The organism is Mycobacterium yunnanensis, from assembly GCF_025823185.1.
Taxonomy (GTDB): domain Bacteria; phylum Actinomycetota; class Actinomycetes; order Mycobacteriales; family Mycobacteriaceae; genus Mycobacterium; species Mycobacterium yunnanensis.
The window spans coordinates 1-57,671 of sequence record NZ_JACKVK010000002.1; the positions used below are offsets into that span (position 1 = coordinate 1).

The 57,671-nt window shown below is 68.5% G+C and carries 47 protein-coding genes (1 of these 47 running past the window's edge); 26 read left to right on the top strand and 21 right to left on the bottom strand.

Annotated elements, in window-relative coordinates; genetic code table 11:
* Positions 1-120: 120 nt before the first annotated feature.
* A complete protein-coding gene (locus H7K45_RS02850; RefSeq protein WP_263994257.1) occupies positions 121-2,091 on the bottom strand; it encodes a universal stress protein in 1,971 nt (656 codons plus the stop codon).
* Between the two features lie 255 nt (positions 2,092-2,346).
* Here H7K45_RS02850 and H7K45_RS02855 point away from each other — a divergent pair, with 255 nt between their 5' ends.
* Positions 2,347-3,177, top strand: a complete 831-nt coding sequence (locus H7K45_RS02855; protein WP_263994258.1) for an LLM class F420-dependent oxidoreductase — start codon at positions 2,347-2,349, stop codon at positions 3,175-3,177.
* A 61-nt stretch (positions 3,178-3,238) separates the two neighbouring features.
* The gene (locus H7K45_RS02860; protein WP_263994259.1) at positions 3,239-3,955 is read left to right on the top strand and encodes an NUDIX hydrolase; all 717 of its coding nucleotides are present in this window, start codon (positions 3,239-3,241) and stop codon (positions 3,953-3,955) included.
* A gap of 4 nt (positions 3,956-3,959) precedes the next feature.
* On the opposite strand, the gene H7K45_RS02865 is transcribed toward H7K45_RS02860, so the two are convergent.
* Together H7K45_RS02865 and H7K45_RS02870 are read right to left on the bottom strand one after the other, a co-directional pair.
* Positions 3,960-5,156 carry an RNA polymerase sigma factor gene (locus H7K45_RS02865; protein WP_263994260.1) on the bottom strand — a complete coding sequence of 399 codons (1,197 nt, stop codon included), beginning with the start codon at positions 5,154-5,156 and terminating at the stop codon, positions 3,960-3,962.
* A complete protein-coding gene (locus H7K45_RS02870; RefSeq protein WP_263994261.1) occupies positions 5,153-5,566 on the bottom strand; it encodes a YciI family protein in 414 nt (137 codons plus the stop codon). The genes H7K45_RS02865 and H7K45_RS02870 overlap by 4 nt, the downstream gene beginning before the upstream one ends.
* Before the next feature lie 194 nt (positions 5,567-5,760).
* Between H7K45_RS02870 and H7K45_RS02875 the strand changes: the two genes are divergently transcribed.
* Together H7K45_RS02875 and H7K45_RS02880 are read left to right on the top strand one after the other, a co-directional pair.
* Positions 5,761-7,164 carry a S1C family serine protease gene (locus H7K45_RS02875; RefSeq protein WP_263994262.1) on the top strand — a complete coding sequence of 468 codons (1,404 nt, stop codon included), beginning with the start codon at positions 5,761-5,763 and terminating at the stop codon, positions 7,162-7,164.
* Positions 7,165-7,232: 68 nt separating this feature from the next.
* A complete protein-coding gene (locus tag H7K45_RS02880) occupies positions 7,233-7,877 on the top strand; it encodes a TetR/AcrR family transcriptional regulator (RefSeq protein ID WP_263994263.1) in 645 nt (214 codons plus the stop codon).
* A gap of 87 nt (positions 7,878-7,964) precedes the next feature.
* Here the strand turns inward: H7K45_RS02880 and H7K45_RS02885 are convergent, their stop codons facing one another.
* Both H7K45_RS02885 and H7K45_RS02890 read right to left on the bottom strand, forming a co-directional pair.
* Positions 7,965-8,216, bottom strand: a complete 252-nt coding sequence (locus H7K45_RS02885) for a hypothetical protein (RefSeq protein ID WP_263994264.1) — start codon at positions 8,214-8,216, stop codon at positions 7,965-7,967.
* A gap of 33 nt (positions 8,217-8,249) precedes the next feature.
* The gene (locus H7K45_RS02890) at positions 8,250-8,495 is read right to left on the bottom strand and encodes a hypothetical protein (protein WP_263994265.1); all 246 of its coding nucleotides are present in this window, start codon (positions 8,493-8,495) and stop codon (positions 8,250-8,252) included.
* 338 nt (positions 8,496-8,833) lie between these two features.
* On the opposite strand from H7K45_RS02890, the gene H7K45_RS02895 reads away from it, so the two are divergent.
* Entirely contained in the window at positions 8,834-9,700 is an 867-nt protein-coding gene (locus tag H7K45_RS02895) for a cutinase family protein (RefSeq protein ID WP_263994266.1), read from the top strand.
* On the opposite strand, the gene H7K45_RS02900 is transcribed toward H7K45_RS02895, so the two are convergent.
* Positions 9,693-11,375, bottom strand: coding sequence for an alpha-amylase family protein (locus H7K45_RS02900; RefSeq protein WP_263994267.1), 1,683 nt, complete (start codon positions 11,373-11,375; stop codon positions 9,693-9,695). The two genes, H7K45_RS02895 and H7K45_RS02900, sit on opposite strands and share 8 nt — an antisense overlap.
* A gap of 350 nt (positions 11,376-11,725) precedes the next feature.
* On the opposite strand from H7K45_RS02900, the gene H7K45_RS02905 reads away from it, so the two are divergent.
* From H7K45_RS02905 to H7K45_RS02920, 4 genes are read left to right on the top strand one after another with little or no spacing between them, the layout of a single operon-like run.
* A complete protein-coding gene (locus H7K45_RS02905) occupies positions 11,726-13,030 on the top strand; it encodes a PP2C family protein-serine/threonine phosphatase (protein WP_263994268.1) in 1,305 nt (434 codons plus the stop codon).
* On the top strand, positions 13,018-14,076 hold the full coding sequence (locus H7K45_RS02910) for a cobalamin B12-binding domain-containing protein (RefSeq protein WP_263994269.1): 1,059 nt from the start codon (positions 13,018-13,020) through the stop codon (positions 14,074-14,076). The genes H7K45_RS02905 and H7K45_RS02910 overlap by 13 nt, the downstream gene beginning before the upstream one ends.
* 21 nt (positions 14,077-14,097) lie before the next feature.
* Positions 14,098-18,222 carry a SpoIIE family protein phosphatase gene (locus tag H7K45_RS02915; protein WP_263994270.1) on the top strand — a complete coding sequence of 1,375 codons (4,125 nt, stop codon included), beginning with the start codon at positions 14,098-14,100 and terminating at the stop codon, positions 18,220-18,222.
* The gene (locus tag H7K45_RS02920) at positions 18,222-18,551 is read left to right on the top strand and encodes an STAS domain-containing protein (RefSeq protein WP_263994271.1); all 330 of its coding nucleotides are present in this window, start codon (positions 18,222-18,224) and stop codon (positions 18,549-18,551) included. The genes H7K45_RS02915 and H7K45_RS02920 overlap by 1 nt, the downstream gene beginning before the upstream one ends.
* Here H7K45_RS02920 and H7K45_RS02925 read toward each other — a convergent pair.
* The 4 genes from H7K45_RS02925 to H7K45_RS02940 form a co-directional block, all read right to left on the bottom strand.
* Positions 18,548-21,466, bottom strand: coding sequence for an MMPL/RND family transporter (locus tag H7K45_RS02925; RefSeq protein ID WP_263994272.1), 2,919 nt, complete (start codon positions 21,464-21,466; stop codon positions 18,548-18,550). The two genes, H7K45_RS02920 and H7K45_RS02925, sit on opposite strands and share 4 nt — an antisense overlap.
* Positions 21,463-21,903 (bottom strand): MmpS family transport accessory protein, encoded by a 441-nt coding sequence (locus H7K45_RS02930; RefSeq protein ID WP_263994273.1) that lies wholly within the window; start codon positions 21,901-21,903, stop codon positions 21,463-21,465. The genes H7K45_RS02925 and H7K45_RS02930 overlap by 4 nt, the downstream gene beginning before the upstream one ends.
* Positions 21,903-22,388 (bottom strand): MarR family transcriptional regulator, encoded by a 486-nt coding sequence (locus H7K45_RS02935; protein WP_263994274.1) that lies wholly within the window; start codon positions 22,386-22,388, stop codon positions 21,903-21,905. The genes H7K45_RS02930 and H7K45_RS02935 overlap by 1 nt, the downstream gene beginning before the upstream one ends.
* A gap of 213 nt (positions 22,389-22,601) precedes the next feature.
* Positions 22,602-23,834, bottom strand: a complete 1,233-nt coding sequence (locus H7K45_RS02940; RefSeq protein WP_263994275.1) for a cysteine desulfurase-like protein — start codon at positions 23,832-23,834, stop codon at positions 22,602-22,604.
* 54 nt (positions 23,835-23,888) lie between these two features.
* Here H7K45_RS02940 and H7K45_RS02945 point away from each other — a divergent pair, with 54 nt between their 5' ends.
* Positions 23,889-25,184, top strand: coding sequence for an aspartate aminotransferase family protein (locus H7K45_RS02945; RefSeq protein WP_263994276.1), 1,296 nt, complete (start codon positions 23,889-23,891; stop codon positions 25,182-25,184).
* Positions 25,185-25,201: 17 nt separating this feature from the next.
* On the opposite strand, the gene H7K45_RS02950 is transcribed toward H7K45_RS02945, so the two are convergent.
* Positions 25,202-26,941 carry a sigma-54-dependent Fis family transcriptional regulator gene (locus H7K45_RS02950; protein WP_263994277.1) on the bottom strand — a complete coding sequence of 580 codons (1,740 nt, stop codon included), beginning with the start codon at positions 26,939-26,941 and terminating at the stop codon, positions 25,202-25,204.
* Between the two features lie 222 nt (positions 26,942-27,163).
* Between H7K45_RS02950 and H7K45_RS02955 the strand changes: the two genes are divergently transcribed.
* From H7K45_RS02955 to groL, 6 genes are all read left to right on the top strand, one after another.
* Positions 27,164-28,789 carry a ferritin family protein gene (locus tag H7K45_RS02955; protein WP_263994278.1) on the top strand — a complete coding sequence of 542 codons (1,626 nt, stop codon included), beginning with the start codon at positions 27,164-27,166 and terminating at the stop codon, positions 28,787-28,789.
* A 69-nt stretch (positions 28,790-28,858) separates the two neighbouring features.
* A complete protein-coding gene (locus tag H7K45_RS02960; RefSeq protein WP_263994279.1) occupies positions 28,859-29,899 on the top strand; it encodes a 2Fe-2S iron-sulfur cluster-binding protein in 1,041 nt (346 codons plus the stop codon).
* 14 nt (positions 29,900-29,913) lie between these two features.
* Positions 29,914-31,020 (top strand): aromatic/alkene monooxygenase hydroxylase subunit beta, encoded by a 1,107-nt coding sequence (locus H7K45_RS02965; protein ID WP_263994280.1) that lies wholly within the window; start codon positions 29,914-29,916, stop codon positions 31,018-31,020.
* Entirely contained in the window at positions 31,017-31,358 is a 342-nt protein-coding gene (gene mimD, locus H7K45_RS02970; protein ID WP_263994281.1) for a propane 2-monooxygenase effector subunit MimD, read from the top strand. Before H7K45_RS02965 ends, mimD begins: the two co-directional genes overlap by 4 nt.
* Positions 31,358-32,404, top strand: coding sequence for a zinc-binding dehydrogenase (locus H7K45_RS02975; RefSeq protein WP_263994282.1), 1,047 nt, complete (start codon positions 31,358-31,360; stop codon positions 32,402-32,404). The genes mimD and H7K45_RS02975 overlap by 1 nt, the downstream gene beginning before the upstream one ends.
* A 52-nt stretch (positions 32,405-32,456) precedes the next feature.
* Positions 32,457-34,106: a chaperonin GroEL gene (gene groL, locus H7K45_RS02980; protein WP_263994283.1), complete on the top strand. Its 1,650-nt coding sequence runs from the start codon at positions 32,457-32,459 to the stop codon at positions 34,104-34,106.
* A 38-nt stretch (positions 34,107-34,144) separates the two neighbouring features.
* On the opposite strand, the gene H7K45_RS02985 is transcribed toward groL, so the two are convergent.
* The 4 genes from H7K45_RS02985 to sthA form a co-directional block, all read right to left on the bottom strand.
* A complete protein-coding gene (locus tag H7K45_RS02985; RefSeq protein WP_263994284.1) occupies positions 34,145-35,074 on the bottom strand; it encodes an NAD(P)/FAD-dependent oxidoreductase in 930 nt (309 codons plus the stop codon).
* Positions 35,075-35,083: 9 nt separating this feature from the next.
* Complete coding sequence (locus H7K45_RS02990; protein WP_263994285.1) at positions 35,084-35,992, bottom strand: 2-hydroxyacid dehydrogenase; 909 nt, start codon at positions 35,990-35,992, stop codon at positions 35,084-35,086.
* A gap of 21 nt (positions 35,993-36,013) precedes the next feature.
* Complete coding sequence (locus H7K45_RS02995; protein ID WP_263994286.1) at positions 36,014-36,766, bottom strand: alpha/beta hydrolase family protein; 753 nt, start codon at positions 36,764-36,766, stop codon at positions 36,014-36,016.
* A 71-nt stretch (positions 36,767-36,837) separates the two neighbouring features.
* On the bottom strand, positions 36,838-38,304 hold the full coding sequence (sthA, locus tag H7K45_RS03000) for a Si-specific NAD(P)(+) transhydrogenase (protein WP_263994287.1): 1,467 nt from the start codon (positions 38,302-38,304) through the stop codon (positions 36,838-36,840).
* Between the two features lie 95 nt (positions 38,305-38,399).
* Here sthA and H7K45_RS03005 point away from each other — a divergent pair, with 95 nt between their 5' ends.
* The gene (locus H7K45_RS03005; protein WP_263994288.1) at positions 38,400-39,248 is read left to right on the top strand and encodes an HpcH/HpaI aldolase/citrate lyase family protein; all 849 of its coding nucleotides are present in this window, start codon (positions 38,400-38,402) and stop codon (positions 39,246-39,248) included.
* A 70-nt stretch (positions 39,249-39,318) separates the two neighbouring features.
* On the opposite strand, the gene H7K45_RS03010 is transcribed toward H7K45_RS03005, so the two are convergent.
* Together H7K45_RS03010 and H7K45_RS03015 are read right to left on the bottom strand one after the other, a co-directional pair.
* Positions 39,319-40,701 (bottom strand): aspartate aminotransferase family protein, encoded by a 1,383-nt coding sequence (locus tag H7K45_RS03010; protein WP_263994289.1) that lies wholly within the window; start codon positions 40,699-40,701, stop codon positions 39,319-39,321.
* An 18-nt stretch (positions 40,702-40,719) separates the two neighbouring features.
* Complete coding sequence (locus H7K45_RS03015; protein ID WP_263994290.1) at positions 40,720-42,228, bottom strand: CoA-acylating methylmalonate-semialdehyde dehydrogenase; 1,509 nt, start codon at positions 42,226-42,228, stop codon at positions 40,720-40,722.
* 81 nt (positions 42,229-42,309) lie between these two features.
* Here H7K45_RS03015 and H7K45_RS03020 point away from each other — a divergent pair, with 81 nt between their 5' ends.
* Positions 42,310-43,920, top strand: coding sequence for a PucR family transcriptional regulator (locus H7K45_RS03020; RefSeq protein ID WP_263994291.1), 1,611 nt, complete (start codon positions 42,310-42,312; stop codon positions 43,918-43,920).
* On the opposite strand, the gene H7K45_RS03025 is transcribed toward H7K45_RS03020, so the two are convergent.
* Positions 43,917-44,834 (bottom strand): DUF808 domain-containing protein, encoded by a 918-nt coding sequence (locus tag H7K45_RS03025; RefSeq protein WP_263994292.1) that lies wholly within the window; start codon positions 44,832-44,834, stop codon positions 43,917-43,919. The genes H7K45_RS03020 and H7K45_RS03025 overlap by 4 nt on opposite strands.
* 52 nt (positions 44,835-44,886) lie before the next feature.
* Between H7K45_RS03025 and H7K45_RS03030 the strand changes: the two genes are divergently transcribed.
* Positions 44,887-46,026, top strand: coding sequence for an NAD(P)/FAD-dependent oxidoreductase (locus H7K45_RS03030; protein WP_263994293.1), 1,140 nt, complete (start codon positions 44,887-44,889; stop codon positions 46,024-46,026).
* Here the strand turns inward: H7K45_RS03030 and H7K45_RS03035 are convergent.
* On the bottom strand, positions 45,992-46,468 hold the full coding sequence (locus tag H7K45_RS03035; protein ID WP_263994294.1) for a MarR family winged helix-turn-helix transcriptional regulator: 477 nt from the start codon (positions 46,466-46,468) through the stop codon (positions 45,992-45,994). The genes H7K45_RS03030 and H7K45_RS03035 overlap by 35 nt on opposite strands.
* 70 nt (positions 46,469-46,538) lie before the next feature.
* Between H7K45_RS03035 and H7K45_RS03040 the strand changes: the two genes are divergently transcribed.
* Both H7K45_RS03040 and H7K45_RS03045 read left to right on the top strand, forming a co-directional pair.
* Positions 46,539-47,765, top strand: a complete 1,227-nt coding sequence (locus tag H7K45_RS03040; protein WP_263994295.1) for an FAD-dependent monooxygenase — start codon at positions 46,539-46,541, stop codon at positions 47,763-47,765.
* 69 nt (positions 47,766-47,834) lie between these two features.
* A complete protein-coding gene (locus H7K45_RS03045; RefSeq protein WP_263994416.1) occupies positions 47,835-49,187 on the top strand; it encodes an MFS transporter in 1,353 nt (450 codons plus the stop codon).
* 67 nt (positions 49,188-49,254) lie between these two features.
* On the opposite strand, the gene H7K45_RS03050 is transcribed toward H7K45_RS03045, so the two are convergent.
* Together H7K45_RS03050 and H7K45_RS03055 are read right to left on the bottom strand one after the other, a co-directional pair.
* Complete coding sequence (locus tag H7K45_RS03050; protein WP_263994296.1) at positions 49,255-50,118, bottom strand: MurR/RpiR family transcriptional regulator; 864 nt, start codon at positions 50,116-50,118, stop codon at positions 49,255-49,257.
* Positions 50,115-50,921, bottom strand: coding sequence for a class II glutamine amidotransferase (locus tag H7K45_RS03055; RefSeq protein WP_263994297.1), 807 nt, complete (start codon positions 50,919-50,921; stop codon positions 50,115-50,117). The genes H7K45_RS03050 and H7K45_RS03055 overlap by 4 nt, the downstream gene beginning before the upstream one ends.
* A 122-nt stretch (positions 50,922-51,043) precedes the next feature.
* Between H7K45_RS03055 and H7K45_RS03060 the strand changes: the two genes are divergently transcribed.
* The 5 genes in view from H7K45_RS03060 to H7K45_RS03080 are tightly spaced (at most 17 nt apart) and all read left to right on the top strand, a layout consistent with a single transcriptional unit that may run on beyond the window.
* Positions 51,044-52,375, top strand: coding sequence for a type I glutamate--ammonia ligase (locus H7K45_RS03060; protein WP_372512494.1), 1,332 nt, complete (start codon positions 51,044-51,046; stop codon positions 52,373-52,375).
* Between the two features lie 17 nt (positions 52,376-52,392).
* Positions 52,393-53,880 (top strand): APC family permease, encoded by a 1,488-nt coding sequence (locus tag H7K45_RS03065; protein WP_263994298.1) that lies wholly within the window; start codon positions 52,393-52,395, stop codon positions 53,878-53,880.
* The gene (locus H7K45_RS03070; protein WP_263994299.1) at positions 53,877-55,184 is read left to right on the top strand and encodes an aspartate aminotransferase family protein; all 1,308 of its coding nucleotides are present in this window, start codon (positions 53,877-53,879) and stop codon (positions 55,182-55,184) included. Before H7K45_RS03065 ends, H7K45_RS03070 begins: the two co-directional genes overlap by 4 nt.
* Positions 55,171-56,346: an amidohydrolase family protein gene (locus H7K45_RS03075; protein ID WP_263994300.1), complete on the top strand. Its 1,176-nt coding sequence runs from the start codon at positions 55,171-55,173 to the stop codon at positions 56,344-56,346. The genes H7K45_RS03070 and H7K45_RS03075 overlap by 14 nt, the downstream gene beginning before the upstream one ends.
* Positions 56,343-57,671 carry the 5' portion of an aminotransferase class I/II-fold pyridoxal phosphate-dependent enzyme gene (locus H7K45_RS03080; protein ID WP_263994301.1) on the top strand. 129 nt of this gene lie beyond the right edge of the window, so only the first 1,329 of its 1,458 coding nucleotides appear in the window; its start codon is at positions 56,343-56,345; its stop codon lies beyond the right edge, outside the window. Before H7K45_RS03075 ends, H7K45_RS03080 begins: the two co-directional genes overlap by 4 nt.

Here is a 57,671-nt window from a genome sequence, read left to right on the forward strand (position 1 = left end):
GACACGAAGGCCTCCTGGTTGATGAAGCGGTTCCTAGACAGCTCCACTTCACAACCGGAGGCCTTCTCTGTCACACAGGCTCACCGATACGAATCGGGACAACCTCCCTGGACATCACACCTAGCTGACGTCCTGATACTGCGGGACGATCAACACCGGGCGCTCGGTGTGGGCAACCACGGCAGACGCCACGCTGCCCTGCAGATGTCCGAGCAGGCCGCTGCGGCGATGCGGTCCGAGCACGATCACGCTGGCGTCGTGGTCGTCGGCTGCGGCGACGATGCCCTTCCACGTCGGCACGGCCTCGACCGCGACGCTGCGCGCCACGAAGCCCGCCTCACGCGCCACGTCCGCGCCGTGCGCTGCCGTCCGCTCGGCGGCGCCGCGCACCTCGGTGGCCCGGTCGGCGTCGAAGTGCTGCTCATCGGTGGGGCTGAATCCGACGTCGACCGGCTGCCAGACGCACACCACCAAGGCCTCGCAGCCGGTGCCGAGTCGGGCTGCTGCCTGGGTGATCGCGAAGTCGGCGAGATCGGTTCCGTCGTAGGCGATGAGCACCATGCCGGTCGGCTCGACGTCGACGTCCGGCGCACCCACGGCGGGGGCCGTGACGGCAGAGGGGACGTCGGGTGCCGCCGACACCCCGGGCCGAATGCGGGCGAGCAGCGGTGGCGAATGCCACGCCGGGTCGTCGCCGTCGAGGAATTCGTCGAGGTTGGGCTTCTGCGGCCGGGCACCGCTCAACGCGTAGACCGCCACTCCGAAGACGGCGCCGCCGACGGCGAGGCCGAAGCCGATCCACAGGGCGTAGCTCGTTCCGATCGCCAGGTCGATCGACACGGTCGTCGCGAAGTGGGCAAGGATGGGCGCAACCATGAAAGCCGCCACCGCACGGAACAATTCGATGATCGCGAACACGCGCTGCAGGCTGTTGGACTGCAGCGAGAACCCGGCGACGAACAGGGCCGGCGCGACGGTGGCGCCCAGCGCCAGGCCGGTCAGCCCTGCGGCCAGCAGCACGAGGGGCTGATTGGCGGGCAGGGCGACCTGGAAGACCAGGATGCCGGCCGCCAGCAGCACCATGCCGACCAGCGGCAGGTAGTGCATGGCGCGGCGGGTAATGACGATGCCGAAGACCACCGCCATGACCACCGCACCACCGAGTTCGGGCAGGTACAGCAGACCCACGTGAACGGGACTGTAGGTCTGCAGCAGGACGTTGGCCGTCAGGGCCGTCGCGGCGACCGAGGCTGCGGCCGCGAACAACGCGACGCCAACGCCGGCCACGGGGATCGAGCTCGTCAGCATCGTCCGGACGGTGAGAAGTGGCCGGCGCGAACGGAATTGATAGACGACCAGCACCACGATGAGGGCCAGGCCGCCGAACATGGGCAAGGTGACCGCGGCGTCACCGAAACCGTGGGTGGTCAGCTGCGAGGCTCCGACGAAGGCCGCCGCGCACCCCACCGCGGCCAGACCGATGGCCGGTAGGTCGCGGGGTGCGTCGAGGTCGGCGGGTGGTGCGTCCTCGAAGGTCAGGGCCGCCATGATCAGCGCGAGCACGGCGATTCCGGCGATGATCCAGAACAGTGGCCGCCACGCCTGGGATTCGGCTTGCGCACCGCCGATGAACGGGCCGAGCGCGACCGCGCCAAACACGCACATGTTCATGATCACGGCGGTGTTGCGCAGCTTCTCCTTTGGGAAGCCGATCGTCAGGGGCGGTGCGGCCGCAATCAGCAGCATGCTGGTCGCCAGACCCTGGAGCACGTGGCCGCCGATGAACATGGCGGGGTTCACCGCCGACGCGGCCACCACCGAGCCGACGGCCAGCACCACCGCATAGGCCAGCAACATCCGACGCTGGGGGAGGTGCTGGGCGAACTGCACCGCGAGCACGGTGCCCACGGCGTAGGCGGCGTTCCCTAGCCCCGAACTCAAGCTCATCGTTTGCACGCTCATGTGGAGTTGCGCGGTGATGATCGGCACCAGTGGGTCGATTGCCGCGGACAGCGCCAGGTAGGGGATCAACGCGAGGATGACCATGGCGGCGACGGCGGGGTACCGGCCGGCGAGGGGTCCTTGGCGCATCAGCGAACTCCGCCGAGGACGGACGGAATGAGGGTGGGCACGTACCTCTCCAGCTTCTTTCCGGCGGGTTTTCTTCCCGACGGAACGGTGTGTTCTCGCGATTGGCTGTCGCACCCGAAGCGCCATCGATCCCGGCTCAACCTGATAGTGACCCTATCTAACGTTCGCCTAAATGGGCGATTCGACGAGGGAGCAGCGGGAATAGCACGTCTCGAGGGCGGGTTCCCACCCCCGACACCGACAGAGGAGGTCGACATGAAATTCGGCATTGCCACGTTCGTCACAGACGACGGCATCGACCCGGTATCGCTGGCTACGGCGATCGAGGACCGCGGCTTCGACGCCCTGGTCGTGGCCGAGCACACCCACATCCCGGCCAGCCGCGAGTCCGCGTACCCGGGCGGCGGCGACCTGCCCGACATGTACTACAAGACGTTGGACCCCTTCGTCACCCTGGCCGCCGCGGCGGCGGTGACGTCGCGGATCGATCTTTTCACCGGGATCGCCCTGCTGATTCAGCGCGACCCCATCGTCACCGCCAAGGAAGCCGCCAGCATCGACTTGATATCCAACGGGCGCTTCGTGTTCGGCGTCGGCGCGGGCTGGAACATCGAGGAACTCCGCGACCACGGCACCGACCCGAAGACGCGAGGCGCGTTGCTCGACGAGCGGATCGAGGCCATCAAGGCACTGTGGACCGACGAACCCGCCGAGTATCACGGCAAGTTCGTCGACTTCGACGCGTCCTACAGCCGGCCCAAGCCGGTCCAGAAACCGCACCCCCCGATCTTCATCGGCGGAAACTCCGATGCCACCGTCAAGCGGGTGATCCGCCACGGCGCGGGCTGGATCTCCAACCCGTTCCCCGTCGACGTGCTGGCCTCGCGCGCACAGCAGATGCGCGACGGCTCTGGTCACGACGTCCCGCTGGCGATGTTCGGTACCCCGCTCGACCCGGACTACTGGCGAGCGGTCGACGACATCGGCTTCGGCCAGGTGGCGCTGATGCTGCCGTCGGTGCCGAAGGACGAGACGCTTCGCCTGCTCGACGAGTACGCCGCGAAGGTGGCCGACTACCGGGGCTAGCGGGATACCTCTGAGCGGTGCCCGCGGCCTGAGGCCGACGACCGACACCTATGGTCGAGCGGTGACGATCACCTACGACGAGGCGCTGCGCCAGCGGGTGCTGGGCAATCTGGCCGGGCACACCCGCCGCGAGGTCGTCGACGCGTCGAAGCGGCACGCGGCCGTGGCAGTGGTGCTCGTCGACTCCGATCTGGGTGAGGACAGGGTCGACCCGGCACCGGTCGACGACTGGATCGACGGCCGACCGATGGGTGCCGGTCTCGACGGGCGCATGGTCGACGTGTCCGGTGGTGCCGCGTTCCTCCTGTGCCGCAGGGCATCTCGGCTTCGCGCGCACGCCGCCCAGTGGGCCCTGCCCGGCGGTCGCGTCGACGAGGGGGAGACCGTGGTCGACGCGGCCCTGCGCGAGCTCGACGAGGAGGTCGGCGTCGCGTTGCCGGCGTCGTCGGTGCTGGGTCTGCTCGACGACTACCCAACCCGCTCGGGTTACGTCATCACCCCGGTGGTCATCTGGGGTGGCGGGCGGGGTGACCTGCGTCCGTCCCCGGACGAGGTGGTCGCGGTCTACCGGGTGGGGCTGCATCAGCTGCAGCGCCCCGATTCGCCGCGCTTCGTCGACATCCCGGAGAGTCCGCGGCCGGTGGTTCAGATACCGCTGGGCAACGATCTGATCCACGCTCCCACCGGCGCTGTCCTGCTGCAGTTCCGGTGGCTGTGCCTCGAGGGCCGTGACGACCCGGTCGACCAGTTGGAGCAACCGGTGTTCGCCTGGAAGTGATGCCTCAACGCTCGTGCAACCGCTGGTTGAGCCTCGCCGCCTCCCGAGTCAGGTGGTCGCGCTCCGCCAGATTCGGCGCGCGTGCGGCTGCCCGTACGTAGAGCTGCGCCGCCGTCGTCAGATCGCCGGCCCGTTCGTGCAGATAGGCACTCGCCGCGGTGTGGCGCGGCACCGTCTCGTCGACCTCGGCGAGTGCGGCCAATCCGGCGCGGGGTCCGTCGGCGTGACCGACGGCGACGGCGCGGTTGAGTCGAACCACGGGGCTGTCGGTCAGGTTTAGCAGTTCGTCGTACCACTCGACGATCTGTACCCAGTCGGTCTCGTCGACGGTGTGAGCGTCGGCGTGCAGCGCAGCGATGGCGGCCTGCGCCTGATAAGGGCCGAGTGCGTCGTGGGCCAGCGCAGCCTGCAGCAGTTCGACGCCCTCGGTGATCAGATCCGTGCGCCATCGGGTGCGGTCCTGGTCGGCTAGCGGGATCAGGCCGCCGTCGGCGCCGGTGCGGGCCGCGCGGCGGGCGTGGTGCAGCAGCATCAGCGCGAGCAGACCGTCGACCTCGGGGTCGTCGGTCAGAACGTGCAGCTGCCGGGTGAGTCGGATGGCCTCGGCCGCGAGGTCGACGTCGCCGGAGTGGCCTTCGTTGAAGACGAGATAGAGCACCAGGAGGACCTGGGCGATGGGGGCGAGCGGAGCGACGGGGGAAGAACCGGGGGCGAGCGGAGCGACGGGGGAAGAACCGGGGGCGATGGTGCGCTTGGCCCGGCTGATGCGTTGGGCCATCGTGGTTTCCGGCACCATGTAGGCCGCCGCGATCTGACGTGTGGTTAGTCCGCCCACCGCCCGAAGGGTCAGTGCCACTGCGGAACTCGCGGACAGCGAGGGGTGCGCGCACAGAAAGTACAGACGCAGGGTGTCGTCGGCCTGTTGGGTGGGACCCGCTGCCGGCTCGGCGAGCAGCCGCTCCTCTCGGGCCCGGCGTGCGACGTCGCCACGCACGGCGTCCAGGAACTTGCGCCACGCCGCGGTGATCAGCCACGCGTTGGGGTCGTGCGGCGGATCGGACGGCCACGTGTTCAGTGCTACGAGGAGCGCCTCCTGAACGGCGTCCTCGGCCGCCGCGAAGTCTGCTCCGCGACGAATGAGGACGCCAAGGACTGCGGGTACGAGTTCCCGCAGCGTCGACTCGTCGAGGCCCGGCGTCACTCGGTGATCGTGGGTGGCGAGGACAGGAACGGCCGAAGCTCGAGCCATTCGTGAACGGGCTCGCCGTGGCGGCCGGGCGCCGCGGACAGTCGTCCGGCGAGTTCCAGGGCCCGCTCGTAGTCGTCGACGTCGATCACCATCCAGCCGGCAATCAAATCCTTGGTCTCGGGGAACGGCCCGTCGGTCACGGGTGGGCGGCCCGGGCCGTCGAAGCGGACGAAGGTGCCGTCGGGCGACAGCGCCTGCGCGTCGACGAACTCGCCGGTCTCGCGGAGTTCGTCCTGCAAGTCGTACATGTACTTGACATGGGCGTCGACTTCCTCGGGCGTCCATTCGCTCATCGGCGCGAACGGTCGGTCACCGGGGACGCTCGAACTGCGGTAGTGCTTGAGCAACAGATACTTGGCCATCTCGACTCCTCGGGTGTGGTGCGGCCCATTCTGGCCGCCTCACCCCTAGGACGGAGCCGCACCAGGATTCTCGACACGGGGTGTTCGAGCGCGTCAAAAGTCTTCGATTGTCCCGATGTGACTCTCAGTCGCGTCTCAGCCGTCGGCGGCACCGTGGTGTCAACGATCCTCGACCTCGACGAGAAAGCTCATACATGACCAGTCATCCCCAGTATCCGATGCAACCATCCGGACGGCGCCCCGGCCCCAATCACCCAGGCCCCAATCACCCCGGCCCCAATTACACCGGCCCCAATCATCCTGGCGTTGCGCCCTATTCGAATCATCCCCCGCAGGGCGGGTATCAGCAGCCCTACGACTGGCGGTACGCCAGCCATCCGTCGGCGGCCGCCGACACTGCGCCGATGGCCCCAATCAGGTCGCACCGCAAGCGCTCTCGCGTCGGCGCGGTGGTCACCGGAGTGGCCGCGGTCGCCGTGGTCTCCGCCGGCGTCGGTGCGGTGGCGGTGACGAGCCGGCACGACGATTCCGCCGAGAGTGGCCTCGCGACCGCGCTGGCCACCGCGCCCAAGCAGGCACCGGCGGCCCAACCGTCGGCCGACGTGCCCACCGGCTCGGTCGAGGCGGTGGCCGCAAAGGTGCTGCCCAGCGTCGTTCAACTCCAGATCGACATGGGTGGCCAGAGTGAGGAGGGCTCCGGCGTCGTCCTCGATCCCAACGGGCTCATCCTGACGAACAACCACGTGGTGGCGGCGCTGGCAGGCGCGTCGAGCGGCCCGGGCGCCCAGGTCACCCCCAGCGCCCAGGAGGGCCCCGGCCCAGACGCCATGAAGGCCACCGTCACGCTGTCCGACGGACGCACGGCACCGTTCAGCGTCGTCGGTGCCGACCCCTCCAGTGACATCGCCGTCGTTCGCGCCCAGGGTCTTTCGGGTCTGACCCCGATCACCCTCGGATCGTCGGCAGATCTGAAGGTCGGCCAGAACGTCGTCGCCGTCGGGTCGCCGCTTGGGCTGTCGGGCACCGTCACCACCGGCATCATCAGCGCACTGGACCGTCCCGTGTCGACCGCCGGCGAGGGCCAGGACAAAGCGCCGACCGTCCTCGACGCCATTCAGACCGACGCGGCCATCAACCCCGGGAACTCGGGTGGCGCCCTGGTGAACATGAAGGGCGATCTGATCGGCGTGAACTCGGCCATCGCCTCCCTGGGCGGCGGTCAAAGCTCCGCAGGCGGGCAGAGCGGCTCGATCGGCCTCGGCTTCGCGATCCCGGTCGACCAGGCCAAGCGCATCGCCTCCGAACTCGCGTCCACCGGTACCGCCACCCATGCGTCACTCGGCGTGCAGTTGAGCAACGATTCGAACGCCCCAGGGGCCGCCATCTCCCAGGTGGTCGACGGTGGGCCAGCGGCGACCGCGGGCGTGCCCAACGGCGCGGTGGTCACCAAGGTGGACGGTCGGGTCATCGACGGGGCCGAGGCCCTGGTAGCCGCCGTGCGGTCGAAGGCGCCCGGCGACCAGGTGACGCTGACCTATCAGGATCCGTCCGGTTCCAGCGAATCCAAACAGGTCACTCTGGGTACCGCGCAGCAGTAGTCGAGACCGAGCCGCGTTAGTTGGCCCAGTTGGACTCCACAGTCCAAATGAGGGGCTACAGTTGGACGATGCCGCCATCATCGAACGACGTGTCGCGGCCACGGCTCACCTCCCGCGGTGCCGCCACCCGCAACCGCATCGTGGCTGCGGCCGCGGAACTGATGCACGTGCGGGGGGTGGCGGCGACCACGATCGACGAGGTGTTGGCTTCCAGTGCGACGAGCAAGTCGCAGTTCTACCAACACTTCGACGACAAGACCGATTTGGTGTACGACGTCATCAGCGTCCGAGCAGACGAGATCCTGTCCTGGCAACGGCTCCGATTGGAGAAGGTCGACTCGTTCCGAGGGTTGACTCACTGGCGGGACGCCATGGTGCAGCGCTGTGCGCTGCGGCGGGGGTTGTGGGGATGCGAACTCGGCTCATTGGCGGCCGAACTGTCCGACAGCGACGACAAGGCGCGTGAATCGCTCGCGGCGCACTTCGCCGAGTGGCAGGGACTTCTGGCGGCGGCGTTGGAGCGAATGCGCGACAACGGCGCCCTGCGATCGGACGTCGACGCGCCCATGCTCGCCACGGGTCTGCTCGCGGCGGTCGAGGGCGGCTACCTGTTGTCGCAGACCGCCCACGATCCGCGGCTCATGCAGACCGCTCTGGATTCGGCGATCTCCTACGTCAGGACCTTCCAGCCCGAGGGTGCGGAGCAGGACTGAGCGATCGGACCATCGGGTCCACACGAAGGAGGCGGGCCAGTCGACGACTGGCCCGCCTCGTTCGTCCTGATGAAGGGACTCGGTGAACTATCCGGTGTGGTTGGTGCCGGGGACACCGGTCGGAGCCGGGGGCGCCTTGACCGGCGGGCTGAAGGAGTTGCCACCGGTGGGGTTGATGCTCTTCTCGGTCGGCGTGGCCGACGGCGCGGTGGTCGAGGTCTCGGTGGTGCTCGAGGGGCTGGGCTTCTCGCTGCCACCGCAGGCGGTCAGCGCGCCCATGGAGAGCAGAGCGGCGATGCCGAGACCGGCCGCGACGCGGCGAGTTCTGAGGCTAGACATGTGTTGTCCTATCCAGTTCGCAGGGTCGACGGGTCAGTTGTGGGTGCCGGGGATGGCGGTCGGGGCCGGCGGCGCCTTGACGGGCGGGGTGAAGAGGTTGCCACCGGTGGGGTTGATGCTCTTCTCGGTCGGCGTGGCCGACGGCGCGGTGGTGGTGGTCTCGGTGGTGCTCGAGGGGCTGGGCTTCTCGCTGCCACCGCAGGCGGTCAGCGCTCCCATGGAGACGAAGGCAGCAATGCCGAGGCCCGCGGCCACGCGACGGGTGAGACGACTGTTCATGCTCGAAATCCTATCTTTGCTACCTAGAAAGCGCTGGTGATACGTGAACTGAACTCTATCGTCCAGTACGGTGTCTCGTCAAGGTGATTCACAGGCGGTTGTCCCAGCCGCGCTGTCGGCGAAACGCTCAGTTCACGGGGTCCGACGGACCGCAGCGGCCTGCCGCGACGACGGACGGGCAACAGGACGACTCGGTCCAGACCGAAGCACTGTCCCGCACCGCGGTCGCGGGACGAGGAGCGGTCTCGTGTAACGCCTTCCCACAGCGGGAGCGATCAACCTCCTGATACGGCAGCCGGTCGACACCCGCTGCCGCCAGGGTCGAAGGGGTCGTCGTCATGTTTCGTCGTTACGCATTGGCCGTTCTGGTCGCAGGGACCGCGCTGGCCGGGGTCGCCACGGGAACGGCCAGCGCCGCACCCGGATGCGGCGACTTCCACTGGCTCGGTGCCGCCGGATCGGGGCAGCGCGACGGTGCGGGGCTGACCGCGAACGCAGGCATGGGTCCGGTGGTCTACCAGTCGTTCCAGCAGCTGCAGTCCGAACTGGCCGCCAGCGGGCAGACGATCACCGCCGAGGCCGTCCAATACCCGGCGGCACCCGTCCCGCTCAACGGCGGCATCGGCGGCTGGATGGGGTTCATGGACAGCGTCAAGGCGGGCACCGACGCGGCCGCCAAGCAGTTCGAGGCGTTCACCGAACGCTGCCCCACGACGAAGGTCGTGCTCGCCGGTTACTCGCAGGGCGCGATGGTGATCCACCGCAACCTGCACGACCTTGCGGAGGACCCGCACGTCGCGGCCGCCCTCCTCATCGCCGACGGTGACCGTCTGCCCGCCGACACCACCGTGAATCTGGGCTCGACCGCCTACGCCACCACCCCTAGCGTTGGCAAGGGCGTCGCTCAGGAGCACTCGTTCCTCGCGTCGGCCCCGACCTCGGAGCTTCCGCCGGAGCTGGGTGCCCGCACGATCAGCGTCTGCGACGTCGGCGACCCGGTGTGCGACGCCGATCCCGATGCCGACACCGACGAGCTCTCACCGGCGGCGCTGGCGATCCACACCTCCTATGCACCCACCACCAGTGGGCCACACGCCTGGGGCACTCCGCTGTACCAATTGGTGGCTGCCGCCAGCCCCACTGCGACCGTCGGCTCCGACGGCGTGTCTGCGCTGGTCGACGGACTCGCCACGCCCGTCAGATGATCGGGTCGTCACCGGACCGCAGCAGGCGCAGCCACCGGTAGCCGTAGGGCTCCAGGCTGAGTTCCGTCCGACCGGACCCGTCGAGGGGATGCTCGGTGAGCCCGTCGAGCAGGCTCACCAGCATCGAACCGGCGGGCGCGTCCGGCAGTTCGACGGGCACCATGACAGCGTCGGCGCCGAAGTTGTGCAGCGCCAACATCTGCCAGCCCGACTCCTCCTCGCGGCACACGTGCGCCAGCACCGACCGGTGGGGTTGTCTCAGCACCTGCACGGTCGACCAACCGATCTGCGGCTGCTGGCGGTAGGTGTAGATCAGATCCCTGACGAACCACCAGAACGATTCGTGATCTCGGCGTTGGGCGGCGACGTTGACCCGGTCGGGGCCGAACAACCCGTCGGGTAGTGCTCTGGTGAGGCGCCGGGCGCGCGCCGACGAGAATCCTCCGTTGACGCCGCCCGTCCATTGCATGGGGCTGCGGACGGCCAAACGCCCTGGAATGTCGAGGTTTTCGCCCATTCCGATCTCCTCGCCGTAGAACAGCACGGGGCTGCCCGGTGTCGAGAAGGCCAGGGAGTACACCATGCGCATGCGGCGCTCGTCGCCGCCGACCATGGTCGGCAACCGCCGCCGCAGCCCGCGGCCGTAGAGCTGCATGTCGGGGTCCGGCCCGAAGGCGGCGAAGACCTCCTGGCGCTCGGACTCGCTGAGCTTGTCGAGAGTGAGTTCGTCGTGATTGCGCACGAAGTTCGCCCACTGACTGGTGATGTCGAGGTCGGGGCGTTGGCGCATCGCCTTGGCCAGCGGGCGCGCGTCACCCCGGGCGAGGGACAGGTAGAGGTTCTGCATTCCGATGAAGTCGAACTGCATGTTGAGCCCGTCGCCGTCGGCGCCGCCGAAGAACGTCTTCTGGTCCTTGTAGGGCACGTTGACCTCGCCGAGAAGAACCGCGTCCCCCACGCGGCGGGTCACGAAGTTGCGGACGGTGCCGAGATACTCGTACGGGTCGAAGGCGCCAGGCTCGCCGGGTACGGAGTCCCTGGCGAACAGGAACGGTACGGCGTCGATCCGGAACCCGTTGACGCCTAGCTCGAGCCAGAACCCCAAGTTCTTCGAAATCTCCTCCTGCACCTTGGGATTGGCGATGTTGAGGTCGGGCTGGTGCTTGTAGAAGTGGTGCAGGTACCACTGGCTGGTCTTGGGGTCGAGTTCCCAGATGCTGTCCTCCTGGTCGGGGAACACCACGTCCTTGGGGTCCGACTTCGGCTCGACGGCACTCCACACGTAGTAGTCGCGATAGGGGTCGTCGACGCTGCGGCGCGCGGACTTGAACCACGGGTGTGCGTCGGAGGTGTGGTTCATGACGAAGTCGACGATCACCCGGATGCCCGCTGCCCGCGCCGTGCGCACCAGTTCGACGAAGTCGCCGAGGTCGCCGAGTCGGGGGTCGACGCCGAAGAAGTCGGTGATGTCATAGCCGTCGTCACGCTGCCGGGTTGGGTAGAACGGCATCAACCACAGACAGGTGACGCCGAGGTCGGAGAGGTAGTCGACGCGGTCGGACATCCCGCGAATGTCACCGGTCCCGTCGCCGTCGGAGTCGTAGAACGTCTCGATGTCGGCGCAGTAGAACACCGCGTTCTTCCACCAGAGGTCACCGCCGTCGACGCGCCTCACGACGCGGTCACCGCGACCGTCGCGACGCCGCGTGAAACGATCCAATTGGGCTCCCGTGCCGGTGAGGTGGCGCGCGGACGGGGTGGGCGATGTGAGCCGGGGCCTGTCATGTGGGGGGCATACCCGTTGAACGGAGCCCTTACAGGTTCGTCAGATTCATGATCACGAGGCGACGCCGCTCGCCTTTGCCAGTTCGAATCGGTAGGTTGAGTGGTGGTTGAGCTCCCAGCCACTCACCGTCCACATCGCTTCGCTCGGTCCAGGTGGACCAAACGGGCCCCACGCGCCGTCTCGCGGCGCGCCGGGACGGACGGCTGAGACGTCGAGACGACGCGCTGGGAGGTGCAGGCATGGCAATCGAGCCGAAGACGCTGCACCCGTTGCCGCAAGATGTCGTCAGCCTCGGGCCCGATCTGCGCGTCGACGAACGACTCGTCGATGACGTCGGGCGCGCACTGTCGGGTTCTCTCAACCTGCGCCGCACCGCGCTCCGACTGTTGACGATGATCCGCCCCCGGCTCGCCGACTGGGGGATGGTGGTTTTGCCCGGCGACCGCCCGGGGGCACTGACTCTCGTCGGCGGTGACGACGCAGGCTTCCACACCGTGATCTCCGCGACCGCCATCGCCGACGTCGAGCTCGGTCGCGTGCTCAGGACCGGCGGCACCGTGTTGCGCCACGTCATGATGGACGAGGACACCGAGGCCGATCTGGCTGGCATGATTCCGCATCCCAGGCTCGTCGCCGAGGCCGCCTCCATGCGCCCGGCGGATCTGCTGGCAGTGAGCCTCACGGCGCGGGGTGCGACGATCGGCGCGCTCGTCATTATTCGTTCCGAGGGGCGTGGTTTCGACGCCGGGGACGTGGCCGTCGCCGAACGTGTGGCAACCAGCGCGGCGATGGCGCTCGACTCGGCCCGGCTCTACGAGGAGCGGGGTCGCATCGCCTCGGTGCTGCAGAGCAGCCTGCGGCCGCCCTCCCTTCCCGAGGTCGACGGCGCGCGCCTGGCCGCCCGCTACCGTCCCGCCGCCGAGCACCTCGACATCGGCGGAGACTTCTACGACGTCTACGGCCGGGGGGACGACTGGCTGCTCTCGGTCGGCGACGTGTCCGGCAAGGGAGTCGAAGCCGCAGCGCTGACCGGACGCACCCGCCAAAGCCTGCGCACCGCATGCCATTTCGATCGCCGGCCCGAGGTGGTGCTCGACGCGCTGAATACGGTGCTCTTCGAGGAGCGCACCAAGGACTTCGTGACGGTGGTGTGCGCCCGGATGCGGCGCGAGGCAGACGGACGGTTCCTCCTCGACGTCGCTGCCGCCGGTCACCCGGCACCGATCGTGCTGCGACGCGACGGCCACGTCGAGGCCGTCGGAGTCGGCGGGACCGCAGTGGGCATGATTGCCAGAGTCCGGTACGAACCGGCTACCGTCGTCTTGCAGTCCGGTGACACCATCCTGATGTTCACCGACGGAGTCGACGAGGCCAGGGGTGCGGACGGGATGTACGGCGTGGATCGCCTGATGGCGCTCTTGCCCCGCTACGCCGGCGCCGACCCCGAGGTGCTCTGTGAGGCGATCGAACGAGACGTCCTGGAATACCTCGACGGTCGCCCACACGATGACATCGCGTTGCTCGCGGTGACATGCGGCGACTAGACGAGCATCGAGTCCCGTTGGAGGCGTACGACGCCGCCTTGGCGTGCGGAGACACCGAGACGATCAAGTCGCTGGTGCTGGACATGCTCGATGACGGTCGAGATCCGGTGTCGGTGCTGACCGACGTGGTAGCCGCGAAGCAGCGGGAAGTCGGGCGGCGCTGGCAGCTCGGTGAGTACACCGTCGCGCAGGAGCACGCGGCCACCGCCGTCGCCATCTCCGCGACCAAGATCGTCGCAGCTCACGTCGGGCAGGTGCCCGTGACCCGCGGCAAGGTCCTCGTGGCGTGTGCCGAACGGGAGTGGCATGCGCTGCCCGCGATGATGATCGAGTGCGCGCTGCGCGCCCACGGCTGGGATACCACCCTGCTCGGCGCGTCGACCAATCCCATGCGCCTCAATCAGTACCTTCACGATCTCGGTCCGGACGCGGTCGCGGTGAGCTGCTCGGTGCTTGGCTCGTTGCCGACCTGCCGCCGTTTCATCGAGGCCACGACCGCCAGTGGGACGCCGATCTTGGTGGGCGGACCCGCTTTTGGCGCGGATGACGTGCGCGCGATCGCTCTCGGTGCCACGGCGTGGGCGGGCGACGCGCACGGCGCCGTGCTGGCCATGGACGGCCTGCCGGCAGTCGTGGAGCCGGCCCCGCCACTGTCCGGTGAGCGCATCGTCGAGCAGGCGGCTCTGGAGTCCGACCATCGCCGACTCGTCGGGGTGCTGCGGGAAAGGTGGACGCTGGTGGCCGCGGCGACCACACCCGACGCGGACTGCCTCAACAGTGTCATCGACGTCGCCGACGACGTCCTGCACCAGACCCTGCATGCGGTGGAGGTGGCGCTGTTGACCGGCGATGTCCGCGTGTTGCCCGAAACCGCTTGGTGGATAGACGATCTGCTAGGTACGCGAGGCGCCGATCCGACGATGATGGGCGAACTCGTCGACATCCTGACCGCCGCGATGCGGGACTATCCCATGGCGGCGGCCTTGATGGCCACCCACTTCGTCGTGCCAATGGACTGGCGCCAAACCCGGGCGACTGCCGAATGACCGCTGGCGAGAGGCGTTTTCGTGGTCTTCCGCGATGACGACGAGATCGGCCGCGACCTGGCCGTGGTCGACTGGGCGGCCACGCCGCTAGGGCCGCCAGAGCACTGGCCGCAGAGCCTGCGCACCGCCGTCAGCATCCTCCTGGCGTCTCGCTTTCCGATGTGGATGGCCTGGGGACCGGATCTGACGTTCTTCTGCAACGCCGCCTACCGTCGCGACACCCTCGGCAGCAAGTACCCGTGGGCCCTCGGCAGGCCCGCCAGCGAAGTCTGGGAGGAGATTTGGCCGGACATCGGCCCGCGCATCGCGTCGGTCCTCGACACCGGTGAGGCGACCTGGGACGAGGCGCTGCTGCTCTTCCTGGAGAGGTCCGGGTTCTCCGAGGAGACCTACCACACGTTCTCCTACAGCCCGCTGCGCGACGAGGACAGTGGTGTCGTCGGCATGCTGTGCGTCGTCAGCGAGGACACCGACCGGGTGATCGCCGAGCGCCGGATGGCGACGCTGCGCGATTTGGGTTCGGACCCAAGCGTCGTCCGCACCGAGCGTCAGATGCTGGACTTCGTCGCCCGCCAGCTAGCCGGCAACCCCTACGATCTGCCCTTCACGCTGACCTATCTGTTCGACACCGAACCAGGCGCTCGGGAGGCGCATCTGGCCGGGGTCAGCGGTATCGAGACCGACCACCGGGCGGTGCCGCAGACGCTCGCGGCGGACCGACCCGACGTGTGGCCGGCCGCGCAGGCCGCCCGCGGCGAGACGGCGGTGGTGGATCTCGACGGCCCGGCCCTCGGCCTGCCGTCGGGGGCATGGGCCGACCCGCCCGCCAACGCCCTCGTCGTGCCGCTGCTTCAGCAGGGTGGCGCCCCGGTGGGACTGATGGTGGCCGCGCTGAACCGCCATCGCCCGCTCGACGACGGCTACCGCGGATTCGTCGAACTGGTCGCCGGGCATGTCGCCGCGGGCATCGGCAGCGCACGCAGTTACCAGGCCCAGCAGCAGCGTGCCGAGGAACTCGCCGAGCTCGACAGCGCCAAGACCGCATTCTTCTCCAACATCAGCCACGAGTTCCGGACGCCGCTGACGTTGATCCTCGGACCGGTCGACGACTTGCGCGCCCGCGGCGACGAGCTGGATCAGGCCGCCCGGGACGAGCTGGACCTGATCCACCGCAACGGGTTGAGGCTCACCAAGCTCGTCAACACCCTGCTCGACTTCTCCCGAATTCAGGCCGGGCGGATGCAGGCGAGATTCGAGCCCGTCGACCTGTCGGCGGTCACCGCCGAGCTGGCCAGCGTGTTCCGTTCCGCCGTCGACCGGGCTCAGCTGAGCTTCGTGGTCGACTGTCCGCCGCTCGAGCGGCCCGTGTACCTGGACCGCGACATGTGGGAAAAGGTCGTGCTGAATCTGCTGTCCAATGCGCTGAAGTTCACGTTCTCCGGCGCCATCACGGTCCGGGTCCGCGGCGGGGATTCAGGGGCGGTGGTCACCGTCGCCGACACCGGCATCGGGGTGTCGGCAGCCGAGATGCCCCGGCTGTTCGAACGCTTCCACCGCATCGAATCCGCGAAGTCACGCTCGACGGAGGGCAGCGGCATCGGCCTGGCCTTGGTGCGCGAACTCGTCGGGCTGCAGGGTGGCACCATCACCGCCGAGAGCCGGGAGGGCGAGGGGACCACCTTCACCGTGCAGCTGCCCTTCGGCTCGGGACACCTTGCACCAGAGGAACTTTCCTCGTCCGGAGCCAGCGGCACCACCGGCGCCGTGGCGCAACCCTACGTGCAGGAGGCCCTCCGGTGGCTTCCCTCGGATCCGGCGTCGCCCGTGTCCGACGCGCCGTCGGCGGTCGTCACACCCGTGGGTGGAGGCGACGACCCGGTGCGGGTGCTCGTTGCCGACGACAACGCCGACATGCGCGAATACCTCACCAATCTGCTTCGTACGTCCGGATATTCGGTTACGGAGACCAGCGACGGCGTCGAGGCCCTGGAGGCAATCCGCGAGCAGGCTCCCGACATCGTCGTCAGCGACGTGATGATGCCACGGCTCGACGGGCTCGCCCTCTTGGCTGCACTGCGACGAGACCCGAAGACGGCGGCACTTCCCGTCCTGCTGCTGTCGGCCCGCGCGGGCCAGGAAGCCTCGATCGAGGGCCTGCACGCCGGTGCCGACGACTATCTCGTCAAACCGTTCGCGGCGGCGGAGTTGCTTGCCCGCGTGCGGGCCAACGTCGAGCTTGCCAGGTTGCGCAACCACCACGCCCGCTGGCGCATGGCACTGGTGAATTCGCTACAGGAAGCGTTCTTCGTCTGCGACGAGCACGGGGCGGTCATCGAGATCAACACCGCCTTCGTCGACATGCTGGGCTACGGTCCCGCCGGATTGCCGTACCCCGCCATGCACCCGTGGTGGCCGGACGCCGACACCGATCCCGAGGCACATCAGTTGGTGCAGACGGCGTTTCAGGGCTTGCTCGACGAGACGCACGGCACCTTCACGGTACCGGTCACCCACCGCGACGGTCACCGCGTGTGGGTGGCGGTCAACTTCAACCACGCCCAAGATCCCGACACGGCCCGGCGGGTCATGGTGGGCACGTTCCGCGACGTCACGTCCGAGCATTACGCCGTTCAGCGGCAATCCGCCCTGGCGGCGCTCAACCAGCGTCTGGCCCAATCGGATTCGCTCGACGATGCCCTGATTGGAGCCATCGAGGAACTGAAGTCGGTATGGCGGGCCCGGCGCGTACTGGCCGTCGTCTTCCCCAGTGCCGCACCCGAGACGGCTCCGCCGGACGTCGTCTGCGTCGGTGAATCGGTGCAGTGGGCCGATCTGTCCGACGGTCAGCGTGCGTCCATCACCGACGTGCGAGACGCGGGTCTGCTCACCACCTCGGTCGAGGCGACGAACTCCGGCGGTGTCTCCCTGCAGCATCCGCACGGCGTGCTGGTCGTCTGGGTCGAATTGTCCGAACGCCGGCCCTTCGGCCCCCGCGACCACACCCTGCTCGCCGTCCTGGCCGGTCGGCTCGGCCAAGGATTGCACCGCGCCTACCAGCTCGACGAGCAACGCGAGACCGCCGTGGCGCTGCAACACGCCATGCTGGGGCCGGTGAACCTGCCGGCAGGCTTCACCGTGCGCTACCACCCCGCGAGCCAACCTCTGCAGGTCGGCGGTGACTGGTACGACGTCGTCGACCTCGACGACGGCCGGATCGCACTCATCGTCGGCGACTGCGTCGGCCACGGTCTCGGAGCTGCCACCGTCATGGGTCAGCTGCGAAGTGCTTGTCGCGCACTGTTCCTCGAGCAGTCCTCGCCGAGCGCCGTGCTCGCCGGGATGGACCGCTTCGCCGCGCGGCTGCCCGGTGCGCGCTGCACCACGGCCTTCGCCGCGGTGCTCACACTCGTCACCGGTGAGCTCGTCTTCTCCAGTGCGGGGCACCCGCCGCCCATTCTGGTGCTGGCCGACGGCACCACCACCATGCTGGAGGGCGGTCGTGGGTTGCCCCTGGCGGTGCAGCTCGGCCGGACCCGGCCCGAGGTGCGCATGACGATGCCGGCCAGGGCGACGCTGCTGCTCTACACCGACGGCCTGGTGGAGCGTCGCGGCGCGTCCATCGACGACGGCATGGTCCGCGTCGCCGATCTGGTCCGCGGTGGTCGCCGCGACGGTCTCGACGACGTCGCCGATCATCTGATGTCGGAATTGGAGCCCGGCGGTGGCTATCCCGACGACGTGGCTCTCCTGCTGTACCGGCGACCGGGGCCGCTCACGCTGTCCTTCGCTGCCGACGCCGCCCAGCTGGCACCCGTCCGAGATGCGTTGCGCAGCTGGCTCGACCAGGCGGGTGTCGGGACGGAGACGATGCAGGACGTCCTCATCGCCACTGGCGAGGCCGTGTCGAATGCGGTCGAACACGGGCACCGCGACCACCCCGAGGGCGTGGTCTCGCTGACGGCGACCGCCGTCGTCGACGCGCTGCAGATCACGGTGTCCGACACCGGTACCTGGAAGCGGCCCCGGGCCGTCGCCGACATCAGCCGCGGTCGGGGCATCGCCCTCATGCAAGGCCTGATGCAGGACTTTTCCATCGTCTCCGGGGATGTCGGCACGACAGTCTCCATGCACGCGAGGATCAACTGATGGCCACACCGTTGACCGTGAACACCGACCGCGACGCCGACGGGGCGCCGCGGGTCGTCGCCGAGGGCGAGATCGACCTCAGCAACATCGCCGTGTTCACCGAGGCGCTCGCCGAAGCGAGCGCCGGCACCCGGCACCCCATCACCGTCGACATGAGCGGGGTCAAGTACCTCGACAGCGCAGGCATCAACGCCTTGTTCGACCACGCCGACGAGGTCGACCGCCTCCGCCTCATCGTGCACCCATTCTTGATCCGCGTGCTCACCATCAGCGGCCTCAGCGAGGTCGCGGTGGTGGAGGCGGCCACCCCGCCTGCTGCGGGCGCCTAACTCGGCACTGGTACCGGCGCGGTGTCGGTGTCGTCGCTCGCCGCAGGCGGCGGCGTCTTGCGAAAGTGGTTGTCGCCCCGGGGGTAGACCACCAGCGGCCACCAGAACCACCGGCCCAGGAGCGTGGCGATCGACGGCATCAGCAGCGATCGCACGATGAACGTGTCCACCAGCAAGCCGATCGCGATCGTCGAGCCCATCTGGGCCAGCACCACCAGCTTGCTGAACATCATCGCGGCCATGGTGGCGGCGAAGACCAGACCGGCCGAGGTCACCACGCCGCCGGTGCCCGCCATCGAGCGGATGATGCCGGTCTTGAGGCCCGCGTGAATCTCGTCCTTGAACCGCGACACGAGCAGCAGGTTGTAGTCCGAGCCGACCGCCAGCAGGATGATCACCGACATCAGCATCACCAGCCACTGGATCGGCTTGCCGAAGAGGTCCTGCCACAACAGAACCGAGATGCCGAACGACGCGGCGATCGAGCTGGCCGCCGTGGTCACGATGACCAGCGCGGCCACCGCACTTCGGGTCAGGATGATCATGATCATGAAGATCAGCGTCAACGCCGACACCACTGCGATCATGAGGTCGTACTTGGCCCCGTCCGCCATGTCCCGATACGTGGCCGCGACGCCGCCGAGATAGATCTTGGCGTCCGACAGCGATGACATCTTCAGTGCATCCTGGGCGGCCTTGCGCTCGGAGTCGACCCTGGCGATGCCGTCGACGGTGGCGGGGTCGCCCTCGTGGGTGATGAACATCCGGGCGGACTTGCCGTCCGGGGAGAGGAACATCGCCAAGCCGCGCTTGAAGTCCGGGTTCTGGAAGGCCTCGGGCGGCAGGAAGAAGAGGTCGTCGTTCTTGGCGTTGTCGAACGCCGCTCCCATCGCGAGCGCGGTGTCGTTGGACGCCTCCATTTGGTCCAGCAACGCCTTCTGCGAGTTGTACGACGCCAATGCGAGATCACGGCTTTGCTTCATCGTCGCGAGCGTCTGGGGCAGCAGCGCGGTCAACTTCGGTGCCAACGCGGCCAATTGGTCGGTATTCCCTTGTACCGCACCGGTCCGGTCGGTCAACTCGTCGATGCCGTCCAGTGAGTCGAACAGGGAGCGGATGGCAGAGCACAGCGGGATGTCGAAGCAGTGCGGCTCCCAGTAGAAGTAGGCGCGCATCGGCCGGAACGTGTCGTCGAAGTTGGCGATGTTGTCGCGCAGTTTCTCGGTCGTGGCGAGCAGGTCCCGGGACTTGTCCGCCGAGTCCTGGGTGAGCCGCGTCTGCTGCAGCGAGAGTTGGTACTGCTGTTCCAGGATGGCGATCGACGCGTTGGTCGAGTCGATCGTCCGCAACTGGTCGGCCAGCTGCGCACGTTGGAACGGCAGGTTCATGTTGCTCGTCTGACCCGAGACGCTCGTCTGGAACGGAATCGAGCTGTGCTGGATCGGGATTCCCAACGGTCGGGTGATGCTCTGCACCATGGCGATGCCGTCGGTGTGCATGACGTTGCGCGCCACCGCGTTGAGCACCAGCATGTCGGCGGGATTGCGCATGTCGTGCTCGGAGTTGACCATCAGGATGTCGGGGTTCATCCGAGCCTGGGAGAAATGTCGGTCGGCGGCGGCGAACCCGACGTTGGTCGGCGCATCCTTGGGTAGGTAGTACTGGTCGTTGTAGGCAGGCTTGTAGCCGGGAATGGCGACGATGCCAATCAGCACCACGAACAGGCTGACGACGAATATCGGTGCGGGCCAACGGACCACCGCCGTGCCGACCTTGCGCCAGAAGCGACTCTGGGCGGGCCGCTTGGACTCGTAGAGGCCGACCTTGCTGCCCAGGAACAGCACCGCCGGGCCCAGGGTCACGGCGATCACGACGACGACGATCATCCCGATCGCCACGGGAGCGCCCATGGTGCTGAAGTAGGGCAGCCGGCAGAAGCTGAGGCAGTAGGTGGCGCCGGCGATCGTCATGCCCGAGCCCACGATGACGGGGGCGACGGACTTGAACGTGGCGTAATAGGAGTCGTCCCGGTCCAATCCCATGGCCCGGTCTTCTCGATAGCGCCCGAAGATGAAGATGCCGTAGTCGGTGGCCGCGGCAATCGCCAGCATCGTCAGGATGTTGCCCGCGAAGGTGGTCAGGCCGAAGGCGCCGTTGGTGGCGAGCACCGAGACCACACCGCGCGCGGTGAGGAGCCCGAGGAAGGTCAGGAACAGCTGAACGAGCGTGGTGCGGATCGACCGGTAGACGATCAACAGCATGAGCGCGATCGCGGCCAGGGTGATCAGTGTGATCTGGGCCAGGCTGGCGTTGCCGATGACGTGCAGATCGTCGGTGAGGGCGGCGGGTCCGGCGACGTAGGCCTGCACGCCGGGCGGGGCCTTGGTCTCGGCGATCACCTTGCGGACGAAGTCGACGCCCTCGTTGGCCAGCGTCTGGCCCTGCTCGCCGGCGAGGTTGATCATCACGTAGGACGCCTTGCCGTCGGAGCTCTGCGCTCCTGCCGCGGTGAGCGTGTCACCCCAGAAGTCCTGAATGTGCTGGATGTGTTCGGGATCGGTCTGCAGCTTCTTGATGATCGCGTTGTAGTAGTCGTGCGCGTCCGGGCCTAGCGGCTGCTGGCCCTCGATCACGACCATCACGGTGCTGTTGGAGTTGAACTCCTTGAAGTTGCCGCCCATCAACTTCATCGACGTCATCGACGGAGCGTCCTCGGGAGCCATTGGCGCCGAGTGCAATTCGCCGACGACCTCGAGCTGGGGGGCTAGCACGTTCACCAGCACGGCCACCACGACCCAGAACAGCACGATCGGGACGGAGAACAGGCGGATGGCGTGTGGCAGGTAGGGCCGTTTGGGCCGGCTGCCGTCTCCGGACGGGGTCTGGGCCGGTGCGTCCGGCGTCGCGTGGGTCATGCCGACTTCACCAGGCAGTAGGTCTGAGCCTCGATTCCGTTGGCGGCCTGCTCTTCACGGACGATTCCGTTCACGGTGACTCGGCATCCAATCTGATCTCCGTCGGCCCGCGCCATCAGGTTGGCGCTGACGGTCGGCAACGTGGTCGACAGGGTGACCGACCACGGCAGTGACGCCGTGATCGTGTGGACGTTGGCGTCCGGATCGAAGTAGCTGATGAGTGCCGTATCGCCGGGTGCTCCGTACACGTCGTAGACCATCACCTTTGGGTTGAACTGCACGATCTCGATGCCCGAGCCCGCATTGGCGTTGAGGTTCTGCGAGGCGAACTGACCGTGCAGGCGGTACACGACGAGACCGGAGACGGCGAGCACCACGATCAGGACGAGGGGAATCCACAACACCTTGAGGCCACGGCCGATCGGATTGTTCTTCACTACAACGCCTTCCGCTGATCGTCGTGAGATGAGGCATCCGCCTCGGCGGCGAGTCGCACGAGAATGGGCAGGGCGACCCGAGCCGAAAGGTGCAATGCGTTGCGATCCTCGGCGCTGAGGGTCTCCAGCAGTTCGGCGAGTCGTTCGCGGCGCGACCGTCTGCGGACGGCGACGGCGTCCTGCCCCAGTTCGGTGATGCCGACGAGCGTGACCCGCCCGTCCTCGGGACACGCTATCCGGGCCACGAAGCCCTGCCGTTCCAGCCTCGTGATCAGCTGCGTCATCGACGGCTGGCTGATGCCTTCCTTGGCCGCCAGGGTGGTCAGGCGCAACGGACCCTCCCGGCACAGCCGGTTCACGACGAACAACGCCGAAGCGCTCATGTCGGTGCGGTCGGTCAGGAATCGTGCGGTGAGATCCACGGCTTGGTCGAGGAGGCCGCCGACGCCGTCACTGGCGCTGCGGTCGTCGGGCTGCTCGGGCACCCGCTAGATATATCATGCCGCCTATGTAGTCGCGAACCGACGACGGATACGGGTTGCCTCCACCGGTCTTACAGGCCACCCGTCGAGCAACGCCTCACCCGGTGCATCGCCGTAGAACACAGCGCAGGTGGGGCTTTCACTCACGATGATCGAGTCGAGTCGGCGAGCGATTCGGCGAGGTGAACACGTCGCCCACCCGTTCCATACTGTGTCCTATGTATTGCTCGCCGACACCACGTCGGCGAGCGACCGGAGCAGCCGGTCGACCTCGTCACCCGTGGTGTACGGCGCCAGGCCGATCCGCAGCCCGCCGGCGTCACCGAGCCCGAGCCGCCGGGACGCCTCGTAGGCGTAGAACGACCCGGCCGGTGCATTGATTCCATGCTCGGCCAGCGCGACGCTGACGTCGGCGACGTCGTGCGCGGCAAAGGTCAGCAGCAGCGTCGGCGTTCGTCGCAGCGCCCGTGAGTGCACCGTCACACCCGTCAGATCCGCCAACCCCAGCTCGAGTCGACGGCGGAGGTGCTCCTCGTGGGCTTCCAGTGCTCCCAGGCTCGTCACGAGGCGCTCCCGGCGTGACCCGATCGCTGGCGTCAGACCCGCGAGGAAGTCGACCGCGGCGGTCGCACCCGCCATCACTTCGTAGGGCAGCGTGCCGAGTTCGAAGCGTTCGGGCACCTGGCCGGTCGACGGCAGCAGCTTGGCGGGACGCAACTCCTCGAGGAGGTCACGGCGGCCGACCACCACACCGCAGTGCGGGCCTAGAAACTTGTATGGCGAGCAGGCGAAGAAGTCGGCACCCAGCTCGGCGACGTCGACGATCCCGTGCGCCGTGTAGTGCACCCCGTCGACGAACACCAATGCGCCTGCCTCGTGGGCCAATTCGGCGATGGCTCGCACGTCGGGCATCGTTCCGATCAGGTTGGACGCCGCGGTCACCGCGACCAGCCGCGTGCGAGCCGTCAGCTGCGCCGCGACGGCGGCCACGTCGAGTTCGGAGGTGTCGGGGTCGAAGTCCGCCCAGCGCACGGTCGCGCCGGCCGCCTCGGCGACGATCACCCACGGCCGCACGTTGGCGTCGTGGTCGAGTCGCGTCACGACGATCTCGTCACCGGGGCGCCACCCAGCCGACAGGGTGCGCGACAGGTCGAAGGTCAGCGCGGTCATGCTGCGCCCGAAGATCACCTCGCCTGGGTCCGCGCCGAGCAGATCGGCCAGCGCGGCCCGGCACGCGACGACGATTGCCTCGGAGTTGCGCGCCGCAGCCGTCACGTGGCCGCGGTTGGCCATCGGCGCGAGCATCGCGTCGCGGACGGCGTCGGCCACGGCGACCGGTGTCTGCGAGCCCCCTGGCCCGTCGAAGAACGCGGTGCCGCCGTCGAGGGCGGGAAAGCTGGCGCGAACCGCCTCGACGTCGTAGGCGGTGGTGTCGCGGGTGCCGGTCACCACCGAAGTCTGGCCCACCGCGGGTTTCCGCGCATGCGGCGGCATACTCGTGTCGTGGACACCGCCAAGTTCTGGACCGACGCCGAGCACCACCTGATCCGCTACGGGGGCACCTTCGTTCCGCGGATCATCGAGCGGGCGAGCGGAAGTCACGTGTACGACGAACGCGGCAGGGCCATCCTCGACTTCACCTCGGGGCAGATGAGTTCGGTGCTGGGGCACTCCCATCCCGACGTCGTCGCCACGGTGTCGTCGGCGGTGGCGACCCTCGACCACCTCTACAGCGGAATGCTCAGTGAGCCGGTGGTGGAGCTGTCGGTCGAGCTCGCCGCCACCCTGCCCGACTCGTTGACCAAGGTGCTGCTGCTCACCACCGGCGCCGAATCCAACGAAGCCGCGATCAAGATGGCCAAGCTGTTCACCGGCAAGTACGAGATCGTGTCCTTCGACCGGTCGTGGCACGGCATGACCTCGGGTGCGGCGTCGGCGACGTTCAGCGCGGGGCGCCGCGGCTACGGGCCGCCAATGCCGGGAAATCTGACGCTGCCGACCCCCAACGCCTACCGGTCGCCGTTCCGGCACTCCGACGGCAGTCACGATTGGCGCACCGAACTGGAGTACGGCTTCTCGATCGTCGACGCGCAGTCCGCGGGCAGCCTCGCCGCCTGCCTCGTCGAGCCAATCCTGTCCTCGGGCGGCATCATCGACCCGCCGCCGGGGTATCTGGCTCGGCTCAAGGAACTCTGCGTGGAGCGCGGAATACTGCTGATCCTCGACGAGGCGCAGACCGGAATCGGTCGTACGGGAACGATGTACGCCTTTCAGCGCGACGGCGTCGTCCCGGATCTGCTGACGCTGTCGAAGACCCTCGGGGCCGGTCTGCCGGTGGCCGCCGTCGTCACGTCCGACGAGATCGAGTCCGTCTGCCATGACCGCGGTTTCCTGTTCTTCACCACCCACGTGTCGGATCCATTGGCCGCCTCGGTCGCGTCGACGGTGCTGACGGTGGTGCAGCGCGACGGGCTCGTCGACCGGGCCGAACAGCTCGGGCGCCATCTCGCCACCAGGCTGGCCGCGCTGCGCGACGAGCACGACCAGGTCGGCGACGTGCGCGGGCGGGGACTGTTGCAAGGCATCGAGCTGGTGGCCGACAAGGTGAGCAAGGCTCCCGCCGACGACCTCGGAGCCAAGGTCACCGCCGAGTGCCTCGAGCGCGGGTTGCACATGAACATCGTGCAGCTACCTGGCATGGGCGGCATCTTCCGCATCGCCCCGCCGCTGACCATCACCGATGCCGACCTCGACGCGGGGGTGGACATCCTCGCCGACTCGCTCGCGGCCTGCCTGTAGTCAGTCGCCGTGGGTCGTCAGACGATCCCGAAGTCCCTGATCTTGCGGTAGATGGTGGCGCGTGACATGCCCAAGGCCTCCGCGGCGTCGGCCTTGTTGCCGTCGTTTTCCTGCAGACTGCGGACGATGGCGTCGCGTTCCAAGGCCTCGAGCCGGGTGAGCTTGCGGCGGGATACCGAGCGGCATTCGTCGGGCAATTTGTCGATCCCGATGAGACCCGAGCGTTGACGGGTGAGCGTCTCGGCGATGACGTCGTGCAATTGGGAGATGTTGCCGGGCCACGGCAGCTTGCTCAGCTGGCGCATTGCTTCGCCGTTCAACGTGGCTTGGCCGCGCGTCATGTCGCGGAGCAGCATCGGAACCAGCTCCTCGAGATCTTCGATCCGGTGACGTAGCGCCGGCACGGTGACGGTGTGCGTGAAGAAGGGCAGGACGAGCATGTCCACCAGCGGCGAGTTGCGTTCGCTGCTGGTGGTCGCCGCGATCCAGCCGCGGCCGGCGCGCGTCTGAAGGATCCCGGCAAGGGGGTCGAGGACCTCGTCGGGAAGTTCGTCGACGTCGGCGACGATCACTGCGAAGTCCGGTGCCTCGGTCTCCAGAGCGACGTTCTCGATGAATTCTCGCGCAGTGTCGAAGGATTCGAGGTGCAGCACCGGAATGTCACGTTCTGGGCTGACGTAGTGCGCCACCGAATGAACGAGATGCTTTCGGCCCGAACCGTGCTCGCCCTCGACGACGACCCACTCACGGTCGCGATAGCAGCGCTCGACTTGCTGGCAGCTGCGTCTGAAGGAACTGCTTCGGCCTGCCAGGCGCGGGATGGCGTAGGTCCCACGCACATGGTCGCTCCCGTCGAAGTGAACCGACACGTGGAAGACCACGCCGTTGACGCGGACCCCGACCGCGATGCGCTCCGCCGCCGAGATCTTCGCCGAAGCCCCGCTGGGCAGGGTCGCCAACGCCGTCGAGGTGAACGTGGATCTCGTCAGCTCGGCGGCGTGGTCCAGGAGCACCGTTTGATCGGCGGCATCGAGGACCTGCCGCAGATAGCGGTTCATCAGGACCACGTCACCTCCCATCGCGAGCACTCCGGCGGGGTAACGACGACTCTGCTTCAGGTAGGCCTCCAGCAGTGCGGTCTCGGTCTCGTAGTTCATGGACCGGATGCGGTCCTCGATCTGACTGCCCGCACTCTTGGCGAGCACGAAGAGCAGCGGATCGGCCTGACGTGCCCAGCACGTCAGGTCGACGACGCCGAGGATGCGCCGGGTGACGGGTTCGCGGATGAGTGCACCCGCACATGCCAGCTGCCCCAAGGTGCCGACGTAGTGCTCGCTGCCCCGGATGAAGGCCGGATGACCGGTCTCCAAGGCCGTGCCGATGCCGTTGGTGCCCGCGAACTCCTCGGCATAGCTGTACCCGCGGGCCAGTCGTACGTCGTCGAGCATCCGTTCGATCTCGGCGTCGGCGGCGATGCGGTCCAACACCAGACCATCTGCCGAGGTGAGCACCACGCTGACGGCCTGAGCGGACAGGTCTTCGGCCATGCGGCGCAGGACGGGAGCGGCGGCGTGCACCAGTGGGGTGTCGGTGTCCGGTTCGCGTACGTAGGGAAGGTCGACGCGATCGGGGTGCACCTGGAGGTCTCGAGAACGCCGCCACGAGTTGAGCACGTCGGGTGACACCGCGTCGCCTGTCAGGGCGCCTGCAGACAGGAACTGATCTCGGGCGCGTTCGGTGGCGGCGGGTTCGACCATCACGGCTGTCCTCGGTCATGCACGTCGGCTGTGGCTGCAGCCTAAGGACGCCCAGGGTCGGGGCGTCTCAATTCGAGAATCTAGACGCCTGCTCGAGACAAAACCGGCGACCGCCCATCTCGTCTCAAGATGAGACACATGTGGCCTGCGCCACACGGTTCTATCAGGGGCGCGTCGTCCCCGCACTGGCGGATGACCGGCCCATCTATCAGGAGGCTCGAGTTGAGCAGACAAAGCCTGACCAAGGCACACGCCAAGATCAGTGAACTGACCTGGGAGCCGACGTTCGCCACGCCGGCGACCCGCTTCGGTACGGACTACACCTTCGAGAAGGCGCCCAAGAAGGACCCGCTCAAGCAGATCATGCGGTCCTACTTCTCGATGGAGGAGGAGAAGGACAACCGCGTCTACGGCGCGATGGACGGCGCGATCCGCGGCAACATGTTTCGCCAGGTGCAGCAGCGCTGGCTGGAGTGGCAGAAGTTGTTTCTGTCGATCATCCCCTTCCCGGAGATCTCCGCGGCCCGCGCGATGCCGATGGCGATCGACGCCGTACCCAACCCCGAGATTCACAACGGCCTCGCGGTGCAGATGATCGACGAGGTACGGCACTCCACGATTCAGATGAATCTCAAGAAGCTGTACATGAACAACTACATCGACCCGGCCGGGTTCGACATGACGGAGAAGGCGTTCGCGAACAACTACGCGGGCACCATCGGCCGCCAGTTCGGTGAGGGCTTCATCACCGGTGACGCGATCACCGCGGCGAACGTCTACCTCACCGTCGTCGCCGAAACCGCCTTCACCAACACCCTGTTCGTCGCCATGCCGGACGAGGCGGCGGCCAACGGCGACTATCTGCTGCCAACCGTGTTCCACTCGGTGCAGTCCGACGAGTCCCGGCACATCTCCAACGGCTACTCGATCCTGCTGATGGCGTTGGCCGACGAGCGCAACCGTCCGCTGCTCGAGCGCGATCTGCGCTACGCCTGGTGGAACAACCACTGCGTGGTGGACGCCGCCATCGGCACCTTCATCGAGTACGGCACCAAGGACCGCCGCAAGGACCGGGAGAGCTACGCCGAGATGTGGCGACGCTGGATCTACGACGACTACTACCGCAGTTACCTTCTGCCACTGGAGAAGTACGGCCTCACGATCCCGCACGACCTGGTCGAGGAGGCGTGGAAGCGCATCACCGAGAAGGGCTACGTGCACGAGGTCGCCCGGTTCTTCGCCACCGGTTGGCCGGTCAACTACTGGCGCATCGACACCATGACCGACACCGACTTCGAATGGTTCGAGCACAAGTACCCAGGCTGGTACTCGAAGTACGGCACGTGGTGGGAGGCCTACAACCGCCTCGCCTACCCCGGCCGCAACAAGCCGATCGCCTTCGAAGAGGTCGGGTACCAGTACCCGCACCGCTGCTGGACGTGCATGGTGCCCGCACTCATCCGCGAGGACATGATCGTCGAGAAGGTCGACGGGCAGTGGAAGACGTATTGCTCCGAGACCTGCTACTGGACCGACGCAGTCGCCTTCCGCAGCGAGTACGAAGGCCGTGACACCCCGAACATGGGGCGTCTCACCGGATTCCGTGAGTGGGAGACCCTGCACCACGGCAAGGACCTCGCCGACATCGTCTCCGATCTGGGTTACGTCCGCGACGACGGCAAGACGCTGGTGGGTCAGCCGCACCTGAATCTGGATCCGTCGAAGATGTGGACCCTGGACGACGTGCGCGGCAACACGTTCAACAGCCCCAACGTGCTGCTGAACCAGATGTCGGACGCCGAACGGGAAGCTCACGTCGCGGCCTACCGCGCCGGCGCGACGGTCTAACCCACCCGATTTCGGCGTGATTGGCGGCTGACCGCCGCCAATCACGCCGACATCGCCAGAAAGGAACCCGTGGACTCGCACAAGATCACCTTCGAACCCGTCGACGTCGAGATGGACGTCCGCGAGGACGAGAACATTCTCGACGCCGCCTTCCGGCAGGGCATCCACCTCATGCACGGGTGCCGCGAAGGCCGGTGCTCGGCTTGCAAGTCCTACGTCCTCGACGGCGAGATTCAGATGGAGAACTACTCCACCTTCGCCTGCAACGATTCCGAGGTCGACGACGGCTTCGTGCTGCTGTGCCGCTCTCGTGCATTCAGCGACTGCACCATCGAGCTGCTCAACTTCGACGAAGACGAGCTCCTTGGCGGCATCCCGATCCAGGACGTCCGTACCGAGGTCCTGGCAGTGGAACCCGTGACCCGCGACATCGTGTCGCTGCGGCTCAAGCCGGTCGAACCCGGCAAGTTCGACTTCAAACCCGGCCAGTACGCCGACGTGCACATCCCCGGCACCGACGAGCACCGCTCGTTCTCGATGGCCACCACGCAGACCTCGACCGATCAGGTGGAGTTCCTGATCAAGAAGTACCCCGGCGGCAAGTTCTCCGCTCTGTTGGACGGCGACGTCAAGGTCGGCGACGACATCGCCATCACCGGTCCCTACGGTTCGTTCACGCTCAAGGACGGGCACGTCCTGCCGGTGGTCTGCATCGGCGGCGGTGCCGGCATGGCGCCCATCCTGTCGCTGCTGCGCCACATGCGCGAAACCGAGAACGCCAGGCCGGTGCGGTTCTACTACGGCGCACGCACCCCCTCCGACCTGTTCTACCTCGACGAAATTCTTGAATTGGGCAAGGGACTGAACGGCTTTCAGTTCATCGCCTGCCTCTCGGAATCCGCGGAGGGCACCGTGAACGACATGGTCACGGTGGAGGAGGGCATGGTCACCGACGTCGTCGCCCGCCACGAAGCGGCGATCGCCAAGACCGAGGTGTACCTCTGCGGCCCACCCCCGATGGTCGACGCAGCGCTGGTCTTCCTCGAGGCCAACTCCGTGCCCAAGGACCAAGTCTTCTACGACAGCTTCACCAGCCCCCTGTTCGACTAGCGAGAGGAATCCCGATGTCAGCCCCCGAGAAGCCAAGGGAACGCAGCTTTCCCAAGATCGAGTTCACCGACTCCGAAGCCGGAGCCAAGGTGTTCCCCAGCTCCAAGAGTCGCAACTACTCCTACTTCACGCCGGCCAAGCTGCGCGCCACCATGTACGAGGACGTCACCGTCGACGTACAGCCCGACCCCGAACGTCACCTGACTCAGGGCTGGATCTACGGATTCGGTGACGGCCCCGGCGGCTACCCCAAGGACTGGACCACCGCCAAGTCCTCGAACTGGCACGCCTTCCTCGACCCCAACGAGGAGTGGAACCAGACGATCTTCCGCAACAACGCCGCGGTCGTCCGTCAGGTCGAGTTGTGCCTCGTGAACGCCAAGCGGGCGCGGGTGTACGACGGGTGGAATTCGGCGTGGCTGACCTTCATCGAACGCAACGTCGGGGCCTGGATGCACGCCGAGAACGGTCTGGCGCTGCACGTCTTCACCTCGATCCAGCGCTCCGGGCCGACGAACATGATCAACACCGCGGTGGCCGTCAACGCCGCTCACAAGATGCGCTTCGCCCAAGACCTTGCGCTGTTCAACCTGGACCTCGCCGAGGCCGCCGACGCGTTCGACGGCACCGCGCACAGGGCCGTGTGGCAGGAGGCGCCCGAGTGGCAACCGGTCCGCAAGGTCGTCGAAGAGCTGACCGCAGTGGGGGATTGGTGTCAACTCCTGTTCGCCACCAACGTCGTCTTCGAACAGCTGGTCGGGTCGTTGTTCCGCAGCGAATTGGTGATGCAGATTGCGGCCCGCAACGGCGACTACATCACGCCGACCATCGTGGGTACCGGCGAGCACGATTACGACCGCGACCTCAACTACACCCGCAACTTGTTCCGGCTGCTCACCCGAGACGACGAGTACGGTGCCGCGAACAAGGCGTTGTTCGTCGAGTGGCTGGACGTCTGGGTGCCGCGCTGCATGGCGGCGGCCCGCGCCCTGCAGCCGATTTGGTCGACCCCGGCCGACAAGGCGGTGACCTTCGCCTCCAGCCTCGACGCGGCGACCGCCAAGTTCACCGCCCTGCTGCACGAGATCGATCTCGACGTCCCCGAGGAGTTGACCAAGTGACCATGCAATTCGGATCAGCCACCGAGTTCTCCAACATGTGCGGCGTCACCCTGATGAACACGCCGATCGGCCGTGTCGTCGCCGAGGTGATGGGCGCCAAGGACGGTGTCGAACTCACCGAGTATCCGTCGATGATCCGCGTCGACGGCGTGAAGCTCCTGAACTTCGACTACGACGAACTCACCGATGCCCTCGGCGAGGAGTTCGACGGCTCGATCTTCGAGGAGATCAGCTCCACGCACTACGGACGCATGGTGCACCTCGACGACAAGACCATGCTCTTCGCCAGCCCGGAGGATGCCGCCGAGTACATCGGCTTCGACCTCACGGTGCAGTGATGAAGGCCCTCGTGTTCGGTGGGCCGGGTCAGATGGCGTGGACCGACGTCCCCGACCCCCACGTGATCGACCCGACCGACGTGGTCGTCCGGGTCGACACCACCACGATCTGCGGGACCGACCTGCACATCCTCAAAGGTGACGTGCCCGCCGTGACGCCGGGGCGTGTCCTCGGACACGAGGCCGTGGGCACCATCGTCGAAATGGGCTCGGCCGTAACCGATCTGAAGGGCGGTGACAGGGTCCTGGTGCCTGCCATCACCACCTGCGGAAAGTGCGGACCGTGCCGGTCGTCGATGCCGTCGCACTGCGCGACGGTCGGGGGGATCGGCTGGATCTTCGGTCACCTGGTCGACGGGACCCAGGCCGAACTGGTGCGGGTGCCCCACGCCGAGACCAGCGTGCACGTGCTCTCCGACGCGGTGACCAACGAAGAGGCGATCTTCCTGGCCGACGTCCTTCCCACGGGCTTCGAAATGGGCGTTCGAAACGCGGCCGTCCAGCCGGGGGACTCGGTCGTGGTCGTCGGCGCCGGGCCCATCGGGCTGGCGGCGATCAGGACGGCCGGGTTGTACGGTGCCGCAACCGTCATCGCCGTCGACGTCTCGGAATCCCGGCTCAAGCGGTCGATCGCCTTCGGTGCCGACATGACGATCAACGGTGAGCGCGAGGACGTGCGGCAGCGCGTCCTCGAGATGACCGACGGCCTCGGCGCGAACGTCGCCATCGAGGCCGTCGGCATTCCCGAGACGTTCGACGTGTGCACCGAGTTGGTGCGACCCGGCGGACGCATCGCCAACGTTGGCGTGCATGGCAAACCGGTGACGTTCCACCTGGAAGACCTGTGGATCAAGAACATCACGTTGACGACCGGTCTGGTCAACGGAACCACGGTTGGCACCCTGTTGGAACTGTTGGCGCACGGGAAGATCGACGCGGCAGCCTTCGGCACGCATTCCTTCCAGCTCGACCAGATGGTCGACGCGTATGAGGTGTTCGCCAATGCCGACATCCACGACGCGTTGAAGGTCGTCATCTCCCGGTAGCCCGCCATCCTCTCGCCACGAACCCAGCCCAACCGAAAGGGAATTCACCACCATGGCCAAGGAACTGCGCTTCAATTCAGACGCCCGTGCCCGGCTCGAACAGGGCGTCAACGCCCTCGCCGACGCCGTCAAGGTGACCATCGGACCCAAGGGGCGCAACGCGATCCTCGAGAAGCTGACCGGTCCGCCCACCATCACCAACGACGGTGTCACGATCGCCAGAGAGATCCAGTTGCGCGATCCGTTCGCCAACATGGGCGCTCAGTTGGTCAAGGAGGTGGCGATGAAGACCAACGGACGGGTCGGCGACGGCACCACCACCGCCACGGTCCTGGCCCAGGCAATGGTCCGGGAGGGCTTGCGCTCGGTGGAGGCCGGCGCCAATCCGATGAGGGTGCGTCGCGGCATCGAGCGCGCCGTTCCGGTCGTGGTGCAGGCGCTGCGCGACAACTCGGTTCGGGTTCACGGCAGGGACGACTTGCACCGCATCGCCTCACTCGCCGCCAGTGACGACGACGCCATCGGAGACGTCATCTCTCGGGCCGTCGAACACGTCGGACTCACCGGGGTGGTCACCACCGACGAAAGCGACACCCCCGGCATGGACGTCGCCGTCGTCGACGGCATCGGATTCGACCACGGATGGATCTCCGGCTATATGGTCACCGACCACGAACGCATGGAGGCGGTGCTGGAATCGCCCCTCATCCTGCTGACCAACAAGAAGATCAGCCAAGTTCAAGAGATCATGCCCACCATCGAGGTGGCCAAGCGCGCCGATCGACCCCTGGTGGTCATCGCCGAGGACGTCGACGGGCCCGCCCTGCAACTGCTCGTCGGGGGCAACATGCACGGGACGATGCGGTCGGTCGTCGTGCGCGCACCGGGGTTCGGGCACCGGCGCGTGGCCGAACTGGAGGACCTCGCGGTCGCCCTCGGCGGGCGCGTCATCGCGAAGGACACCGGAATGGAACTCGGTGAGATCACCCGCGATCATCTGGGCTCGTGCGACCGCTTCACCGCTACCGAGGACACCACGACCCTCGTCGGCCCACACGGCGAGCAGAGCCTCGTCGACGCGCGCGTCGCTCAGCTCGAGGTGCAGCGTGAACGTGCACGGCTCGACGCGGATCAGGACATGCTCGACGTGCGCATCGCGCGACTTACCGGTCGTGTCGCGGTCATTCGCGTCGGAGGGTTGACCAGCGTGGAGCTCAAGGAACGCATGCTGCGCGTGGAAGATGCCCTTGCGGCCACCCGCGCCGCTCTCGAGGACGGCGTCGTCTCCGGAGGAGGTACCGCACTCGCCCAGGCCAGTCGTGCGTTGAGCATGCTCGAACTGGTTGGAGACGAAGCCGTCGGCCGAGACGTCGTGCGCCGCGCCTTGGCCGAGCCCCTGCGCTGGATCGCGATCAACGCCGGCTTCGAAGGTGACGACGTCGTCGACGTCGTCGTCGACCTACCTCTGGGACACGGCTTCAATGCACTCACCGGTGAGTACCGCGACATGTTCGACGAGGGCATCATCGATCCGTTCGAGGTCACGCGCGCCGCGCTCGAAAGCGCAGCATCCATTGCCGCTCTGCTGATTACGACCGAGACCGCCATCACCGAGGAGATCATCGGCCAGCCCGGCGCGATCATGGCACCCGGATTCGGCGACCTCGCAGAGGGCATGGTGCGTCCGTCCAACATCTACTGATCGGATGCCGACGGGAGCGCCGACGCGCTGGGCGTTGGTCAGTGCCCCAGCGCGGTGGCCAGCGCCGAGCCGAGCCGGTGGCCCGACAACCAGGCCGACTCGACGCGGGGTGCGCCCGACGGGCACCACGAGTCGCCGCACAGCCCGAGCGGGCGATCGCCGCGGGTGGTGAGCAGGTATGCGTCGTCCCCGTGTGTGTCAACGGGTTTGGCGAAGGTCCACCGGTGGGCGTGGGTCCACAGCGGGTCCGAGGTGACGTCGAGGACCCGTCGCAACGCCTCGAGGACGGGTGCCACCGCGCCGTCGGGCTCGTCGAGGTGCGCGGCGGCCCGGTCGGCAGTGGTGTGGACGACCAGCACGGGGGCGCCGTCCCCGCGCCGGGACCCGTCGTCGGCGATGGTCGTGACGTCGGGATCGTCGTTGACGAAGGCGGCGTCCGGAAAGGGCCAGCAGCGTTGCGACCATCCCGCCACCACGGTGATCACCGGTTCGTAGTCCACCCAGTCGGCGGCGTCGGGAGCCAGCCGTGCGGCCTGCGGGTCGGGCATCGCCAAGACGACGGCGTCATGGTCGAGGTCGTCGAGTGAGCCGACGGCGGCACCGCAGGTCGGCTCCTCGGGCAGCGACGCCCGCACCAGGGACCGCAGCCCGCCGTCGGTGGCGTACCGCATCGGTCCGGAGGTGGTGCGGTGGCCGTCGGCGGAGTAGACGTCGAGCGTGTCGGTCCAGTCCCGCACCAGCTTTCGGGTCGACCAGTTCTCGACCGCGGTCAGGAAGTCGGGTTCCTTCGCGGTGAAGTACGCGGCGCCGAGGTCGACGCGGCGGCCGTGCAATTCCGGGGACGCCATCCGCCCACCTGGCGCACGGCCCCGTTCGATCAGTTCGGCCGTGATGCCGCGCTCGCGCAGGACCTGGGCGCAGACCGCTCCGGACATGCCGGCGCCGACGACGGCGACTCGTGGGGACACGACTCCAACCTAGTCCGGGCCGGCCACCGCGTTCGGCGGCCGGCCGCCCGCGGCGTAGACCGCGATCTGCTCCTGGGCGACGCGCCACGCCCGGCCCCACGCTCCCTCGGTGCTGCCGGCGACGTGCGGGGTGATGAGCAGGTTGGGAGCCGACCACAGCGGGTGCCCGGGCGGCAGCGGCTCGGGTTCGGTGACGTCCAGTGCGGCACGAAGACGCCCTGAGGTGAGCTCCGCGAGCAAGGCGTCGGAGTCAACGGCGCTGCCGCGGCCGGCGTTGACGACGACCGCGCCGTCCCGCAGCCGGCTCAGGAACGCGGCGTCGATCAGATGATGGGTCTCCTTGGCCGCAGGCAGCATCGCGACCACGGCGTCGGCATCGGGGAGGAGGTCGGCCACGTCGGCGAGGGCCGCGACGCCCGGCCGGGCCGTCCGCCCGACGAGGGTCACCTGAGCCTCGAACGGCGCTAGCCGGGCCGCCAGGTTGACGGCCAGGTCGCCTGCGCCGAGCACCACGACGCGCTTGCCGATCAGCGTCTCGGTCTCCTGGAAACCCCAGACGCCGTCGGCCTGCAAGTCGCGGAACACCGGCAGCTTGCGGTAGATCGACAGCAGCGCGGCCATCGCCCATTCGGCGGTCGAGCCGCCGTGCGCCCCGCGCCCGTTGGACAGCACCACGCCCGCAGGCAGGTGGGGCAACCATTGCTCGTATCCGGCGTTGAGCGTCTGGACGAGGCGCAGATTTGGCAGGTCGGTGAAACGGGCACCGGTGGCGGCGGCGTTGTCGAAGCCCACCACGACGACGTCGGCGTCGGCGTGATCGGCCGGCCACGGTTCGCCAGGCGCGTAGAGCGCCATCGTGGTGACGTCGGTGGGAGCGGGTAGGTCGAGGCCGAGGTCGTCAGGCACGAGCACTTTCACCGGCACCACGGTAGTCCGGGCTCACATGTAGGGGTCGGCCCATGCACTGATGATGCGCGCCGCCCGTGCGGCCTGGTTCTTGCCGGTGAGCAGATGGTCGGCGCCCTCGAGGGAGACGAAGCTGCGGGGGTGGCGTGCGGTGCGGAAGATGTCGCTGGCGTTGGCGATGCCCACGGTGTTGTCGGTGGGGGAGTGCATGACCAGTAGCGCGCGGCGCAGGGTGCGGATGCGTTCGCGGAGATCGGCCTTGCGGACGTCGTGGATGAAGTGGCGCTTCAGGGTCAGCGCCTTGCCGCCCACCAGGAAGGGCGCTTCGCCGTCGGCCTCGATGAGGTGCACCAGCGCGTCGTAGTTGTGCTCGACGTGGGCGGGTTCGTACGGTGCCCCGACGCTGGCGACCGCGGCCACCGTCTCGCACTCGTGGGCGCCGGCGATCGCGGCCGCGCCGCCGAACGAATGCCCAACCAGTAGACGCACCTCGCGGCCCGTGCCGTTCATGAAGTCGACGGCCTGCACGGTGTCGGCCACCTTGTGGGAGAAGGATCCGTCGCCCCAGTCGCCGTCGGAGTCGCCGAGGCCAAGATTGTCGAAGCGCAACATGCCGATGCCCTCGGCGGCGAGTTGCTTGCACATCCGGCTCGCCGCGGGACTGTCCTTCCCGAGGGTGAAGCCATGGGAGAAGACGCCCCACCCGCGGATCTCGCCGTCGGGGACGTCGACGACGCCGCGCAGGGTGGGTCCGGTGCTGCTGGGGAAACTGACGGGCTCGGCCACCCGCATGATCTTGTCATCGCCGGTGCCGGCGGGAGGTCACACCGGCGATTGTGAGACCGATGCCACCCGTCTCAGCCCGCGGCGGCGGCGGACTGGGCCGCGGCGTGCTCCTCCGTGGTGCCCCCGTCGTGGAAGATGCGCACGGCCCGAATCTTGTTCATCACGTCGAGCGCGGCGACCTTGTAGGCCTCGGAGAACGTCGGGTAGTTGGGGACGGCGTCGACGAGGTAGTCGACCGTTCCGCCACAGCCCATCACGGCTTGGCCGATGTGCACCAATTCGGTGGCCGCGGTACCGAAGATGTGAACCCCGAGCAACTTTCGGTCGTCGGTGGACACCAGCAGCTTCAGCATGCCGTAGGAGTCACCGGCGATTTGGCCACGCGCCAGTTCGCGGTAGCGCGACACCCCGAACTCGTAGGGGACCGCGTCCCTGGTGAGCTCCGATTCGGTGGCGCCGACGAACGACACCTCCGGAATGGTGTATATCCCGATCGGCTGCAGCGCCGTCATGTCGTTGGCGGGCTCGCCGAACGCGTGATAGGCGGCCAGCCGGCCCTGGTCCATCGAGGTGGCGGCCAAGGCGGGGAACCCGATGACGTCACCGACGCTGTAGATGTGCTCGACCTTGGTGCGGAAGTGGTCGTCGACCTCGATGCGGCCGCGGTCGTCGGTGGCGAGGCCCGCGGCCTCCAGATCGAGACCGTCGGTGCGCCCGACGCGGCCGGCCGAGTACATCACGGCCTCGGCCGCGATCTGCTTGCCGCTGGCCAGGGTGGTCAGGGTGCCGCTGGGGGACACGTCGACGTCGGTGACCTCCTCGCCGAAGCGGAACGTCACTGCGGAGTCGCGTAGGTGGAAGCGCAAGGCCTCGACGACCTCGGGGTCGCAGAACTCGAGCATGGTGTCGCGCTTCTCGACGACGGTGACGTGGCAACCCAGCGCGGCGAAGATCGACGCGTATTCGATGCCGATCACGCCGGCGCCGACCACGACCATCGACGTCGGGATGAAGTCGAGGTTGACGATCTCGTCGGAGTCCAGCACCCGCTCTTGGTCGAAGTCGACCCCGTCGGGTCGTCGAGGTGTGGTTCCGGTCGCGATGACGATGAAATCACCTGTGAGCGTGCGATGTTCGGCCTCGTGAACGCCTTCCACCTTGACGGTGTGGGCGTCGACGAAACTGCCGTTGCCGATGTGCAGGTCGACGTGGTTGCGCATCAACTGGTTGCGGATCACGTCGACCTCGCGGTCGATCACGTGCGAGGTGCGCTGGTGTAGGTCGGCCGGCGTGATGTGCTCCTTGACGCGATAGCTCGCGCCGTAGAGCTCCCGTTGGTTCATCCCGGTCAGGTGCAGCACGGCCTCGCGCAGTGTCTTCGACGGGATGGTTCCGGTGTTGGTGCACACCCCGCCCACCATGTGACCGTGTTCGACGATCGCCACCTTCTTGCCGAGTTTCGCCGCGGCCAGCGCCGCCTTCTGCCCCCCGGGGCCGGAGCCGATCACGATGAGGTCGTACTCAGTCTCGGTCGCCATGGGTAGGTGCATACCCAGATCACGCCTCCCCGCCACGACGTGAACTAAATGTGCGCAAGCTTCACTGGTGCGCCGGCGACCCGGATCATGGACGCATGACCCTCTCCACCCCGGTGCGCACCCGGCGCCCGCACTGGTCGCTGGCCCGGACGTGGCTGTTGCAGCCGGGCGTCCCCGATGGTCAGGACCTGTTCGACGCCGCCGTGGCCGGTAGCGCGGACGCCGTCGTGCTCGACGTCGAGGACGGGTTGCCCGACGTACGCAAGCCCGCGGGTCGTCAGTCGGTGGCCGAATGGCTCTTCGCCGGCGGTCAGGGGTGGGTGCGGATCAACGCCACGACATCGCCGTTCTGGGCGGCCGACCTCGACGCGCTCGCCGGTGCGCCAGGACTGCTCGGCGTCATGCTGGCCAAGACCGAGTCCGCCGGTGACGTCGAGGCGACCAGCGCCCGTCTTCCGGTGGGCACACCGGTCGTCGCACTGGTCGAGTCGGCCCTTGGCGTCGAATCGGTCTCCGAGGTGGCACGGGCTCCCGGATGCGCGCGAATTGCGTTCGGCGTAGGGGACTTTCGACGTGACACCGGGATGTCGGCAGACCCGGCGACGCTGGCCTATCCACGCGCCAGACTGGTGATCGCCAGCCGAGCGGCGGGGTTGCCCGCACCAATCGACGGACCGACGCTGCGCGACCAGGCGGCCCACCTGGCCAGGGACACCGCAGTGACGAAGGCCGCGGGCATGACCGGCCGGTTGTGCCTGGACTCCGCGCATGCCGAGACGGTCAACGCGCTGCTGTCCCCGTCCCCGCTGGAGATCGACGAGGCGCGCGGCACGCTGGCCCGGTTGGACGCCCCGTCCGGACCGTACGACGGCAGCGTCGGCCCCACTCGCGCCCGTGCCGAGGCCGTGCTCGACTATGCGGACAAACTCGGCCTCCTGAGCTGAGGCCCGCCGAGACTACGGTCGTTGCGCGCAACGGCCCAAATTCGCGCAACAACCGTAGTCTCGCGGGCTTCTAGGAGACGTAGCCGTCGGCCACCGTTAGGGCGGCGTCGAGGATCTGAAGTCCCTCGGCGACCTCGGCGTCGGAGATGTTGCACGCCGGCACCGCGTGGATGCGGTTGAAGTTGGCGAACGGCAGCAGGCCGCCGGACTTGCACGCCGCGATCACCGCGTTCATCGCCGGGCTCGAACCGCCGTACGGCGCCAAGGGTTCCCGGGTCTGCGGGTTGGCCACCAGTTCGATCGCCTGGAACACGCCAAGCCCGCGCACCTCGCCGACCGATGGGTGCTTCGCCGCGAGGTCGGCCAGGCCGGGGCCCAGCACCTCGGAGCCGATGCGGGCGGCGTTGGCCACCATGCCCTCGTCCTCCATGACGTTCAGCGTCGCGACGGCGGCCGCGCACGCCAGCGGGTGGCCGGAGTAGGTCAACCCGCCCGGGTAGGCGCGGTCGGCGAACGTCGAGTAGATCGCGTCGTTGATCGCCACGCCGCCCAGGGGCACGTAGCCCGAGGTGACGCCCTTGGCGAACGTGATGAGGTCCGGCACCACGTCGAAGTGCTGAATCGCGAACCACTTTCCGGTCCGTCCGAAGCCGGCCATCACCTCGTCGGCGATCATCACGATGCCGTACTTGTCGCAGATCTCGCGGACGCCGGCCATGTATCCGGGCGGGGGCACCATGATGCCCGCGGTGCCGGGCACCGACTCGAGGATGATCGCCGCGAACGACGTCGCCCCCTCGTGCTGGATCAGCCGCTCCAGGTACTCCAGCGCGCGCTCGCTCTCCTGCTGCTCGTTCTCCGCGTAGAAGGACGAGCGGTAGAGGAACGGGCCGTTGAAGTGCACCACGCCGCTGCTGGCGTAGTCGTTGGGGTAGCGGCGCGGGTCGCCCGTCAGGTTGACCGCGGTGTCGGTGCCACCGTGGTACGAGCGGTAGCGCGAGAGCACCTTGTAGCGGCCGGTGTGCAGCCGCGCCATCCGGACGGCGTGCTCGACGGCGTCGGCGCCACCGTTGGTGAAGAACACGCGGTTGAGGTCACCGGGGGTGCGCTCGGCGATCAGCCGGGCCGCCTCGGAGCGCGCGGCGTTGACGTGCTGCGGCGCGACGGTGCAGAGCTTGGCCGCCTGCTCGGCGATGGCCTTGACGACCGTCGGGTGCTGGTGGCCGATGTTGGTGAACACCAATTGCCCGGAGAAGTCGAGCAGCTTGTTGCCGTTGCCGTCCCACACGTACTGGCCGTCGGAGGCCACGATGGTCATCGGCGTGATCTGGGCCTGCGCCGACCACGAGTGGAAGACGTGCTTGCGGTCGAGCTCGTAGGCGTGCGCGGCTTCGGCCTTGGCTGTCGCGAGGTCCTGACCGCTCGGAAGCAATTCGGTGTCGAAGGTCGTCATGTACCCAGTCTCCCTGACTCAGTCGTTCTGCGGGAAGCCGAGGTTGATTCCACCATGGCTGGGGTCGAGCCACCGCGTCGTGACGACTTTGCCGCGGGTGAAGAAGTGCACACCCTCGGTGCCGTGGGCATGGGTGTCGCCGAACAGCGAGCTCTTCCAGCCGCCGAAGCTGTAGTAGGCGGTCGGGACCGGGATGGGCACGTTGATGCCGATCATGCCGACCTCGACCTCGTTCTGGAACCGCCGGGCCGCGCCGCCGTCGTTGGTGAAGATGGCGGTGCCGTTGCCGTAGGGATTGGCGTTGATCAGGTTGAGGGCCTCGTCGTAGGAGTCCACCCGCACCACCGACAGCACCGGTCCGAAGATTTCGTCGGTGTAGACGCTCATCTCGGGGGTGACGTGGTCGATCAGCGTCGGGCCCAGCCAGAAGCCGTCGGCCTCTCCGTCGACGGAGACGCCTCGGCCGTCGACCACGATGGTCGCGCCGTCGGCCTCGCCCGCGTCGACGTAGGAGGCGACCTTGTCGCGGTGGGCCTTGGTGACCAGCGGTCCCATGTCGGCGTCGCCGGTGCCGTCACCGGTCTTGAGTCCCTTGGCGCGCTCGGCGATCTTGCCGACCAGCTCGTCGGCGATCGGGCCGACCGCCACGCAGGCGGAGATCGCCATGCAGCGTTCACCGGCGGAGCCGAAGCCGGCGTTGATCATCGCGTCGGCCGCCAGGTCGAGGTCGGCGTCGGGCAGCACGATGGCGTGGTTCTTGGCGCCGCCGAGGGCCTGGACCCGCTTGCCGTGCAGCGTGCCGGTCGAGTAGACGTACTGCGCGATCGGCGTGGAGCCCACGAAGCTGATGGCTTTCACCGTGGGGTTGGTGAGCAGCTCGTCGACGGCGACCTTGTCGCCCTGCAGCACGTTGAACACACCGGCGGGCAGGCCGGCCTCGGCCCACAGTTCGGCCAGCCACAGCGCGGCCGACGGGTCCTTCTCACTGGGCTTCAGCACGACGGTGTTGCCGGCGGCGATGGCGATGGGGAAGAACCACATGGGCACCATGGCCGGGAAGTTGAACGGGCTGATGATGCCGACCACGCCGAGGGGCTGGCGGATGGAGGCGACGTCGACGTTGGTCGAGGCGTTCTCGGTCATCCCGCCCTTGAGCAGATGGGCGATGCCGCAGGCGAATTCGACGACCTCCTGGCCGCGGCTGACCTCGCCGAGTGCGTCGGAGACGACCTTGCCGTGCTCGCTGGTGATGATCTCGGCCAGCTCGTTCTTGCGGGCGTTGAGCAGCTCCCGGAACGCGAACAAGATGCTGGTGCGCTTGGCTAGTGACGTGTCGCGCCAGGCGGGGTGGGCCGCAGCAGCGGCGTCGATGACGACGCGGGCGTCGGCGACGTCGGCCAGGGCGAGCTCGCCGGTGACCTGGCCGGTGGCGGGGTTGGTCACCGAGGAGGTGCGGTCGCCGGATCCGGCGAAGCTCTTGCCATCTGCCCAGTGGGCGATGGTCTTGACGCGGGTGCTGAGTGTCATGCGTTTGATTCTGAGCGCTCATTCGTCATGACGGTGCCGACGATCTGTAACGAATGACGCCAAAAAACTTACTATGTGTAGATGCAGCCCACCGTCCGCGAGATCCTGGCGCTGCCGGTGCTCGAGGCCGGCGACCCCGTCCTGGTCTGCGGCGCCACCCGGCCCGACGTCCTGGACCGCCCCGTCCGGTGGGTACACGTCAGCGATCTGCCGGACCTGTCCAACCTCCTCGAGGGTGGCGAGATGGTGCTGACCACCGGGCAGGCGCTGACCGACGAACACCGCCGGGACGACTACCTGCCGCAGCTCGCCCGCGCGGGAGCCGTGGCGCTCGTCGTCGAACTCGGGGTGCACGTCGACGAGGTGCCACCGTCGGTGGTGGCGGTCGGCGCGAATCTCGACCTGCCCGTCGTCGCCCTGCGGCGCCCGGTCCGCTTCGTCGAGGTCACCGAAGAGGTGCACCGCCGAATCGTGGCCGAGCAGTACGCCGAGGTGGACTACGCCCGCCGGGTGCACGAGGCGTTCGTCAACCTCAGCATGCGCCGGGCCTCCGTCGACGAGATCGTCGCGGCCGCGGCCGACATGCTCGACACGCCAATCGTCTTGGAGGACCTCAACCATCAGGCGCTGGCCTTCGTGCGCCGAGGGCTCACGCTCACCGAACTGCTCGACGACTGGGAGCGCCGCTCACGGCTCGAGGCCGGGACGTGGGTGACGTGTGCGGTCGGCCCGTACCGGCAGGAGTGGGGGCGGCTGGTGGCGCCGGTGGGGCAGTCCGACGACCGGACCGCCACCACCCTGGAACGGGCGGCCCAGGCGCTGGCGATGCACCGCATGGTCGAGCAGGACCGCACGTCTTTGGAACTGCGAGCGCAGAGCGGTCTGGTCGACGACCTGCTGCGGGGGCGGTTGCGCGACGAGGCCGAGGCGACCGCCCGCGCACATGCCCTTGGTCTGCGACCGGCGCTCACGTACGTGCCAATCACGGTGCGGGTGCCGGAGACCACGACCGCCAACCAACTGCTGATTCAGCAGCGACGCGGCCGCACACTGGATGCGCTGGTGCACGCCATCCGATCCCTGGGACACAGCGTGCTGAGCGCCAGCCGCGACGACGGCCGCGTCGACCTGCTGCTGGCGCCGCAGCCAAGGGCGATGGCCGTCAGGGCCGACCCCAGCGCCGAACGCATCCTGGTCGAGGTCGCGGCGGGAATGCGTCGCGCCGTGCTCGCGGTCGACGGTGTCTCGCGGTGCGTCATCGGCGTGGGGCCGGAGTCGAGCCGGCTCGTCGACGCCGCAGGTGGCCTCGCCGAGTCCGGGCACGTGGCCGACGTCGCGCTGGCGATGCCCGACCGTCCCGACGTCAAGCCGTTCGTCCGGGCGGCCGACGTGCGGCTACGGGGTCTGATCGCCTTGATTCGCTCCGACCAACGGGTCCAGGCGTTCGCCGAGACCGAGCTCCGCGGGCTGCTGGAGCGTCGGGCCACCCATGGCGACGAGACGTTCGACCTGCTGGCGGCCTATCTCGAGGAGGGTGGCAACAAGGCGGCCCTGGCCAAGCGGCTGCACCTGTCGCGGCCGACGCTCTACGCGCGGCTGGCCGCGGTCGAGCGGCTTCTCGGGGTCGACCTCGACGACGCGGAGTCGAGGACGTCGCTGCACGTCGCGATGATGGTGCTCGCGCGGCCCTAGTGCTTCTTCGTGCCGAACGGGAGGACGTGGACGACGGCCGCGACGACGCCGCCGACGACCAGCCCGATCACCGCCGAGATTCCCGTGTTCAGCAGCCAGGCGACCAGGCCGTTGAGGCCCTGCTCGAGATGGTGGACGAACCCGTAGGGCGCGTGCCACCCCAGGGTGTCGGTGCCGACGAGAAGGATGTGGCCGCCGACCCACAGCATGGCGACGGTGCCGATCACCGACAGTGCCGACAGCAGCTTCGGCATGCCGACCACCAGACCGCGACCGAATTTCTGCGCGAAGGCCGACGAACGTTGGGTCAGGGCCAGGCCGACGTCGTCCATCTTCACGATCGCCGCGACGACGCCGTACACCGCGATGGTGATGACGAACGCCACGACGATCAGGATGATCAGCCGCGGCCAGAAGGACTGGTCGGCCACCTCGTTGAGCGCGATCACCATGATCTCCGCCGACAGGATGAAGTCGGTGCGGATCGCACTGCTCGTCATCTGCTTCTCGGCGTCCTCGCCGACGGCGGAGGCGGGCGCGGTGTGACCGGAGCCCTTCCGGGTCACCATCGCCAGGACCTTCTCGGCGCCCTCGAAGCACAGATAGGTCGCGCCGAGCATCAGGATCGGTGTGAGGAGCCACGGCACGAACTGGCTGAGCAGCAACGCCGCGGGAAGGATGAACAGCAGCTTGTTGCGCAGCGAGCCGAGCGCGATGCGCTTGATCATCGGCAGCTCGCGCTCGGCGGAGATGCCGTGCACGTACTGCGGCGTCACGGCGGTGTCGTCGATGACCACGCCGGCCGCCTTCGCCGTCGCGCGACCCGCGGCCGCACCGATGTCGTCGACCGAGGCCGCCGCCAGCCGGGCCAGCGCCGCGACGTCGTCCAGCAGTCCGAACAGCCCGGCGCTCATGCTTTCCGCCTCATGACCAATGAGCCTACGTGGAGTCTGGGAGGCTGCTGGGATGACTTCGCCTGACACCAGTGCCGACGTCGTCGTCATCGGCGGCGGCATCGCCGGGGTGTCGATCGCCTACGAACTCTCGCGCTCGGTCCGGGTCACGGTGCTCGAGATGGAGCCGACGCTGGCCTTCCACACGACGGGTCGCTCGGCCGCGATATTCCTGGAAACCTATGGCGGCGAGCAGATTCGGGCCTTGACGACGGGGAGTCGAGCCTTCTTCACCGATCCGCCAGAGGGTTTCGAGCCGGCCTTGGCGGCGCCGCGTCCACTCCTTCAGTTCGCGACCGAGGGGCGTGGAGGGGTGATCGAGCGGATGCACGCCGCGGTGCTGAGGCTGGTCTCGGACGCCGAATTGCTCGACGGCGAGGCGTGCCGGGAGCTGTACCCATTGCTGCGGCCGGGGGTGGCCGAGCGCGGAATGTACGAGCCGCGAGCTCTGGCGCTCGACGTGGCGGCGCTGCACCAGGGGTACGTCGGCGGTGCGCGCCGCAACGGCACCGAGATCGTGCGCACCGCCCGCGTGGTGTCGCTGGAGCGGACCGGGGACGCGTGGACCGCCACGACCGCCGACGGTGGCCGCCATCGGGCACCGGTGGTGGTCGACGCCGCAGGCGCGTGGGCGGACGTGGTGGCCGCCGCGGCCGGTGTCCGTCCCGTCGGATTGACCCCGCTGCGCCGGACGATATTCATGGTCACCTCGCCGCTGGGGGAGGGGACCCGCGATCTGCCCAACCTCAGTGACGTCGACCAGGCCTTCTACGTCAATCCCGAAGGCGCGCAATTCCTCTGCTCGCCGGCCGACGAGACGCCGTGCCCGCCGAGTGACGCCAAGCCGGACACGCTCGAGATCGCACGGGCCATCGAGGCGATCAACGCGGCGACGACGATCGGGATTCGCGGAATCGGGGCGTCGTGGGCCGGTCTGCGCACGTTCGCGCCCGACCGCTCGTTCGTCCTCGGCGCGGACGACGAGGTTCCTGGCTTCTTCTGGCTCGCCGGCCAGGGCGGCTACGGCATCCAGACCGCGCCGGCGACCGCCCGGCTGGGTGCGGCCCTCGTGCTCGGTGAGCCAGCCCCGCCGGACCTGGTGGCGCGCGGGCTCGACGTCAGCCGGCTGGCGCCGGGTCGCCTTCGGTCATGACGGCGACGAGCTGGTCGAAGTAGGAGCAGACGGCCTCCTGTTGGGCCGGGGTCAAGGCGTGCCCGACGTCGTCCATGGCGCGCACGATGGGCGCCCAGGTGTCGAACAGTCGGTCGACGGCGTGCGGCAGGGCGCGTACCGCCACCCGTCGGCGGTCGTGGGCGTCGCGGACGCGTTCGACGAGTCCGTCGGTTTCCAGCCGGTCCAGCAACACGGTCACCGACGCCGACCGCAGGTCGAGCCGACGGGCCAACTCGGTGGGGCCCATCGCGCCGTGGACGTCGAGCAGTCGCAGGGCGGCCATGTCGGTGGCGTTGAGCCCCATGCGCCGGGCCTGTCGTCGTTGCAGTTCGTCGTGCGCCTCGAGGAAACCCCGCATCGCGAGCATGGGTGCGCTGAGGCCGGCGAGCCAGTGCCCCGTCTCGTCGCGTTCGTGTGTCACGCCACCACCTCCCCGTGGGCAATTCTTTCGAAGATCGTGTATTACGTTAATCTAGGTACATCCTCTCAGATTGGACATCGAACCCGTGACCCACCACGCCGTCATCTCCGGAGCAGGTATCGCCGGACCCGCATTGGCCCACGAACTCACCGCTCGGGGCTGGCGCGCCACCGTCGTCGAGAGGTTCCCGCAGCGCCGATTCGAGGGACAGAACGTCGACGTCAGGGGCGCCGCGCGTGAGGTGGCCCGCCGGATGGGCATCGACGACGAGTTGCGCGCCGCCAACACCGGCGAGATCGGGATGCGCTTCACCCGGGCCGACGGCACGCCTGCGGCGTCCTTCCCGGTCGACCCCAGCGGCGAAACAGACGGTCCGACAGCCGAATTGGAGATCCTCCGCGGTGAGCTGTCCCGCATCCTCATCGAACGCACCGCCGACCGGGCCGACTACCGCTTCGGCACCGAGATCACCGCCGTCACCGACCACGGTGACGGCGTCACCACGACCCTGCAGGACGGCTCGACGATCGAGGCGGATCTGGTGGTGATCGCCGAGGGCCTGCGCTCGCGGGGGCGCCGCTTCGTCACCACCGCCGAGGTCAACGATCTCGGCATGTACTTCGCGTACCTCACCCTGACCCGTCGCGACACCGACGACCAATGGTGGAATTGGCAGCACGCCCCTGGGCGACGAGCCGTACACCTGCGACCCGACAACCTCGGCACCACGCGAGCGATACTCACCTTCATCAGCGACGTTCGCGGCCTGGAAGGTCTGTCCCGCGCCGACCACATCGCCATCTTGCGCAAGACCTTCGCCGACGTGGGCGGGGCGGCCCCCCGCATCCTGGCCGAACTGGACGACGCTCCGCTGTACTTCGACGCGCTGGGTCAGGTGCGGTCCCCGCGCTGGAGCACGGGCCGGGTCGCCCTGCTTGGAGACGCCGCCCACTGCAACGCCACCTTCGGTGGCACCGGGACCAGCTTGGCGCTCATCGGCGCCCACGTGCTGGCCGGTGAACTGTCGCGCGACGACGACCACCTGGCCGCCGTGGCGCGGTACACGCAGTTCATGCGTCCGCTCGCCGAGAAGGCCGGTCAGGTCTCCATCGACACGCTGCGGCGCGCCAACCCCCGCACCCAGCGGGGGATCGACGTGTTGCACGCCGGGGCGCGGCTGACGGCGAGCCCGGTGGGGCGCACCGCGACGCGACTGCTCGGTCGACGCATGACCACGGCGGCCGACGGGGCCCGGCTGCCCGACTTTCCGACGACGGCCAGCCAGCGCATCAACTGACGCCTGACTACGGTGACAGCGGTGCCGTCACCGAACACCCCCGACGAACCGGAGCCCTTCCCGCGGGGCATGGCGCTGTTGGTGGCCGGCGCCTTCTTCATGGAGATCGTCGACGCCACGATCATCACGCCGGCGATCCCGTTGGTGGCCGCGTCGTTCGGCGTCGAACCGGTCGACGTCAACATCGCAATCTCGGCCTATCTCGTCACGTTGGCGGTGCTCATACCGGCGAGCGGATGGCTGGCCGACCGCTTCGGTCCGCGACCGGTGTTCACCGCGGCGATCGCGATCTTCACGCTGGCCTCCCTGGGATGTGCGCTCAGCACGTCGCTGCCGATGCTCGTCGGCACGCGCATCCTGCAGGGCGTCGGTGGCGCGATGATGGTGCCCGTCGGCCGGTTGGCGGTGCTGCGGTTCAGCGGCAAGGCCAACCTGATGCGAGCGATCGCGTTGTTGACGTGGCCCGCGCTGACCGCGCCGGTCGTCGCTCCCGTGCTCGGTGGGGCGATCGCCAGCCTCGGGTCGTGGCGCTGGATCTTCCTGGTCAACGTGCCCATCGGTGTCGTCGGTGTGCTGTTGTCCCGCAGACTCATTCGCGGTGAAGCGCACCCGTCCCCGCGGCCACTGGATTGGCGTGGGCTGCTGATGTTGGGGGCGGGGATCGCCGCGGCTCTGATTGCGCTGGAGAACGTGCACGTCGACGCCACGCACGGGGCGCTGGTCGCCGCAGGCGGGGCGACGGCCGTGGTGCTCCTGGCCGCTGCGACGTGGCATCTGATGCACGCCTCGGACCCGCTCGTCGAACTGCGGGTGTTGCGGGTGCCGACCCTGCGCATCACGGTGACCGCCGGATCCTTGTACCGCCTCGTCATCACCGCCGTGCCGTTCCTGCTGGCGCTGGAGTTCCAACTGGTGTTCGGGTGGACGCCGTTCGCGTCGGGGCTGATGGTCGCGGTGCTGTTCCTCGGGAACATCGCGGTGAAGCCGGCAACCACACCGCTGATGCGGCGCTTCGGGATTCGCCGCGTGCTCCTCGTCAACGGGGTGGCGTCGGTCGGGTGGTACGGGCTGTTGGCGGGCCTGGCGCCGAGCATGCCCGTCGCCGCGGTCGCCGCCATCCTGTTCGTCAGCGGCGCACTGCGGTCGATTGGCTTCACCGCCTACGTCAGCCTGGCGTTCTCCGACCTCAGCGGCGATGACCTGACCCACGGCAACACCCTCAACGCCGCCGTACAAGAACTCGCCGCCGGTCTCGGCATCGCGCTGGCCGCACTGGTACTCACCACCGTCGGCCCGTTCGCCCGGACCGCCGGCGCGGCCTATTCGTGGACCTTCGTGGCGCTGGGAGCGCTGATGGCCATCACCATCGTCGCGACGATCCGACTGCCGCGCGACGCGGGGAGCGCGGTGACCGCTCGCTAGTCCTCCTCGAGTGGCCACTTACGCTGCGCCCGAGACCCTTTGGCGTGTGGCAACTGGCCACTCGCGGTCATTCCAGCAACTCGCTGCGGCGGAGTTCCTCCCACAGCGCCATCCGCGTGCGCGCGGGTTCGCCGACGGCGTCCATCACCAGGGGGATGAGGAGTTCGGTGAGCAGGAAGCCCGCCGCCATGCTCTGGTAGGTGGTGCCCACGGTGCTCGAGGCCGCCAGGACCACCTCGGCGTCCGGCGCGACGGGACAGGCCAGGTCGTCGGTGATCAGCAGCACCGTCGCACCGGCCCTGTGCACCCGCGCGGCGAGCTCGGCGACACTGCGCTGATAGCGGTGGTAGTCGAAGAGGACCACCACGTCGCGGCGCGTCAGTTCGATCATCGACCCGAGGTCGCGGCCGCCGGGGTCGGTCAGCACCCGCACCCCGGGGCGCAGTTGTTCCAGATGCGCGGCCAGGTGGACCGCCAGCAGGTGGGAGAACCGGCCGCCATGCAGGTAGAGCGGGCGGGTGGTGTCGGCGAGCAGGGCGACGGCCGCCTCGACCGCCGGCGCGGGCAGCTGGGCCAAAGTTCGTTCGGCTTGGGCGTTTTGGGCTCGGCCCTGCTGGAGCAGGCGATCGAGGGGCCCCGCATCGGTCGAGCCGGTGGGGGCCACCGGCAATCGGGTGATCGGACCGTTGGACTGTGCGCTCAGCTCCGCCCGCAACGCCACCTGTAGGTCGGTGAAGCCGTCGTAGCCGAGGGACTGGGCGAACCGCAGCACGGTCGGCGGGCTGACCTCGGCGCGTTCGGCGAGGCGGGCGGCGCTGGTCAGCCCGGCGCTCGGATAGTCGGCCAGCAGCGCCCGGCCGACGCGCCGCTCCGCCTTGCTCAACGACGGCAGGGCGGCGCCGGCGCGCGCGGCGACGCTCTCCTCGGTCACGGGTGTGCGGCCCCGGCGAGCGGAAGCACCGTCGTCGACAGGTCGCGCAGCGACACGGCGATCACCGATTCCGGTGGCAGCGCGTCCCATTCGAGGTCGCCGAACCCGGTGGACCCGACGACCACCACGCCAGGAGTCGGCCGGGCGATGCGCAGCGCGAAGTAGTCCTCGAGGTGCTCGGCCGGCAGATCGGTGGCGCTGATCTCCTCGACGTCCTCGTCCAACAGGCGGCTGTGGGCGTGCGCGTGGACGACGACCAGCTGCTCCTCGCCGAGCAGCAGCGCGTTGAGGCTGGCGTCGGGGTGGCCCTGCCTCAGCTGGGCGACCGCCCGCCGTACCGCCTCGGGCAGGCTCGGCGCCGCGGCCCGGTGTCGGCGGATCAGTGCGAAGTAGCGCTCGCTGTCGGTGGTGCCACGGACGGTCGACGCCGTCGCGGGGTCGAGGAGGTCGTCGAGCGCGTCGACCGGCTTGATGGACCCGTTGTGGGCCATCGCGAGCCCGTCGGCGAGGAAGGGATGGGAGTTGCGCGGTTCCACGGCCAGTCCGTTGGTGGCCCAGCGCAAGTGGACCAGCGACGCGGTGGGGGTGAGGTCGTGGGTGGCCGCCGCGAACTCTCGATCACCGAGCGCGGTCCCGGCGGACACCGTGACCCACGGGGTGTCGCCGGGACGGTCGACGCCGGCGACGCCCCAGCCGTCGCCGTGGATCTTGGTCAGCGCGACGAAGTCGGTGAGCACCGCATCGCCGACCGCGGCCGCGATGGACACCGGCGCCAGCGAGGCGACACCCAAGAGCCGACACATGAAGGCATCCTCCGTTCCATAATTTTACGAATCAACCATAAACCGACGAATTTAAAGAATCTGAAACATTCATGACATAGGTTCCTCGGAGACTCACAGCGCATGCAGGACCGACGGGAGACGTGCCAGTGCCAGTGTCGATCGACGACCGCATCGACGAGTTGCGCGCCAAGGGCGTGGAACTGATCGCCGGCTCGGTGACCGACCCGGCCGGTGTCACCAGGGCCAAGTACGTCCCGCTGCGCCGACTCGGGGACTTCCAGCGCTCCGGGATGGGCGTCTCGCCGTCCTGGAGCGTCTTCTGCGTCGACACCGGCATCGCGTTCACCCCGACCATCGGCGTCGCCGGTGACCTGCGCATCCGCCTCGACCCCGACAGCGTTCGCATCGTCGACGACGGGATCGCCTGGGCGCCAGGCGACCTGACCGACCAAGCTGGGGACCCCGCACCGCTGTGCCCGCGAAGCGTGCTGCGGCACGCCGAGCGCGCGGCCGACGAGCACGGCCTCACCGCGCTCGTCGGCGCCGAACTCGAGTGCACGATGATCGCGCCCGACGGCTCACCGGCCTCCACCGACCCCTGGTCGCCGTACGGCATTCGGACGTCCCTGGAGCACTCCGCGTTCCTGGTCGACCTCGCCGCCACCGCCGAGCGCGCCGGCCTGAGCATCGAACAGATCCACACCGAATACGGCCACGACCAGCTCGAGGTGTCCCTGGCGCCCACCACGCCGGTCGCCGCCGCCGACGCCGTCATCCTGACCCGCATCGTCCTCGGACGGGCGGCCGCACGGCACGGCCTCCGAATCTCCTTCGCCCCGGTGCCGTTCGTGGGCGCCGCGGGCAACGGCGCCCACCTACACCTCTCCCTGGCCGACGCCGACGGGCCGCTGTTCTCCGGCGGCGAGGGCCCGCACGGCATCCGGCAGGCTGGCGGCTCCGCGATCGCGGGCGTCGTGGACGCGTTACCCGATCTCATCGGCGTGTACGCCGGTTCGGCACTGTCGGCGCTGCGGCTCAAGCCGGGTAACTGGGCCGGCGCCGTGGCGTGCTGGGGACTGGAGAACCGCGAGGCCGCAGTGCGTTTCGTCGCCGCCACCGCGGGCAGTCCGCACGGCGCCAACGCCGAACTCAAGCTGATCGATCCGAGTGCCAACCCCTACCTGGCCGCCGCGGCGTTGCTGGGCAGCGCGCTGCGCGGGGTCGAGCTCGAGCTCGAGTTGCCGCCCGAGGTGCCCGAGAACCCGGCCGAGTCGGCCGCTGCGCCGCCACCGCTGGCCACCGACCAACGTTCCGCGGTCGACGCTCTCGAGCGATCGGCCGTCGCCGCGGAGCTGCTCACCGCCGAGATGGTCGAAGCCCTGGTGGCGGTGCGCCGACACGAAATTCAGACCTTCGGCGACAGCCCACCCGCCGAGACCACCCAGGCGCTGCGCCTGGCGTGGAGCTGTTGAACCCCGAGGAGAGATCGATGAGCACCAACACGTCACCGGCCAGCCCGTCGGAGGAGGCGGGCCAGCTACCGCACCGTCGCCTCCCCTTCTGGGTGGCACTGGCCATGTCCGTGGCCCTCGTCGGACCGACGCTGGCCATGTCCGGCAACGGGCAGGGCCTCATCGCCACGGTCGGCAAGGCCATCCCGCTGGTCTTCGTCATCGGACTCGTCGGGGTGTCCCTCGTCGGCTACAGCTTCGTGCGGCTCACCCGGCACCTCAATCACGCCGGCTCGGCCTACGGACTGGTCGGCGGGACCATCGGGCCGCGGGCCGGCTTCTTCTCCGGCTTCGCCATGCTCGGTGCCTACGCCGGATTCGCCATCGGCACACTGGCGTTGACCGCGGCGTTCGTCAACGCGTTCGTGGCCAAGCTGCAGCCCAACACCGACACCCCCTACCAGCTGCCGTGGCTGGCGGTCGTCGTGGTCGGCGCGGTGATCTCGTTCCTCCTCTCCGGTCGCGACGTCCGGCTACTCGGCAAGATCTTGCTCGGCATCGAGGGCGTCGGCATCGTGGCGATGATCGTGCTCGTCGTGGTCATCTTCGCCCGCGGCGGTGCCCCGACGACCGGAATCGACTTCAGCGCCTTCACCTTCGAGGGAGTGTCCAGCTCCGCAGTGATCAGCGGCGTGGTCGCGGCGTTCCTGTCCTGGGCCGGTTTCGAGGCGTGCGCGTCGATGGGCGAGGAGACCGACGACCCCGGCCGCAACATCCCCCGTGCCCTGGCCGGCACGCTGATCCTGACCGGCGTGCTGTTCGTCGTGGTGATGTTCGCGCAGGTGGTCGGCTTCGGAACCGACGCCGCGGGCCTGGAGGCGTTCGGCAGCTCCGGGAACACGTTGGGCGACTTGGGCAACACCTACATCGGGCAGTGGTTCAGCCTGCTGATCATCTTCACCGCAATCGTGTCGGCGTTCGGCTGCCACTTGGCGTGCTCGGCGACGTCGGGCCGCATGCTCTACGCGTTCGGCCGCGACGGCTTCGGCCCGAAGGCACTGGCGCAGATCCACGAGGGCACCGGCGGTCCCCGCTTCGCGACCTGGCTGGTGGTCGGTGTGGCGCTGGTCGTCGACCTGCTCTGCGGCGCCTTCCGGTGGCCGGACATGGGCACCGGCAACCCCGCGATCGACACGTACTTCCTGTTCGCCGTCGCCGGATCGGTCTGCCTGATGGTCTGCTACCTGCTGGTCGAACTCGCCGCCGCATGGTTCGTCGGCGCCCCCAAGTTCGTCCGCGTGCACGGTGGTGGCGGCAAGGTGCTCGGCCTGACGCTGCCGATCCTGGGCGCCGTGGTGATCGCCGTGGTGCTGTGGTTCAACGTGAAGGACGCGACGGAGTGGGGTGCGGCACCCCTGCTCGGGTTGTATTGGTGTGCAATCGGTCTGGTGATCGCACTCGCGGCCTCGGGTATCGCCAAGCGCGTCGGCGCGTCGCTCACCGCCGAGCTGTCCGCGACGGAATGAGCACCCTCTACGCCCGCGACGAGGCCGCTGTCGCCGGCATCGAGAAGCTTCGGTTCTTCCCGCTGGAGGTGGTGTCGGGGCACGGCTCGACGCTGGTGACCCCCGACGGGCGCGAGTTGTTGGACCTGTCGGCCACCTGGACGGCCAGCGGGCTCGGACATGGGCACCCCGCGATCGTCGAGGCGGTCACCCGGGCGGTACGCACCGCGCCGGGGTCCGGTGGGCTGTCCGCGGTGCACCCCGACTCCGTGGGGCTGGCCGAAGATCTGCTGGCGGTGGTGCCGGGCACCGGCGAACGACGGGTCTACCTGGGACACGCCGGTTCCGATGCCAACGACGTCGCGCTGCGCGCGTGCCGGCACGCGACCGGCAAGCGCACCGTCATCGCCTTCGAGCACAGTTACCACGGTGGCGTCGGCATCGCGATGGGCGTCTCCGGTGTGCACGTGGACGCCGGCGCGCCCGCCGACCCGGATGCGGTGTTCCTGCCGTACCCCAACCCCTTTCGACCGGGGCCGGACGGGATCACCGCCGACGTCGACGCCTGCCTCACGCTGGCCGAAGGGCACCTGAGCGGTGGGTCGATCGCCTGTCTGATCGTCGAGCCGATCCTGTCCGACGGCGGACTGGTCGTGCCGCCCGACGGCTTCCTGGCCCAATTGCACGAACTGTGCCGGCGGCACGGTGTGCCGTTGATCTGCGACGAGGTGAAGATGGGCCTCGGCAGGCCCGGCACCCTGCACGCATTCACCCACGACGGCGTCGAGCCCGACATCGTCACGTTTGGCAAGGTTCTCGGTGGCGGACTGCCCCTGTCGGCGGCCGTCGGGCCCGCCGAGATCCTCGACAACCCGCCGGCCGCAGCACTTCTCACGACCGCGGGCAACCCCGTGTGCACCGCGGCGGGACGTGCGGTGCTGGCCACCATCGTCGGCGACGACTTGCCCGCGAGGGCGGCCACCGTCGGTGGACTGCTCGCCGACGGGCTGCGGGCGCTCTCCGGCTCACCCGGTGCCGACCGCATCGGTGACGTCCGCGGGCGAGGGCTGGCGATCGGTCTGGAACTCGTCGACCCGTCGTCGGGAGAGCGTGACCCCCGGCTGGCCGCACAGGTGGTCTACCGTGCGTGGGAGTTGGGAGCGGTCGTCTACTACGTTGGCGGCAACGTCCTGGAGATCACGCCGCCGCTGGTGCTCACCGAGGCCGAGGCGGCTCGAGCGGTCGAGATCCTTGGCGAGGCCGTCGCCGACGCGGCCGCAGGACGCGTGAACGCCGAGGAGGTGGCTCGATATGCAGGCTGGTGAACTGCCCGACGTCTTCAGCGGAGTCCGGGGCGACGTTCCCGAACCACTGGCGGCCCACCTGCAGACCGTCGAGCTGGTCGACCACCACGTGCACGGCACGTTCAGTCAACCCGTCGACCGCGCCGACTTCGAAGCCGCGATCAACGAAGGGTCCACCGACCCCGTCCCCAGCTTCATGACCCAATTCGACTCGCCGCTGGGCCTTTCCATCCGCCGCTGGTGCGCGCCGCTGCTGGGTCTCGAGGCGCTGGCGAGTGCCGAGGACTACTGGGCCCGGCGTAGCGAGTTCACACCGGACGACCTGTCGCGCATCATGCTGCCCGCCGCACGCGTGCGCCGGTGGGTCGTCGACACCGGGTTCAAGGGCGACCTCATCACCACCCCGGACCAACTCACCGATCTCAGCGGCGTGCGGTCCTCGGAGATCCTGCGGTTGGAGCGACTGACCGAGGACCTGCTCGAGGGGGGCACCTCGGCCGAGGACTTCCCCGACGCCTTCCGGGCCGCCCTGCGGCGCGCCGTCGAGGACCCAGACGTGGTCGGCACCAAGACCATCGCGGCGTACCGCGTCGGTTTCGACGTCGACTGGACGCGCCCGTCGGACGCCGACGTCGTCGCTCACGTCACGGAGTTCATGGCCGGCGCCCGTCCGCTGCGCGTGGCCGACGCCTTGCTCATCGCGTTCGGCGTGCACGAGGCGGCGGAACACGGATTGCCGATCCAGGTGCACGTCGGCTTCGGCGATCGTGACATGGATCTGCACCGCAGCGACCCGATGCTGCTGCTGCCGCTGCTGCGGACCATGACGCCGGTCCCGGTGATGTTGTTGCACTGCTACCCCTTTCAGCGTCAGGCCGGCTACTTGGCGCAGGCCTTCGACCACGTCAACTTCGACGTCGGGCTGGCGGTGAACTACCTCGGCGTGCGGTCGACGGGTCTGGTCGCCGAGGCGATGGAGACGGCGCCGTTCGCCAAGCAGCTGTACTCGTCGGACGCCTTCGGTCCGCCGGAGCTGCACGTGCTGGGGTCGGTGCTGTGGCGCCGGGCCATGGGTGTGGTGCTCGGTGAGTGGGTTCAGGCCGGCGACTGCACCGATGACGATGCGATCCGCATCGTGGACATGATCGGGGTGACGAACGCCGAGCGGGTCTACGGGTCGTGACCAGGGTCGAAAATCACCGCGCCGCACCGCTGTTCGACTCGTTGAGGCGGTTCGTCGAACGCGACCAGGCGCCGTTCTACAGTCCCGGCCACAAGGGTGGCCGCACCCTGGACCCGTGGTTTCGCGCGCATCTGGCCGACGTCGACCTGAACAACCTGCCCGACACCGACACCCTGCACTGCCCCGAGGGGCCGATCGCGGAGGCGGAGGCGTTGATCGCCGACGCCTGGGGTGTCGGGCAGAGCTTCATCCTGGTGCAGGGGTCGACGAGCGGAAACGTCGCGATGGCGCTCTCGGCGTTGGCTCCTGGCGAGCCGGTGCTGGTGGCCCGCAACGCGCACAAGTCGGTGCTCGCCGGGCTGGTGCAGGTCGGGGCCCGGCCGGTGTGGCTGGAGCCGCGCTGGGACGAGACCTTCGGCGTCGCCCACGGTCTGGACGTCGCCGTCGTCGAGCGGGCCTTCGCCGAGAACGCGGCGGCCGCGCTCTGGGTGCTGCACCCGACGTATTACGGGACCACAGGGGACGTCGCCGCGCTCGCCGACCTGTGCCGCCGCCATGACGCCACCCTGCTCGTCGACGGAGCCCATTCACCGCACTTCGCCTTCCACCCCGACTTGCCAATCCCCGGTGAGCGATTCGGCGCGGGGACCGTGCAATCGGTGCACAAGATCATCTCCGGACTCAGCCAGGCCGCGGTGCTGCACGTCGACCCGGCCCGGCTGGATCCGGCCGCGGTCCGGCGGGCGCTTCAGCTGATCCAGACCACCAGCCCGCACTTCGCGATCATGGCCTCGGTCGACCTGGCCCGTCGCCAGATGGTGCAGGACGGCCGCGACCTGCTCGACCAGACCCTGGACCGCGCCCGCCGCACCGCGCAGCGGCTGGCGGCGATCCCGGGGCTGACGGTGCTGCGACCGGAGCACCTCGCGGGTCCCGGCACCGGGCTGAACCAGCTCGACGAGACCAAACTGCTCGTCGGGACGGCGGGCCTGGCCACCGACGCCCGCGACGTGGTCGCGCGACTCAACGCCGTCCACGGCGTCCAGCCCGAGCTGGCCGGCACCGGCCACGTCCTCTGCATCACCACCATCGGCACCACCGAGGCTGACGTGGACCGCCTGGTCGACGGTTTCACCGAGGTCGCGCAGCACGCCGGCAGGCAGCCGGCGGGCTCGCGTGCCGCACTGGTGGCCGACCTGCTGGCCCTTCGGCCGCAGATGGTGCTGACCCCGCGTGAGGCGTACTTCGCCGGGCAGGAGACGGTCCGGCTGACTGACGCAGCGGGGCGGGTCAGCGCCGAGGCGATCACGCCGTACCCGCCCGGC

Excerpts from the sequence above, each read along its gene's own strand:
- groL (WP_263994283.1), top strand. The coding sequence starts at position 32,457 with ATGGCCAAGGAACTGCGCTTCAATTCAGACGCCCGTGCCCGGCTCGAA.
- H7K45_RS02965 (WP_263994280.1), top strand. The coding sequence starts at position 29,914 with ATGTCAGCCCCCGAGAAGCCAAGGGAACGCAGCTTTCCCAAGATCGAG.
- H7K45_RS02890 (WP_263994265.1), bottom strand. The coding sequence starts at position 8,495 with ATGAACAGTCGTCTCACCCGTCGCGTGGCCGCGGGCCTCGGCATTGCT.
- H7K45_RS02850 (WP_263994257.1), bottom strand. The coding sequence starts at position 2,091 with ATGCGCCAAGGACCCCTCGCCGGCCGGTACCCCGCCGTCGCCGCCATG.
- H7K45_RS03065 (WP_263994298.1), top strand. The coding sequence starts at position 52,393 with ATGAGCACCAACACGTCACCGGCCAGCCCGTCGGAGGAGGCGGGCCAG.
- H7K45_RS03070 (WP_263994299.1), top strand. The coding sequence starts at position 53,877 with ATGAGCACCCTCTACGCCCGCGACGAGGCCGCTGTCGCCGGCATCGAG.
- H7K45_RS03025 (WP_263994292.1), bottom strand. The coding sequence starts at position 44,834 with ATGAGCGCCGGGCTGTTCGGACTGCTGGACGACGTCGCGGCGCTGGCC.
- H7K45_RS03030 (WP_263994293.1), top strand. The coding sequence starts at position 44,887 with ATGACTTCGCCTGACACCAGTGCCGACGTCGTCGTCATCGGCGGCGGC.
- H7K45_RS02975 (WP_263994282.1), top strand. The coding sequence starts at position 31,358 with ATGAAGGCCCTCGTGTTCGGTGGGCCGGGTCAGATGGCGTGGACCGAC.
- H7K45_RS02925 (WP_263994272.1), bottom strand. The coding sequence starts at position 21,466 with ATGACCCACGCGACGCCGGACGCACCGGCCCAGACCCCGTCCGGAGAC.
- H7K45_RS02875 (WP_263994262.1), top strand. The coding sequence starts at position 5,761 with ATGACCAGTCATCCCCAGTATCCGATGCAACCATCCGGACGGCGCCCC.
- H7K45_RS02855 (WP_263994258.1), top strand. The coding sequence starts at position 2,347 with ATGAAATTCGGCATTGCCACGTTCGTCACAGACGACGGCATCGACCCG.
- sthA (WP_263994287.1), bottom strand. The coding sequence starts at position 38,304 with ATGGCGACCGAGACTGAGTACGACCTCATCGTGATCGGCTCCGGCCCC.
- H7K45_RS02885 (WP_263994264.1), bottom strand. The coding sequence starts at position 8,216 with ATGTCTAGCCTCAGAACTCGCCGCGTCGCGGCCGGTCTCGGCATCGCC.
- H7K45_RS03010 (WP_263994289.1), bottom strand. The coding sequence starts at position 40,701 with ATGACGACCTTCGACACCGAATTGCTTCCGAGCGGTCAGGACCTCGCG.
- H7K45_RS02905 (WP_263994268.1), top strand. The coding sequence starts at position 11,726 with ATGGCAATCGAGCCGAAGACGCTGCACCCGTTGCCGCAAGATGTCGTC.
- H7K45_RS02950 (WP_263994277.1), bottom strand. The coding sequence starts at position 26,941 with ATGGTCGAACCCGCCGCCACCGAACGCGCCCGAGATCAGTTCCTGTCT.
- H7K45_RS03075 (WP_263994300.1), top strand. The coding sequence starts at position 55,171 with ATGCAGGCTGGTGAACTGCCCGACGTCTTCAGCGGAGTCCGGGGCGAC.
- H7K45_RS03055 (WP_263994297.1), bottom strand. The coding sequence starts at position 50,921 with ATGTGTCGGCTCTTGGGTGTCGCCTCGCTGGCGCCGGTGTCCATCGCG.
- H7K45_RS03020 (WP_263994291.1), top strand. The coding sequence starts at position 42,310 with ATGCAGCCCACCGTCCGCGAGATCCTGGCGCTGCCGGTGCTCGAGGCC.
- H7K45_RS03045 (WP_263994416.1), top strand. The coding sequence starts at position 47,835 with ATGGCGCTGTTGGTGGCCGGCGCCTTCTTCATGGAGATCGTCGACGCC.
- H7K45_RS02870 (WP_263994261.1), bottom strand. The coding sequence starts at position 5,566 with ATGGCCAAGTATCTGTTGCTCAAGCACTACCGCAGTTCGAGCGTCCCC.
- H7K45_RS02880 (WP_263994263.1), top strand. The coding sequence starts at position 7,233 with ATGCCGCCATCATCGAACGACGTGTCGCGGCCACGGCTCACCTCCCGC.
- H7K45_RS03005 (WP_263994288.1), top strand. The coding sequence starts at position 38,400 with ATGACCCTCTCCACCCCGGTGCGCACCCGGCGCCCGCACTGGTCGCTG.
- H7K45_RS02895 (WP_263994266.1), top strand. The coding sequence starts at position 8,834 with ATGTTTCGTCGTTACGCATTGGCCGTTCTGGTCGCAGGGACCGCGCTG.
- H7K45_RS03015 (WP_263994290.1), bottom strand. The coding sequence starts at position 42,228 with ATGACACTCAGCACCCGCGTCAAGACCATCGCCCACTGGGCAGATGGC.
- H7K45_RS02910 (WP_263994269.1), top strand. The coding sequence starts at position 13,018 with ATGCGGCGACTAGACGAGCATCGAGTCCCGTTGGAGGCGTACGACGCC.
- H7K45_RS02920 (WP_263994271.1), top strand. The coding sequence starts at position 18,222 with ATGGCCACACCGTTGACCGTGAACACCGACCGCGACGCCGACGGGGCG.